The organism is Pseudomonas sp. SG-MS2 (genome assembly GCF_009933855.1).
Lineage (GTDB): Bacteria > Pseudomonadota > Gammaproteobacteria > Pseudomonadales > Pseudomonadaceae > Aquipseudomonas > Aquipseudomonas putida_E.
The window spans coordinates 1-42826 of the sequence record NZ_MOMO01000155.1; the positions used below are offsets into that span (position 1 = coordinate 1).

Below are 42826 nucleotides of genomic sequence, written 5' to 3' on the forward strand. Positions count from 1 at the left end.
GGTTAGAGCACCACCTTGACATGGTGGGGGTCGTTGGTTCGAGTCCAATTGTGCCTACCAAACATCAGAGAGGGCGATCCGAAAGGGTCGCCCTTTTTGCATTGTGCGCGTCCGGTGGGTGGCCGGTATGTAGCAAGGTGTAACGTATGGTCGCGGTCCGGGCCATGGGCCGCCATGCTAGAATCCGCCGCTTCGAAACGGGAGGTACACGCGTGCGCAAACTGGCAGTGGTAATGGCAGTGCTGGCCCTGGTGGGCTGTGAGAACGAGGTCGAAGGTGTGCACAAGCAGGTGGCCGAGCACCTGCACAACCCCAAGACCGCCAAGTTCGGCAACGTGCGGATCGACACCAAAGGCACCATTTGCGGTCAGGTGCGTGGCAAGGACGATGCCGGGCAGTACGAAGCCTACCGCAGCTACGTCGCCGTCAAGGGTGAGGGTGGCCAGTACGACATTATTGTCGACGACAATGGCAACAACCTGCGCATCCGCGAAATCTGCGGGGGCGCCGAGTTGCAGCGCCGCGCCGAGGCCTTGGCCGATCAGCCTGCCCCCCAAGGCTGGGATGTCGAGGTGATCCAGGGCGCCAACATGGGTGCATTGAGCGACATGACCGCCCGCCTGATCGAGAAGGGCATCCCGTCCTCGGTCGAATACCGCAATGGCAAGCCGGTGGTGCTGCTGGGGCCTTTCCCCACCAAGGAAGAGGCCGAAGCGCGCAAGGCAGAGGTCATGGCCAAGCTGGGTACGGATTCGGTTGTCATTCAGCACGGTGCGCAGCGCTGACTTTGTAGTATGGCCTCTAGTGTGGGAGTCGGCTTGCCGGCGATCACCGGCGCAGCCGATGCCATGCACTCAGGTGCCTGCATAGAGGCGAGCCGCCTTTTCCCGTTGGCTGTGAAAGCGCCGGAACAGACGCCTGTCATCTGTAACCCGACCCGTCTATGCTTGCTCTGTGAGACGGCTGAAACGGGGAGGGCCTCATGTCTACACTGGAGCGGGCCATCGTGGTAGCCACCAGAGCGCATGAAGGGCAATACGACAAAGGCGGTGCGGCGTATATCCTGCACCCCCTGCGGGTGATGATGCAGGTGTCCACGCCCGAACAGCGCATCGTCGCCGTGCTTCACGACGTGATCGAAGACACGCCGCTGACACTTTCCGACCTTGCCCGCGAGGGCTTCACGCTAAAGATCCTGGCCGCCTTGCTGGCCTTGAGCCGGCGTGATGGCGAAAGCTACGAGGATTTCGTCGTGCGCCTTGGCTGCGACCCGCTGGCGCGTACCGTCAAAATGGCCGACCTGGCCGACAATAGCGACCTTTCACGCATCGCCTGCCCAGGCCCGGCCGACCTGGCACGGCTGGCCCGTTATCGGCAGGCCAGCGCCTACCTGCAGGCACTGGCCTAGGCCCCTTGCGCGGTCAATCGTCCTTCGGCACCGTCCAGAAAATCTGCACACCGCCATCGTCGCGGTGGGCGAGGGTGACGTTGTCGTTCTCGGCGATCTCCTCGAGCAGGGTTTCCCAGTCGTCGGGCGACTCCTGTTCCAGGCGGAAGATCAGGGCGGCGCGGCTACGTTGAGCGATGGGGCTGTTGATGATTTTCTGGATACGCGTACCCAGTTGTTCATAACTGCTCGGCGTTGCAGGGGCGGTACTGGCCACGGGGCTTTTCCTTGTTTTGCTGTATGCGCGTACAGTATTTCACTGTAAGGTATTTCGCAACTGCGTGTAAGGTAAAAAAGCGGAGGGCTGTGGGTGGCCGATCCGTGGCGAGTTAAACCGCGAAAAAGGGCCGGTGTAGCCACCACACCAGCCCCTTGTCATGCAGCAATCAGTATTCCCAGAAAATCCGCTGCAGCTCTTTGCTGTCCTGGGTCTTGGTCATTGCCACCATGGCCAGGATCCGCGCCTTCTGTGGGTTCAGGTCGTGCGCCACAACCCAATCGTTCTTGTCATCCGGCTGCTCGGCGTTGCGCAGCACGAAACCGCCCTGGTTGACGTGCGACGAGCGGATGATCTGCACGCCATCCTTGCGCAGCTCCTGCAGTGCCGGCACCACGCGCGACGACACCGAACCGTTGCCGGTACCGGCATGAATCAGCGCTTTCGCGCCGTTCTGTGCCAGTGCCTTGTAGGCCGTGTCGGTCACGTTGCCATAGCCGTAGGCGATGTCGACCTGCGGCAGGCTGCTGATCTGCTTGATGTCGAATTCCGAGTTGACGGTGTGACGCTTGGCCGGCAGGCGGAACCAGTACGATTTGCCTTCCACCACCATGCCCATCGGGCCCCAGGCGCTCTTGAACGCTTCGGTCTTGATGTTGACCGCCTTGCTCACGTCGCGGCCTGACTGGATCTCGTCGTTCATGGTCACCAGTACGCCCTTGCCGCGGGACTGCTTGTCGCTGGCCACGGCCACGGCGTTGTACAGGTTGAGCATGCCATCGGCCGACATGGCGGTGCCCGGGCGCATGGAACCCACCACCACGATCGGCTTGTCGGTCTTCTCTACCAGGTTGAGGAAGTAGGCGGTTTCTTCCAGGGTGTCGGTGCCGTGGGTGATGACGATGCCGTCGACGTCCTTGCTTTCGGCAAGTTCGGCGACGCGCTTGCCCAGCTTGAGCAGGTCGTCATTGCTGATGCTTTCGGAGGCGATCTGCATCACTTGCTCGCCGCGCACGTTGGCAATGCCGGCAAGCTCCGGCACGCCGGCGATCAACTTGTCGATGCCCAGCTTGGCCGCTTGGTACGTGGCACTGTTGGCAGCACTTGCACCGGCGCCGGCAATGGTGCCGCCGGTTGCGAGGATGACCACGTTGGCCAGCTTCTGTTGGGTTTGGGCTTCTTTCGCCGAAGCAGCGGTTGGCAGGATAAGCAGCAACGCCAGGGCGCTGGGTGCGAAGGTCTTCAGTGCAGCATTCATATTATTGTTCTCTCTTCCTAAAGGAGATTTTGCTGTGTCGCACAGGGTGCAAGGCAGTTTTCGTACCATCCTTGGTAGGGCGCTGTAATTTCCTGTATGCCGCTGTGGCTGTGGGCCGGGCTTGACCTGAAGAGCGCGCAGGCGGCCCCTCGAATTCGGCAATCCGAACAAACATTGGAAAACCTGTTCGGTTTTTCGGAAGAATCCAAGATAATCTGCGCCAGAAGCAACGCAGCCCCCGGCAGCGAAACGGATTTGACAAAACCTCATCCTGTTTCCATAGTTAGCCAACGCAAACGTTTGCGATCCGATAAAAACCACAAGATTCGGAGTCATCTCCCATGAAACTGCCGTTCCCCGGTCGTCTGCTGGCGCTCGCCGTCATTTCATCGCTGTCGCTTGCCCTGCCTCTGTCCGCTGCCCATGCCGAAGACAAACCCAAGGTCGCCCTGGTGATGAAGTCGCTGGCCAACGAATTCTTCCGCACCATGGAAGACGGCGCCAAGGCCTACCAGAAAGACCACGCCAACGAATTCGACCTGGTGGCCAATGGCATCAAGGACGAGACCGACACCGGCAACCAGATCCGCATCGTCGAGCAGATGATCGCCACCGGTGCCAAGGCGCTGGTCATCGCACCGGCCGACTCCAAAGCCCTGGTGCCAGTGATCAAGAAGGCCATGGACGCCGGCATCACGGTGGTCAACATCGACAACCGTCTGGACCCCGACGTACTCAAGAGCAAGAACCTCAGCGTCCCCTTTGTCGGCCCCGACAACCGCAAGGGCGCCCGTCTGGTGGGTGACTACCTGGCCAAGGAAAAGCTCAAGGCCGGTGACCAGGTCGGCATCATCGAAGGCGTGCCGACCACCACCAATGCCCAGCAGCGCACCGCCGGCTTCAAGGACGCCATGGAGGCGGCGCAGATGAAGATCGTCTCGGTGCAATCGGGCAACTGGGAAATCGACAAAGGCAACGCCGTCGCCGCCGCCATGCTCAACGAGTACCCCGACCTCAAGGCGCTGCTGGCCGGTAACGACAGCATGGCCCTGGGCGCTGTCTCGGCCGTGCGCGCCGCCGGCAAGACCGGCCAGGTGCAAGTGGTGGGCTACGACAACATCAACGCCATCAAGCCCATGCTCAAGGATGGCCGCGTGCTTGCCACCCTCGACCAGGCGGCCAGCCAGCAGGCGGTGTACGGCATTCAGGCGGCATTGCAGATGCTCCAGGGCCAGAAGCCGAACGTGGACGCCGACAACGTCATCCAGACCCCGGTCGAACTCATCACCAAGCCTTGACGGCCAGGAGACATGGCCATGCCTGTAACGGCCAATGAAGTGCTGCTCGCTGCCAGCGGCTTGGGCAAGAGCTACGCGCAACCGGTGCTGGGCGACGTCAGCCTGGCCCTGCGCGCCGGCGAAGTGCTGGCCCTGACCGGCGAGAACGGCGCTGGCAAGAGCACCCTGTCCAAGCTCATCAGCGGCCTGGAAACGCCCACCACCGGGCACATGACTTTCCGCGGCCAGGCCTATGCGCCTGGCAGCCGTAGCGCCGCCGAGCGCCTTGGCGTGCGCATGGTCATGCAGGAACTCAACCTGCTGCCGACCCTGACCGTGGCCGAAAACCTGTTCCTCGACAACCTGCCCAGCCGCTTCGGCTGGATCAGCCAGAAGCGCCTGCGCCAACTGGCCACGGCCGCCATGGCACAGGTTGGCCTGGACGCCATCGACCCGGACACCCCGGTGGGCGAACTGGGCATCGGCCACCAGCAGATGGTGGAGATCGCCCGCAACCTGATCGGCGACTGCCATGTGCTGATCTTCGACGAACCCACCGCCATGCTCACCGCCCGCGAGGTGGAGCTGCTGTTCACCCAGATCGAGCGCCTGCGCCAGCGCGGCGTGGCCATCGTCTACATCTCCCACCGCCTTGAAGAACTCCAGCGTGTGGCGCAGCGCATCGTGGTGCTGCGCGACGGCAAGCTGGTGTGCGACGAGCCGATCCAGCGCTACAGCAGCGCCGAACTGGTCAACCTGATGGTCGGCCGCGAGCTGGGCGAACACATCGACCTGTGTCGCCGGCAGATCGGCGCGCCGTTGCTCAAGGTCGACCGGCTGTGCCGCGGTGACAAGGTGCGTAACGTGTCGCTGCAGGTCAGGGCAGGGGAGATCTTCGGTATCTCCGGGCTGATTGGTGCCGGGCGCACCGAGCTGCTGCGCCTGATCTTCGGCGCCGACCGCGCCGACAGCGGCAGCATCGAAATCGGCCAGCCACTCAAGGCGGTGACCATCGACTCGCCCAAGGCGGCGGTCAAGGCCGGCATTGCCCTGATCACCGAAGACCGCAAGGGCGAAGGCCTGCTGCTGACGCAATCGATCAGCGCCAACATTGCCTTGGGCAACCTCGCCGCGCTGTCCCGCGCCGGGGTGGTCGACGGCGACGCCGAAAAGGCCCTGGCCGAACGCCAGATCAATGCCATGCGCATTCGCAGCGCCAATGCCGCCCAGGCGGTCGGCGAGCTGTCCGGTGGCAACCAGCAAAAGGTGGTGATCGGCCGCTGGCTGGAACGTGACTGCCAGGTGCTGCTGTTCGACGAACCCACCCGCGGCATCGACGTGGGCGCCAAGTTCGACATCTATGGCCTGCTGGCCGAGCTGGCACGCCAGGGCAAGGCCCTGGTGGTGGTGTCCAGCGACCTGCGCGAGCTGATGCTGATCTGCGACCGCATTGCCGTGCTGTCGGCCGGCCGCCTGATCGACACCTTCGAGCGCGACCACTGGAGCCAGGACCAGCTCCTTGCCGCCGCTTTCGCCGGCTACCAGAAACGTGACGCCCTGCTGCACGACGCAGCGCCCAGGATGGATGCATGAAAACCACACCTCTCGACACACAGGCCGGCGCCCCCGCGCGCCGCAGCGGCACCTATTTCGGCCTCGGCACCTACCTGGGCCTGGCGGGCGCCTTGCTGGCCATGATCGTGCTGTTCTCGTTGCTCAGCAGCCACTTCTGGTCGTACGCCACCTTCAGCACCCTGGCCAACCAGATCCCCGACCTGATGGTGCTGGCCGTGGGTATGACCTTCGTGCTGATCATCGGCGGCATCGACCTGTCTGTGGGTTCGGTGCTGGCGCTGGCGGCATCGGCAGTCAGCGTGGCCATCCTCGGCTGGGGTTGGAGCGTGCTGCCGGCCGCCTTGCTCGGCATGGCTGTCGCCGCACTTGCCGGCAGCATCACCGGTGCAGTCACGGTGGCCTGGCGCATCCCGTCGTTCATCGTCTCGCTGGGCGTGCTGGAAATGGCCCGCGGCTTGGCCTACCAGTTCACCGACTCGCGCACCGCCTACATCGGCGATGCCTACGCCTGGTTCTCCAACCCGATCGCCTACGGTATCTCGCCGGCCTTCATCATTGCCTTGCTGGTGATCATCCTCGCCCAGCTGGTGCTGACCCGCACCGTGTTCGGCCGCCACCTGATCGGCATCGGCACCAACGAAGAGGCCGTGCGCCTGGCCGGCATCGACCCGCGCCCCTACAAGGTGCTGGTGTTTGCCCTGATGGGCCTGCTGGCAGGCTTGGCCGCGCTGTTCCAGATTTCCCGCCTGGAAGCCGCCGACCCCAATGCCGGCGCCGGCCTGGAGCTGCAGGTGATCGCCGCTGTAGTGATCGGCGGCACCAGCCTGATGGGTGGGCGCGGCTCGGTCATCAGTACTTTCTTCGGTGTGTTGATCATCTCGGTGCTGGCCGCAGGCCTTGCACAGATCGGCGCCTCAGAACCCACCAAACGCATCATCACCGGGGCGGTCATCGTCATCGCCGTGGTGCTCGACACCTACCGTAGCCGGCGAGCAGGCCGGCGGAACTGAAAACATGGCAACCATCAAAGACGTCGCGGCACTCGCGGGCATTTCCTACACCACAGTGTCCCATGTACTGAACAAGACCCGCCCGGTCAGCGAACAGGTGCGGCTGAAGGTCGAAGCGGCCATCGTCGAGCTCGACTACGTGCCCAGCGCCGTGGCGCGTTCGCTCAAGGCGCGCACGACGGCTACCATCGGGTTGCTGGTGCCCAACAGCGTCAACCCCTACTTTGCCGAGCTGGCGCGCGGCATTGAAGATGCCTGCGAGCGCAACGGCTATTGCGTGATCCTGTGCAACTCCGATGACAACCCGCAGAAGCAACGCAGTTACCTGCGCGTGCTGCTGGAAAAACGCATCGACGGCCTGGTGGTGGCGTCGGTGGGCGAGGACAGCGACCTGCTGCAGAGCCTGGCCTGCGTGCGTACCCCGATGGTCATCGTCGACCGCGCGCTGGAAGGCGTTGACGCCGACCTGGTGCGCATCGACCACGAGCAGGGCGCGTACCTGGCCACCCAGCACCTGCTGGAGCTTGGCCATCGCGACATCGCCTATATCGGCGGCCCGGCTGCGACCGGGGTCAGCCAGCTGCGCCTGGCCGGCTTCCACCGCGCCATGGCCGAGGCGCAGGTAGCCGTGCAGGGGGCGCACATCCTGCAATGCGACTTCACCAGCCCAGGCGGCCATGCGGCGGCCGGGCAGCTGCTCGACGGCCAGCGGCCCACGGCGATTTTCGCCGGCAACGACATGATCGGCTTCGGCGTGCTGCGTGCGGCTGCCGAACGCAACATCAACGTGCCGGGCGAGCTGTCGGTGATCGGCTTCGACGACATCGAGCTGAGCCGCTACGTGTACCCACCGCTGACCACCGTCGGCCAGTCGATCCGCGAGCTCGGCGAAAGTGCAGCGGCGCTGTTGCTGTCACGTATCGCTACGCCCCGCCGCGATGGCGCAGAGCAACGCATCGTCGCCCCGCGCATCGTGCTGCGCGAGTCCACCGGGCCGCGCCCGGACCTGTTCAATGATTACCGCTAAGGAATGCCCATGAGTGCCAAGGTAGTGGTGGTCGGTAGCCTCAACATGGACCTGGTGGCCCGCGCCGAGCGGCTGCCACGTGCTGGCGAAACATTGGCCGGCGAAAGCTTTTTCACCGTGCCGGGGGGCAAGGGCGCCAACCAGGCGGTGGCTGCGGCGCGCCTGGGCGCGAGCGTGGCCATGGTCGGCAACGTCGGCGCTGACGCCTACGGCCAGCAGCTGCGCCAGGCCCTGGAAGTGGAGGGTATCGATTGCCAGGCGGTAAGCGAGTGCCCGGGCGTCTCCAGTGGCGTGGCGCTGATTACCGTGGATGCCGCCAGCCAGAACTGCATCGTCATCATCCCCGGCGGCAACGGCCAGCTTACCCCGGCAAGCGTGCAGCGTTTCGACGCGCTGCTGCAGGCTGCCGAGGTGATCATCTGCCAGCTCGAAGTGCCTGCCGACACCGTGGCCTGGGCTCTGGCCAGGGGTCGTGAGCTGGGCAAGACGGTGATCCTCAACCCGGCCCCGGCCACCGGCCCGCTGCCCGCGCAGTGGTTCGCCCATATCGATTACCTCATCCCCAACGAAAGCGAGGCCGAGGCGCTGGCCGGTGAGCCGGTCAACGACCTGGCCAGCGCCCGCCGTGCCGGCGAGCGCCTGCTGCAACTGGGCGCCGGCAAGGTCATCGTCACCCTTGGTGCGCAGGGCGTGCTGTTCGTCAGTCGTGATGGCAGCCGGCACTTCCCTGCGCCGCAGGTCAAAGCGCTGGACACCACGGCAGCGGGCGACACCTTTGTCGGCGGTTTTGCAGCCGCGCTGGTGCGCGGCCTGGAGGAGGGTGAAGCGATCACCTTCGGTCAACGCGCTGCGGCGCTGTCCGTCACTCGCGCCGGTGCGCAGCCTTCGATCCCGACCTTGGCGGAGCTGGCCCCATGAAAAAGACCGCGCTGCTCAATATTGCCCTGTCGCGCACCATTGCCGGGCTGGGCCACGGCGATATCCTGGTGATCGGCGATGCCGGGTTGCCCGTGCCGCCGGGGGTCGAACTGATCGACCTGGCCTTGACGCCGGGCATTCCCGACTTCGCCAGCGTGCTGCGCGCTGTGCTCAGCGAGATGCAGGTGGAGCGCCATGTGCTGGCCGAAGAGATGCAGAAGGTCGTGCCGCCCGGCCTGGTCGAGATCGAGCGTCTGCGCGGCAAGCTCGGCAAGCGTGAATGGCTGAGCCATGAGCAATTCAAGGTGTTGTCGCGCAGTGCGCGCGCCGTGGTGCGTACCGGCGAGTGCCAGCCCTACAGCAACATCGCCCTCATAGCTGGCGTAACCTTCTAGTTCCCAGCCTAGTCTGTGGGGGGGCGGCTTGCCGGCGATGGGCCGCCAAGCGGCCCCGACCGCTTCACCACCAAGGCAACAGGAGTGCCCCATGCTCAAACCTCTGCTACAAGGACTCGCCCTCATGGCCGCAGCCGCCACCACCACGCTCCAGGCCGCACCCCGCGACCTGATCATCGACACCGACCCCGGCGCCGACGATGTGGTCGCACTGTTCCTGGCCATGGCCTCGCCGGACGAACTCAACATCCGCGCCATCACCACCGTCGCCGGCAACGTGCGCCTCGACAAAACCTCGCGCAACGCCCGCCTGGCCCGCGAGTGGGCCGGCCGCGAAGACATCCCGGTGTACGCCGGGGCAGGGCGCCCGCTGGTGCGCACGCCGATCTACGCTGCCGACGTGCATGGCGAAGAAGGCCTGACCGGTGTCCCGGTGCATGAACCGAAAAAGCCCCTGGCCCCGGGCAATGCCGTGCAGTATCTGGTCGATACGCTCAGTGCTGCCGAACCCCGCAGCATTACCGTGGCCATGCTCGGCCCACAGACCAACCTGGCCCTGGCACTGATCCAGCGCCCGGACATCGCCAAAGGCATCAAAGAGGTGGTGGTGATGGGCGGCGCCCACTTCAACGGCGGCAACATCACCCCGGCGGCAGAATTCAACCTCTACGCCGACCCGCACGCTGCCGAGGTGGTGCTGGCCAGTGGCGTGCCACTGACCTACCTGCCACTGGACGTCACCCACAAACTGCTCACCAGTGACGCCCGCCTCAAGCAGCTGGCAGCCGTGAACAACCAGGCCAGCAAGCGCGTGGTGGACATCCTCAATGCGTACATCAAGCACGACATGGACTTGTACGGCATGCCCGGCGGCCCGGTGCATGACGCCAGCGTCATTGCTTATCTGCTCAAGCCCGAGCTGTTCAGCGGGCGGCGCATCCACATGAGCGTCGACAGCCGCGAGGGCCCGACCTTCGGCCAGACCGTCGCGGACTGGTACGGCGTGCTCAAGCAGCCGGCCAACGTGATGTGGGTGGGCGAGGGCGATGCCCAGGGCTTTTTCGACCTGCTCAGCGCGCGCCTGGCTCGATTGCAATAGCGGCGTGCGGTGCGTAGCGCTCGAACACCTGGTCGATGAAGTTGCGCGCCGCCTCGCTGCCCAGGTCGCGCACCAGCAGGTCCAGGGCGATCAATACCAGCTCTTCTGGCGTGCTGGGGCTATAGGCGCTCTGGCCTTCCGCCCATTTGACCTTGATGTCGGCATCGATGCTGTGGTGGCTCATGAAAGGCTCTCGTTTGGGCCTGTGGCGGAGGGGCGAACACCTGACCCTGGTGTTCGCAGCAGGCACTGTGCCTGCACTTCTTAAAGTAAATCATCACTTTGCGTCAATGGCTCTTCGACTTAAGAATAAAAAGCCTGCCCAAGCAAACCAACTGCGTGGTGCAAAATCCGGTCACGATTGCCTTTCGCCATGCGCGGTGAGTTCGGGCAGACTTGTGCGGTTTTGCAACGAATTCAGGGTGGAACTGTCGGAACAGGCAGTTCCCAGATCTATTTAGGAGGATTCATGTTCCGTACCCGTGCTTCCCTGGCAACCTTGCTGGTCGCTGCTGTGCTGGCTGGTTGCAGCACTGGTGGCAACTCTGACGGCGGCAGCGCCCCTGCTGCAGTTGCAGGTAACGACGGCCGCTGCGAGGCCAGCGGTGCCGATTTCGCCATTGGCAAGCAAGGCAGTGCCGACCTGCTCGAGCAGGCGCGCAAGGCCAGTGGCTCACAGATTGCCCGTATTCTCAAGCCACATGACATGGTGACCTTGGAGTACCGCTCCGAGCGCCTCAACCTGAATGTGGACGAGCAGGGCAAGGTGACCCGCGTCAACTGCGGTTGATGCAGCCCCTACGAAGGGCAGGCGTATGCTGCCCTGGCAAACGCCCATAAAAAAACCCGCCACAAGGGCGGGTTTTTTTACAGCTATCCGAATTACTCCGGACGAACCTGCGCAGCCTGCATACCCTTCTGGCCTTTTTCGGCAACGAAGGAAACAGTCTGGCCTTCTTTCAGGCTCTTGAAGCCGTCGGATTCGATGGCTTTGAAGTGAACGAACAGGTCGTCGCCGCCGCCTGCTGGGGTGATGAAGCCGTAGCCTTTCTCATCATTGAACCATTTGACGGTGCCTTGTTGGCGATTGGACATGGGTGAATCTCCAGAACATTTAATTTTCAGTGGTGCAATGTGGCCGAGGCTACGGAGCACGGACACCATAATAGTCTAATTCTGCGCCTGTAGCGTCTTTTACCTTCGCAGGATGCTGATCCAGGGCAAATAAAGCCCGGAAAGCCCTCTGCGCATGGCTCATTTCGGCTTGCAGGCCGCTTGCACGACGGTCTGTGCCTTCTGCATCAGCTTGGCGTCAACGCCGTCATTGCTGTCCAGGTCTTCGATCTCCTTATCAGTGAAATTATCTTTGATGGCTTGCGCGCCGCACGAACAATGCTTGTCTGCAGTTGCAGCGTCGACACCTTGACCTTGCGCCACCTGTTTGCATTGCGTCATGTAGGCACCCTCCTTGCCGGCAGGGAAGTTGCCAGCGGTGGCTGCCATGGGCAGCAGCAGGGCGCCAGCGGCCGCCAGGGCCAGAAGAGACGGAACTCGCATAACCAGACACTCCTTGGGTTAAGGTCTCATCAAGAGTAGGTTGCTTCCCAAAGTCTGATAGGAAATTTTCCGTGTAAGTTCACCGCTACCGCGTAATTTCCAAATATTTCTGCGCTGCCATGCAACCCCCGTGCTAGCATGCCCGGCTTGCACCTGCACACGTGCAGCGTGCAACTATCTTTTTACTTTCCAGTCACTCAGGTCCCCCTGGCAAGCCGAAAGGCTCCTGCCACTGTGAGGCAGGCTTCCTTCAAGGAAGGCAGGTCGGATCTTGTACTGGCTCATCCCAACCCATGTGACCTTTGGTAGGGGTCACCACTAGGAGAGGAGGCGCCATGCCCACTATTACTCTTCCCGATGGCAGTCAACGCGCGTTCGATCACGCGGTATCCGTAGCCGATGTCGCCGCTTCGATCGGTGCCGGCCTGGCCAAGGCCACCGTTGCCGGCAAAGTCGACGGCAAGCTGGTCGACGCCTGCGAGCTGATCACCCACGACGCCACCCTGCAGATCATCACCCCTAAAGATGAAGAGGGACTGGAGATCATCCGTCACTCGTGCGCCCACCTGGTAGGCCACGCAGTGAAACAGCTGTACCCGACCGCCAAGATGGTCATCGGCCCGGTCATCGACGAAGGCTTCTATTACGACATCGCCTACGAGCGCCCCTTCACCCCTGAAGACTTGGTCGCCATCGAAAAGCGCATGCAGCAGCTGATCGAAAAAGACTACGACGTCATCAAGAAGATGACCCCGCGCGCCGAAGTCATCGACGTGTTCAAGGCCCGTGGCGAAGACTACAAGCTGCGCCTGGTCGAGGACATGCCCGACGAGCAGGCCATGGGCCTGTACTACCACGAAGAATACGTCGACATGTGCCGTGGCCCGCACGTGCCGAACACCCGTTTCCTCAAGGCATTCAAGCTGACCAAGCTGTCCGGCGCCTACTGGCGTGGCGATGCCAAGAACGAGCAGCTGCAGCGCGTGTACGGTACCGCCTGGGCTGACAAGAAGCAGCTGGCTGCCTACATCCAGCGCATCGAAGAAGCCGAAAAACGCGACCACCGCAAGATCGGCAAGCAGCTCGACCTGTTCCACCTGCAGGAAGAAGCGCCGGGCATGGTGTTCTGGCACGCCAACGGCTGGACCGTCTACCAGGTGCTCGAGCAGTACATGCGCCAGGTCCAGCGCGAAAACGGCTACTCGGAAATCAAGACCCCGCAAGTCGTCGACCGCATCCTCTGGGAGCGTTCCGGCCACTGGTCCAACTACGCCGAAAACATGTTCACCACTTCGTCGGAAAGCCGTGATTACGCGGTCAAGCCGATGAACTGCCCGTGCCACGTGCAGGTGTTCAACCAGGGCCTGAAGTCGTACCGCGACCTGCCGCTACGCCTGGCCGAATTCGGTGCCTGCCACCGTAACGAGCCGTCCGGCGCCCTGCACGGCATCATGCGCGTACGTGGCTTCGTGCAGGACGACGCGCACATCTTCTGCACCGAAGACCAGGTGAAGAAAGAAGCCGCCGACTTCATCAAGCTGACCCTGGACGTGTACAAGGACTTCGGTTTCACCGACGTCGCCATGAAGCTCTCCACCCGCCCCGCCAAGCGCGTGGGTTCCGAAGAGCTGTGGGACCGCGCCGAAGGTGCACTGGCCGACGCCCTGAACGAATCCGGCCTGGAATGGGAATACCAGCCAGGTGAAGGTGCCTTCTACGGCCCTAAAATCGAATTCACCCTGCGCGACTGCCTGGGCCGTAACTGGCAGTGTGGTACCCTGCAGTACGATCCGAACCTGCCAGAGCGCCTGGACGCCAGCTACATCGCCGAAGACAACGCGCGCAAGCGCCCGGTGATGCTGCACCGCGCCATCCTCGGCTCGTTCGAGCGCTTCATCGGCATGCTCATCGAGCACTATGCCGGCGTGTTCCCGGCGTGGCTGGCACCGACCCAGGCCGTGATCATGAACATCACCGACAAACAGGCCGATTTCGCCCTTCAGGTTGAGAAATCTCTGAACGGTAGCGGTTTCCGTGCCAAGTCGGACTTGAGAAATGAGAAGATCGGCTTTAAAATCCGCGAGCATACTTTGCTCAAGGTCCCGTACCTTTTGGTTATAGGGGACCGCGAAGTCGAAACGCAAACCGTCGCTGTGCGTACTCGCGAAGGTACAGACCTGGGCTCCATGCCCGTCGCCCAGTTCGTTGAGCTTCTGACACATGCGGTTTCCCGGCGTGGTCGCCAAGAATCGGAGTAATGACTATTAAGCGTGAAATGAGAAACGATAAACGTGCTGCACCGAAGGCCCCGATCAACGAGAATATCTCGGCCCGCGAGGTTCGGTTAATTGGCGCAGACGGCGAGCAGGTTGGCATCGTCTCGATTGATGAAGCGCTGCGTATCGCTGATGAAGCGAAGCTGGACCTGGTTGAAATCTCTGCAGACGCGTTACCGCCTGTCTGCAAGGTCATGGACTACGGCAAGCACCTCTTCGAAAAGAAGAAGCAGGCTAACGAAGCCAAGAAAAACCAGAAGCAGATCCAGATCAAAGAAATCAAGTTTCGTCCAGGGACGGAGGATGGGGATTACCAGGTAAAACTACGCAACCTGGTACGTTTCCTTACCGATGGGGACAAGGCCAAGATCTCTCTGAGATTCCGTGGTCGTGAGATGGCCCACCAGGAGCTGGGCATGGAGCTGTTGAAGCGGGTTGAAGCTGACCTCGCCGAATACGGCACCGTTGAGCAGCATCCGAAGATGGAAGGACGCCAGCTTATGATGGTCATCGCCCCCAAGAAAAAGAAGTAATCTCCCGGGCACGGCAGGCCTGATGATTATGTGTAATTTTATCGAATGCGGAGTTCCAACATGCCAAAAATGAAAACCAAGAGCGGTGCTGCAAAGCGCTTCCTGAAGACCGCTACCGGCTTCAAGCACAAGCACGCTTTCAAGAGCCACATCCTGACCAAAATGTCGACCAAGCGTAAGCGTCAACTGCGTGGTAGCAGCTTGCTGCACCCGTCTGACGTCGCGAAAGTCGCGCGCATGCTGCGCGTTCGTTAATTCTGGTCAAAGATAGAGGAAGTTACTCATGGCTCGTGTAAAGCGCGGCGTTATCGCTCGTAAGCGTCACAAAAAAATTCTGAAACTGGCTAAAGGTTACTACGGTGCACGCTCGCGCGTATTCCGCGTAGCCAAGCAGGCAGTCATCAAGGCAGGCCAATACGCCTACCGCGACCGTCGCCAGAAGAAGCGTCAGTTCCGCGCACTGTGGATCGCTCGTATCAACGCCGGTGCCCGCACCAACGGTCTGTCTTACAGCCGTCTGATTGCTGGCCTGAAAAAGGCGTCGATCGAAATCGACCGTAAGGTTCTGGCTGACCTGGCAGTGAACGAAAAAGCGGCGTTTGCTGCAATTGTCGAGAAAGCTAAAGCCGTTCTGGCTTAAGTACCCACGACAATCATCCGGCAGCGTTCTGCGCTGTCGGGTGTAAAACGTCATCGATAGGGGAAGAGCCTTCAAAGCTCTTCCCCTATTTTCGTATCTGGAGTCTGTACATGGAAAACCTGGACGCGCTGGTCTCCCAAGCCCTTGAGGCCGTGGAGCGCGCTGAAGACATCAATGCCCTGGAACAGATCCGGGTTCAGTATCTTGGCAAAAAAGGCGAACTGACCCAGGTGATGAAGACCCTGGGCAACCTGCCAGCCGAAGAGCGCCCGAAAGTCGGCGCGCTGATCAATGACGCCAAAGAGCGCGTCACCGAAGTGCTCAACGCACGCAAGGCAGCCTTTGAAGAGGCCGAGCTCAGCGCTCGCCTGGCCGCCGAATGCATTGATGTGACCCTGCCAGGCCGTGGCCAGGCCACCGGTGGCCTGCACCCGATCACCCGTACCCTCGAACGCATCGAGCAGTTCTTCACCCATATCGGCTACGGCATCGCCGAAGGCCCCGAGGTCGAAGACGACTACCACAACTTCGAAGCGCTCAACATCCCCGGCCACCACCCGGCCCGGGCGATGCACGACACCTTCTACTTCAATGCCAACATGCTGCTGCGCACCCACACCTCGCCGGTGCAGGTGCGGACCATGGAGTCCACCCAGCCGCCAATCCGCATTGTGTGCCCGGGCCGCGTTTACCGCTGCGACTCGGATATCACCCACTCGCCGATGTTCCACCAGGTCGAAGGCCTGCTGATCGATCGCGACATCAACTTTGCCGACCTCAAGGGCACCATCGAAGAGTTCCTGCGCGTGTTCTTCGAAAAAGAACTGGCCGTGCGCTTCCGCCCGTCGTTCTTCCCCTTCACCGAGCCGTCCGCCGAAGTCGATATCCAGTGCGTGATGTGTTCCGGCCAAGGCTGCCGCGTGTGCAAGCAAACCGGCTGGCTGGAAGTGCTGGGCTGCGGCATGGTGCACCCGGACGTGCTGCGCATGTCCGGCATCGACCCTGAAGAATTCCAGGGCTTCGCCTTCGGCATGGGCGCCGAGCGCCTGGCCATGCTGCGCTACGGCGTCAACGATTTGCGTCTGTTCTTCGACAACGACCTGCGGTTCTTAGCCCAATTCCGCTAGGCCCAATCGACGCAACTTTCAGGAGAACAGCATGAAATTCAGTGAACAGTGGCTGCGCGGTTGGGTAAACCCGCAAGTCTCCCGTGACGAACTGGTCGCCCGCCTTTCCATGGCCGGCCTTGAAGTCGACAGCGTAACCCCCGCTGCCGGCCAGTTCAGCGGCATCGTCGTGGGCGAAATCCTCGCCACCGAACAACACCCTGACGCCGACAAACTGCGCGTCTGCCAGGTCAGCAACGGCCAGGAAACCTTCCAGGTCGTCTGCGGCGCCCCCAATGCGCGCCAGGGCATCAAAATCCCGTTCGCCATGATCGGCGCCGAACTGCCGGGCGACTTCAAGATCAAGAAGGCCAAGCTGCGCGGCGTCGAGTCGTTCGGCATGCTGTGCTCGGCAGCAGAGCTGCAGATCAGCGAAGAAAACGACGGCCTGCTCGAACTGGCTGCCGACGCCCCGGTAGGCGAAGACATTCGCCAGTACCTGAACCTGGACGACGCCAGCATCGAAATCGGCCTGACCCCCAACCGCGGTGACTGCCTGTCGCTGGCGGGCCTGGCCCGCGATGTCAGCGCCCTGTACAACGTCCCGGTCACCCGCCCGGTGGTGCCGGCCGTACCGGCTGCCCACGACGAAGTGCGCCCGGTCGAAGTCAGCGCCCCGGCCGTGTGCCCACGCTACCTGGGTCGCGTCATCCGCAACGTCGACCTCAGCAAGCCCACCCCGCTGTGGATGGTTGAACGCCTTCGCCGCAGCGACGTGCGCAGCATCGACGCCGCCGTCGACATCACCAACTACGTGATGCTCGAACTCGGCCAGCCGATGCACGCCTTCGACCTCGCCGAAATCAACGGCGGCATCCGCGTACGCATGGCCGAAGAGGGCGAGAAGCTGGTGCTGCTCGACGGCCAGGAAGTCGCCCTGCGCGCCGACACCCTGGTCATCGCCGACCACACCCGCGCCCTGGCCATTGCCGGCGTGATGGGTGGCGAGCACAGCGGCGTCAACACCGAAAAAACCCGCGACCTGTTCCTTGAAAGCGCCTTCTTCGAGCCGATCGCCGTTGCCGGCAAGGCCCGTTCCTACGGCCTGCACACCGACGCCTCGCACCGCTACGAGCGCGGCGTCGACTCGCAAATGGCCCGCGAAGCCATGGAGCGCGCTACCGCACTGGTGCTGGAGATTGTCGGCGGCGAAGCCGGCCCAATCATCGAAGCCGTCAGCGAACAGCACCTGCCGCAAGTCGCCCCGGTGACCCTGCGCGCCGAACGCATCACCCAGATGCTCGGCATGGAGCTGCAGGCCGCTCAGGTCGAGCAGATGCTCAACGCCCTGGAGCTGACCACCACGGCCAACGGGGCAGGGGAGTGGACCGTCAAGGTGCCAAGCCACCGCTTCGACATCAGCCTGGAAGTCGACCTGATCGAAGAGCTGGCCCGCCTGTACGGCTACAACAGCCTGCCTGTGCGTTACCCGCAAGCGCGCCTGGCGCCCAAGGCCAACCCGGAAACCCGCGGTGAGCTGCCCAACCTGCGCCGCCTGCTGGTCGCCCGCGGCTACCAGGAAGCCATCACCTACAGCTTCATCGACCCGAAGCTGTTCGAGCTGTTCACCCCAGGCGTAGAGCCGCTGCTGCTGGCCAACCCCATCTCCAGCGACATGGCCGCCATGCGCGCCTCGCTGTGGCCGGGCTTGGTCAAAGCCATGCAGCACAACCTCAACCGCCAGCAAGACCGCGTGCGCCTGTTCGAAAGCGGCCTGCGCTTCGTCGGCCAGCTGGGTGACCTGGAGCAGCAGCCCATGATCGCCGGCGTTGTCACCGGCAGCCGCCTGCCAGAAGGCTGGGCCAACGGCCGTGACAGCATCGACTTCTTCGATGTAAAAGCAGACGTCGAAGCCCTGCTGGGCTACTCGGGCGCCCTGAGCGACTTCACCTTCGCCGCCGGCAAACACCCCGCCCTGCACCCAGGCCAGACCGCTGTCATCCAGCGCGACGGCAAGGAAGTCGGCTACCTCGGCGCCCTGCACCCGGAAGTTGCCAAGGCCCTGGGCCTGGACCGCCCGGTGTACGTCTTCGAGCTGGTGTTGGGTGATGTGGTCGAAGGCCGCCTGCCGAAATTCAGCGAACTCTCCAAGTTCCCGGAAACCCGTCGTGACCTGGCCCTGATCGCCGGCCGTGACGTGGCCGCCAGCGCCGTGCTTGAAGTAATTCGTGACAATGCAGGCGAATGGCTCACAGACCTCAGGCTGTTTGACGTCTACCAGGGTAAAGGTATTGATCCTGATAGAAAAAGCCTGGCCGTCGGCTTGACCTGGCAGCATCCATCGCGCACTCTTAACGACGATGAGGTGAACACTACCCTGCAAAACATCCTCACCTCGCTTGAACAAAGGTTGAACACCACGTTAAGGAAATAACGGCATGGGTGCTCTGACGAAAGCTGAGATGGCCGAAAGGCTGTACGAGGAGCTGGGGCTTAACAAGCGTGAGGCCAAGGAGTTGGTCGAGCTGTTTTTTGAAGAAATTCGGCACGCACTTGAAGAGAACGAGCAGGTCAAGTTGTCCGGTTTCGGCAACTTCGACCTTCGCGACAAACGCCAGCGGCCGGGCCGCAACCCCAAAACAGGGGAAGAGATCCCGATCACTGCACGGCGCGTCGTCACCTTTCGTCCAGGGCAGAAGTTGAAGGCCCGGGTTGAGGCCTATGCTGGAACCAAGCCATAACGACGAACTGCCCCCCATACCGGGCAAACGCTACTTCACCATTGGTGAAGTCAGCGAGTTGTGTGCCGTAAAGCCACACGTGCTGCGGTATTGGGAGCAGGAGTTCCCTCAGCTCAACCCCGTGAAGCGGCGGGGCAATCGGCGGTATTACCAGCGCCAAGACGTGCTGATGATCCGCCAGATTCGCGCGCTGCTTTATGACCAGGGGTTCACCATTGGCGGGGCGCGGTTGCGGCTCTCCAGTGATGAGGTGAAGGATGAGTCAAGCCAGTACAAGCAGCTGATTCGGCAGATGATTGTTGAGTTGGAGGATGTGCTGGTGGTGTTGAAGAAGTGAGCTTGAGCTGGTGAATGGATTTTTTTGAAAAAAAGCTTCCATTTATCAAAAGGTTAGGGTAAATTCTTCAACGTTCTCGGCAAGATTGAGAACATGCTTCAAAGCCCAGTCGGGGCGTAGCGCAGCCCGGTAGCGCACTTGCATGGGGTGCAAGGGGTCGAGTGTTCGAATCACTCCGTCCCGACCAAATAACTCCAGAAAATCCAGTCACTTAGCGGTGACTGGATTTTTTATGTTTGTCTGCTTTTTCCTGGTGAGCAATTTTGCCCCACTTTTTGCCTCACCGAATTTCAGCTGCCCGCTACGTAAGGATTCTGAGTCGAAGAATCTCGGGCGCCGCACTCACTATGTCGAATGGCGAGCAGCCGGTAGGGAGGGGCGATTTCTTGCTTCGAATCCCTACGCTTCCGCCACTAATTCTCATTAAAGCCCTGATTTTTCGGGCTTTTGTGTGCCTAGGCGTTTTTGGTCCCCTATCTGGCCCCCCATTATTAGTGTGGCTTTTACTGGTTTACTGCGGATTGTGATGGGCGTGCTGTTTTCAACGGTCATCTGGAGCCCGGCAGTAAGCTGGTCATCGATGCGCTGGCCGGGCGCTACGCCACCAGCGCCACGCCCCTGCGCGAAGCGTTGAACCGATTGATTGCCGATGGCCTGGGCTGGTCGAGAAGCGGGAGTTGCGCGGATTCATCGTTGCGCAGATCAGCGAACAGGATTTGGTCGAAATCACCAAGTCACGCTGCTGGCTCGAAGAGATCGCCCTGCGCGAATCGATCTTGCGCAGGGACCGTAAATGGGAAGAAGAGCTGGTGATCGCTCAGCATCGCCTGGCGCGCACCCCACGCTCCCTGTCCCAGGAGCATTTTTTGCGCCACAGACTTTCAATGCCCGGCGAGATCTGAAGTCTGAGCATCAGCAAATCATGGAAGCGGCCATCGAGGGTCGAGCAGATGAGGCTGTCGGTTTGTTGCGCGGCCATATCGAGCCCACGGCAGCATTGTGCGGGCCGATTCTGCACTGTTCCCCACGCCGCGCGATAACGGCTAAGCAGGCCGTCCCACGGCCGCTCCAGATGATGCAAAAAAGGTATCGAGTTTAACTATAAAGTGATTTGAAGCGCATTGATCGATCGCCGTACAGTCGGGAATGCCAATAACAAAAACCGGATCTATTCCATGAGCACCACCTGCCTGTACGACGGGCCGATCATCGACAGCCATATACATCTCTATAATGCTGACCGCGCCGGCGGCATTCCCTGGCCTGAGGCCGGTAATCCCTTGCACGGCACCTACCTCCCCGACCGATACTGGGACCTCGTCTCTGCTCAAGTGGTTGGTGCTGTGGTGATCGAGGCGAGCCCATGGCGCAGCGACAATGCCTGGATCCTCGACACGGTACGTAACGACCCAAGGATACTTGGCGTTATCGGTAATCTCTCTCCGCTGGACGACCACTTCTCCCAGGACTTCGACGTTCTGGTTCGCGACCCTCTGTTTCTGGGCCTGCGTTATGGAAACCTCTGGGGGCGTGATTTTTCAAATGATTTGACCCGCCCGGGGTTTGTTGCGGGCTTGCAGGGCCTGGTTGAGCATGACCTGACGTTCGAGAGCGCCAACCCTGACCTCGCGTTGGTCACCGACCTGCTGCGCCTGAGTGACAGGCTTCCTGATCTGCGGATTGTCATTGACCACCTGCCAAATGCCCAGGTGCCTGCCCACCTGGCCGGGCAATGGCAGCGCACGCTTCTCGAGTTGGCCGCACGCCCCACGGTGTTCAGCAAATGGTCCGAAGTGCCCCAGCACGGTCCGGATGGCCTGATACGTGATCCGGCCCACTACGCCGACTGGCTGGGCTTTTTAAGGGAGGCGTTTGGCGACCACCGCTGCTTCTTTGGCAGTGACTGGCCCAACAGTGAATCGGTCGCCAACTTTGAGGACACCCTGCAACTGACAATGGCGTGTATCAACGGCCTGTCAAAAGACGCACAGACGCAGTTCTTCGCGGGCAACTTCGCGCGCGCCTATCAGCGACTCAAGTACGAGGCTGTCAGGTAAACGCTGACTGACGTTCGTATTTGTGGACTCTTAAAATATAACAACAAGGATTGACGCTGTGGAAATCATACTTCTCGGTGTGCTGCTGCATTTCATCGGGGGTGCAGCCTCCGGCAGTTTTTACATCCCTTACAAGAAGGTCAATGGCTGGGCGTGGGAAAGTTACTGGGTCACCGGTGGCCTGGTCTCATGGCTGATCGTTCCCTTGATCGCAGCAATGCTGACCGTCCCTGGCTATTGGCAGATTATCCGCGAGGCATCGCCGGTGACGCTCTTCTGGACGTACCTGTTTGGCGTGTTGTGGGGCGTGGGAGGCCTGACCTTCGGCTTGACGATGCGCTACCTGGGGTTGTCCCTGGGCATGTCGATCGTGCTTGGCCTGACCTCTGCCTTGGGTGCGTTGATGCCGGCCCTGTATCGCGATCTGTTCACGAATGCGACTGCCGGCACGCTGACTGAAATGGCGAGCAGCGTCTCTGGCAACTGGGTGCTGTGGGGGGTTGGGATTTCGCTGGTAGGGATTGCGCTGTGCGGCTTTGCCGGGATGATCAAAGAGCGTGAAGTCTCTGACGAAACCAAGTTTGCCAGCATCAGCGAATTCTCCCTGAGCAAGGGCGCCCTGGTGGCGGTGATCTCCGGTGTCCTGAGTGCCTGCTTCAGCTATGGCATCAGTGCCGGTCGCCCTTTGGCCGAAGCCGCAGTAGCCCACGGTGCCAATAGCCTGTTTCAAAACAACGTGACGTTCATGGTGATCATGTGGGGCGGCCTGACCACCAATGGCCTGTGGTGCCTGTGGCTGAACCGGCGCAATCGCACGTTCGGCAACTATGTCGATCGCGGACTCCCGCTACTGCGTAACTACCTGCTGGTGGCCTGTGCCGGGACATTATGGTTCTTGCAGTTTTTCTTCTACGGCATGGGCGAAAGCCGTCTGCAGAGTGACGCAAGTTCGTGGGTGCTGCACATGTCGTTCATCATCGTCATCTCCAACGCCTGGGGTTTGTACTTCAGGGAGTGGCACGGCACAAGTTCCGCAAACAAAGCCGTTTTGCTCATGGGACTCGGCGTAACGCTGGGGTCGATAGGCATGGTCGGTTATGGCAACTATCTGGGCTGATCGAGCCCTCGGTACATCTAAGGAGTCAGCAATGTTGCTAGCAGATAAAACGGTAATTGTGACCGGTGCTTCGCGGGGTATCGGCCGGGCAGCGGCGTTGGAATGCGCGCGCCAAGGTGCAAAAGTGGTTATCGGACATAGCGGCAGCGCCCAGGGGCTGGCTGCCGCCAAGCGTCTGATCGAGGAGATTGCCTTTGGGGCAGGGCAAGCGATCGAGGTCGGTGCAGATGCCGCCGACCCAGACACCGGTGAGCGCCTGGTTGCGGCGGCGGTCGAAGCATTTGGCGGGGTCGACGTATTCGTTAACAACGCGGGGATTTGCCCCTTCCACTCGTTTTTGGACATGCCCCGCGAGACTTACCTTCGAACGGTGGATACCAACCTCAACGGGGCCTATTTTGCCGTCCAGGCTGCCGCGAATCAGATGAAACGTCAGGGCCGGGGCGGGGCGATCATCGCGGTGAGCTCCATCAGCGCGTTGGTCGGTGGGGGCATGCAGACCCACTACACGCCCACTAAGGCTGGCTTGCATTCGCTGATGCAGTCCTGTGCTATCGCCCTGGGGCCGTATGGGATTCGCTGTAACTCAGTACTGCCGGGCACTATTGCTACCGACATCAACAAAGAAGATCTGGCGGACGAGGCCAAGTTGAACTACATGGCGTCCCGCTCTCCGCTTGGGCGCCTGGGGAGGGCCGAGGATGTCGCGGGGCCTATCGTGTTCCTTGCTTCGGACATGGCGCGCTATGTGACAGGGGCTTCGCTGCTGGTGGACGGTGGGATGTTCGTCAACCTGCAGTAGTCAACCTGGGGCACGTGCCCCAGGTCGTTATGAAAAAGCACAGCGACCGTGGGGTCGCTGTGCTTTTTTATGCGGCGGGCGGCGGTAACGGCATTGGCCTTTACGTCATCGGATCTTCAAGCAATCGTCGGAACGGTCGGCAATTCGCAGCGCAATGACGTCGTGGGGGGCGAAGTCTACGGTGAGCGTTAGTTGCTTCGCGTCATCGATCACTTTCGCGAGCGGTTTCGAGGCGCCGGTATGAAGATCGATTTGTCTGGCGCACGCACCGTTCACCTTGAGCGTCTGATGTTGATTTTTGTCCGTGGGGTTTCTCAACCACAGGTAACGGGAGTCAGTGCCACTGCGCATCACGGATTGAAGCGGGTTAGGCGTGGTCGATGTGACGGTGGGGGCGATCCCGGCCTTGGCTAATGCATCTGGGACGGAGGCCAGGTCCTTGGCTCGATATACCTTCGGTGAGTTGACCAAGGTTTTATAGAGGCCGTTGTTCTCGTTGGCAGGCGCCGACGCAGATGCGCTGTCGTCTACCAGAACGATGGCCAGGCCAGCCGCGCCGGCCGAGACAAGCTGTTCGAGTGTGGGTGTCGTCAACGGTGTTCCCGGCATTACGACGAGGGCACGGTAAGCGCTTGTCGCGGGCGCCAGACGACCAGCTGCCACGCCTGCCTCTGGCCAGCTCAACACGTTGGGCGACAGGTATTCGTAGCGGTATCCGGCTAAGCCGAGTTGTGGGTCCTTCCAGTAATCATCAGCAGGCGAGGCCTGCGCGTGGCCGGTGTCCCAATAGCTATGGCGCAGAATAGCCACGTCCATCGCAGGTTTACCCCAGCGCAGAAGTGACTGTTGTCGAGCAACATACTGGGTGAAGGCTGCCGCTTGATCCCACGTCGGCAGTTGGCCGTAGTCTTCCGAAAAAATGCCCCCAAACGGCATCCAGCGAGGCTTGTCACCGTCTTGCCGGGTGGTTTGCGAATAGCCATGTAGGACGATCTGATTGACGCCGCCCGCAAACAGCCCACCGATGTGCCTCAAGGCATCGTTCCAGGTGGTTTTCAGTGCCACACCCGGGGTGGCGCAGCATTCTGCTGAATAGACGCTGCGGTTCAATACATGTGCAGCGCCGGCCTGGGTGCGATAGCCATCGACATCGTCATTCAATTGGAAGCTTTCGGTCTCAGGGACGTCCACATACTTGAGCGGGGAGGCCGCTTCGATGGATTGCCCATAGGCTGCTTGGACGCGGTAGCGCCAGCCGATGGAATTGAAATAGCCCTTGAGCGGCGCCAGGTGGTACTCGCTGTAGAGCTCGGTCAAGGTCTGGTAGTAATCCGCGCGAATGGCCGCGCCGCTGCCGTCGGCGAACTCGAAGTCTGCCCGGGTGTCGGGGGTAACCGTTGTTTTCGTAAAGATGGTGTGGAAGAAGTCGTTGAGGTGACCTATGCCAATGACCGGGAGGTAGGGGCGCACATCATACCCACGCCGTTTCTCGAATTCTTCAAGCAGGTTTGGCGTCCAGACGATGTAGCCTTTCAAGTGCAGTGAGTCTTCGAAAACATCCCCACCGTCAGCGCCAGCCAGCACGGGTTGAATCGCGCTTTTCCAATGTGCGATCAAGGCGTCGGTGCCTGCCGTGCTAAAGTGATCGATCGCCTGGTAGGGTTCAGGCGCCGCACCGGGGATCGTATGCTCTGTCACCCGCGTCCAACTGATAATGATTTGCCAGCGACCCTCAGAAGGAGGCGTCCACTTCATTTTGCCGTCAACGATCGTCTCGGTAATATCGACCAGTGTGCGTTTGTCTAGAACAGTCGGGTCGGAAGAGGCCAGTTTCGCCGCGCTCGCGCCGATTACGCGGAGCTTGTTCGCGCCCCCTTTGGGGTGTGCCAGCTGGGTGTCTACCGGGCCCGAAGACTCTAGCGAGGTGTACACCATCTCCTGGCTCGATCCTTCGCCGATCAGGTTGGCAGGCACCGCGGCGGGATAAGACGGGCTGATTGCAAGGTCTACGGTTATTCCATTCTGCTTGGCCTGTTCGAGGGCAGCCTTGATGGCATTGGCCCACTGGCTACTGGCATAAGCATTGTCGGCGGGAAGACTCCCGTCAGCAGCGACACTGTTGATTTCGATACCGCCGAAACCCGCCTGCGCGATGCGCGTGATGTCGTGTTTTATCGCAGAGGCGTCCACGGCCCCGAGTGGCACCCAGTAACGCATTTTAGGGCGTACGCACGAGGGCAAGGTGTTCGCCTCTGGATCATACTGGCATGCACCGGTCGGCCCAGTAAGCGAGCCGGGACCCGATGCTGAAAGCGCCCAAGGTGAAACCGTCGAGAGGGCAAGTCCTACACCGAGTGCAACTACGTTAATTACAGTGCTTAGCATTCTAGAATTTCCTGGGCAAAGTCTGAGCGGCGCGCAGTCACCAAGGGTCGAGGGTGTCGTCGATGATGTACGGCGCGGCGTCAATGGCTCTCATTATTGTTGATGTGGAAGGCTTAGCGCTTCAGGCCCGCATCGAGCCCCAGCAATGTTTCGAGCTGAATGTGGAAAAGAAACCCTGCGGCAATGCCGTCATGTCCTTGCTTTCCCGAGTAGGGGGCATTCAGACTGCTTGGATTCCAGACGTACTTGATGTACGGGCTCACTACGACGCCGTTGGTCAGCACTATATTGGCGTCGAGGTCCAAAGAGTGTTCGGTCCGCGGTGCCTTGTATGTGCTGCCGACCGAGGCATAGGCGCCCCTGAGGAAGGACTGCTCGTGAGCGGTTTGGCGCACCCAGTGGGCAGAGACGGACCAGGTGTCAAAGGGGCGGCTGCGAAACGGGGCTTCGAGGATTATGCCGGTACTCAGCTGGGCTTGCTGCCCGTTCGCAACTTCCTCATCGAGCATGCCGTAACCGGCCATGTACCCGACCAGTGCCGTTGGGTTTGGCTCGTTTTTCACTACACCGCCGTCCGCCCGCCAGAACGTTTTCTTACCATTGAGATGAAACCCGTTCATGCCTTTTTTGGTTTTCAGAGGTAGATCAGGATCGTCGAATCTGGATGTTCCAGCGACCGTGTAATAAGGGTCTTTGGAAGTGAGGGTGTTGTGAAAACCAACTGCTTCTAATGAAAGCGGGTACGTGTCTTTCTGGTAATTGGTGCGGTAGGCCACGTTGGCAAAGATGGCATTACTCACTTGTCCCCCACTGTCACCAGGCCCGATTTCCCAACCATTGGTGAACGGATAGGCATCGTTTGTTCGCCAAATACCCGCCTGGGTGCTCAGTGCATCGGTGAAACGGTAATGCACGCGTAGGCCCCATGTAGAGTTGTGGCCAGAGGCATCTGGAACGCGAGCACAGCCTAATGCAATGTTACAAACGGGCAAGGCAAAATAGTAACTTGCGGCACTATTTCCCGCCTCCAGGGTTAACCGTCCATCCAGCAATTTTTGTTCGACGGTCAGTAGCGTGAGGTGGTTGACGCGCGGGATGTAGGGGCTGTTTCGGGCGGCCAGTACGTCACCGGCCTCGGTACTGTATTCCAGGTGATTTCGATACGGAACATACGCTTGCTGGAAGTGAAAGCTGGTGCCTTGCAATCCTGCAATTTTCTCCAGATCAAAATCTGCACCCACCGTTATCAGGGTTAAAGATTCATGGCGGCCTCTGACCAGTCCCGCTGTCGGGTTGGCGAGATACATCTGAGTTATACCAAGGTGTGGCGCAATGCCATGCTCATCGAACCACAGACCCTTGCTGTACAGGGGCGTATCAGTGTTGCCGGTATAACTGTCGGCATTATATATACTTGGACCAATCGGCTCATTGGGGTAATTTAGGCTCGCGAGTGCTTCGGGGTCCATGGCATTCGCAAGGCTAGGCATAACCGTTGACGTCAAGGCCAACGTTAATACTGTCCGATACATAGATCTGCCTTTATTGTTTTTGTGGCGACTGTCGCCCGTAAACAGAGCGTACTAAGGCAGATGGTACGTTAGGCATCAGGTACCGGACTAATAGGTATTAGGTCCACATCGATAGCGTAAACGCATCACTTCCAATGCGCATCGACACGGTTTTCGGTGCGTCGGTAAATTTCCTCAAGAAATTCTTCAAGCTCGGCTGTGAGCGTCTCATTGCGCCGGAGCAGAATGCCGAATGGTGCCATGCGTGCTTCCAGGGGCAAGTCCAACTTGACGATCAGGCCCATGCTCAGGTGATCACTCAAGAGGTTTTCTGAAATCACCAGGATGCCATCGGTAATTCGCATCAACTGCAACATGGTGAACACCGAGCTGCACTCGATGATATCCGTGGGTGCGGCGAGGCCTTGGCGAGCAAAGGCCTCATCCAGGGCAATGCGCGCGGGTGCGCTGTCGGGCTGGAGGATCCAGGGCCAGCGCTCGATCAAGTCTTCGAGGGGGAGGTCGCGGCTCTTGGCCGCCGGATGGCCGGCGCGCACTACGGCTATCAAACGCTCATTTCCAATGGCCTGAAACTCAAAGCGCTTATGGTTGAGTGCACTGCCGAGCCGGGCCACGGCCACGTCAACGCGCCGCTGCTCGAGGAGTTCAATCAGCTGGTCACTCGTGTCCCCCAATACTTTAAGGCGCAGCAAGGGGTGGCGCTGTTTGATAACGCCAATGGCGTCGATCACCAAATCGGGGAGGGCACTCAGAATTGCGCCGATCGCGAGAAAACCGTAACCCCCCGCTTGGCGTTCCGCCAGTTCCGCGGCGCACCTGTCCAGGCCGTTGAGTGCCGCACGTGCGTAACGCAGCAACTCTTTGCCGAGTGCGGTTGGCTGCATGCCCCGAGCCTTGCGCTCGAAAAGGGCGCAACCGAACGCTTCTTCGATTTCCTGAAGCATTCGTGTCGTCGCAGGTTGGGACATGCTGAGCGCTTCGGCGGCGCGGTGTAAGTTTTGACTGTTGCCCAGTGTGACCAACATCAACAGGTGCTTGTAGCGCAGGCGATTGACAAGGCCTCGGGAGGAGAGCGCAGGCAACATTGGCCATTCCTTATTGTAGTACTGACCGTCAGTGGCCAACGGCTGCCAATGTAGCGTAGGCAGGGGTATAAGCCAACGTGTCCACGCCGGGTGTGGGCGGTGAACAGCACGACTGTGAGGCTGGTTAATAACGGGCTGTTGTCATGGGCAATAAAAACCGCTCTGGCGAGAGCGGTCTGTCATTTTCGACTACGCCTCGGTCAGGCTTGTAAATAGACCACGTGTGTATGGGTATATTCGTAAAGCCCGTGTTTGCCGTCCGCACCGCCGATACCGGATTTGCGCACGCCCGCGTGAAAACCTTGCATGGCCTCGAAGTTTTCGCGGTTGATGTAGGTCTCGCCGAAGTCGACCTCGCGCACCGCCTGCATGGCTTTACCCAAGTCGCGGGTAAACAGTGAGGAGGTCAGGCCGTATTCGCAGTCATTGGCCAGCGCGATGGCTTCGTCCAGGCTGTCGACGATCTGGATCGGCAGCACCGGGCCGAAGATTTCCTTGCGCATGATCTCCATGTCGGCGCGGCAATGGGTCAGCACAGTGGGCTGGTAATGGAAGCCTGCCGAGCGGTCGGCCACCGCGCCGCCCGTGATCAGCTCGGCGCCGTCGGCGAGCGCGCGGCGGACCTTGGCGCTTACGCTGTCCAGCCCTTGGCGGTTGGTCAGCGGGCCCATCTCCACGGTGCTGTCGGCCAATGGGTCGCCGTAGCGGGTAGCGGCCATGGCTGCGCCGATTCGCTCGATGAACTGATCGGCTACCTTGCGCTCCACGTAGACCCGCTCAGTGCAGTTGCACACCTGGCCGGTGTTGATGATGCGCGAATCCCGGATAGCCTTCACGGCCAAGTCCAGGTCGGCGTCCGCGAGCACGATCGCTGGCGCTTTACCGCCGAGCTCCAGGTTCAGCTTGGTCAGGTTGGGTGCCGCTGCCGCCATGATCCGCGCACCGGTGTCGACGCTGCCGGTAAAGCTGATCATGTCGACCTTGGTGTGGGCGCTCAGGGCGGCCCCCACACGACCGTCGCCGCAGACCACGTTGAACACCCCGGCGGGCAGATCGGTCTGCGCCACCAGGCGGGTAAATTCGAAACAGTTGTTCGGGGTTTCTTCGCTGGGTTTAATCACGATGGTGTTGCCGGTAATCAACGCCGGCGCCAGCTTGCGAGCGATCAGGAAGAAGGGGAAGTTCCAGGGCAGGATGCCCGCTACGACGCCCAAGGGTTTGCGGAACAGGAAGATGTTCTCACCTGGACGATCGCTGGTGATGATTTCGCCTTCGATGCGTCGCGCCCACTCGGCCATGTAGTCGAGGTAGTCGGCGGTAAAATTGACTTCTACCTCAGCCAAGGCAGTGATCTTGCCTTGTTCCAAGGTGATGGTGCGCGCCAGGTCAACAGCGTTTTCACGCAGCTTGGCTGCGATCCGGCGCAGATAGCCGGCGCGCTCGATCGCCGGCTTGCGCGCCCACTCCGTCTGAGCGGTGCGGGCCGCCGCCAGGGCACGGTCGACTTCGTCCGGGCTGGCGGCGGGCACCCTGGATAGCAGAGCGCCGGTGGCCGGGTTGAACACCTCCAGGTGCTCGGCGCTGGCGGTGAACTGACCATCGATGTAGTTCTGGTAAACCGGTACGGATGACATCGCAAACTCCGTGGGATCAGTAGGTGCGCGACGCTGCGGTCGCGGTTGAGGTCTTGCGGTAGCGGGCCAGGTTGCTCAGGGCGGCCTGGCGCAGCAAACTGATGTCGATACCCACGGCGACAAACTGGCACCCCCAGCTCATGTAACGTCGAGCGTCTTCCTCATTGGGCGCAAGGATGCCGCAGACCTTGCCGGCAGCCAGCGTGGCGTCGACGGCACGGCGGATCTTTGCTTGTACTTCAGGGTGCGACGGGTTGCCGGCATGGCCGAGCCCGGTAGACAAGTCCGCCGGGCCGATGAAGACCGCGTCGACACCCTCTACTGCAGCGATGGCTTCGACATTTTCCACTCCCAGCCTCGACTCTACCTGCACGATCAGGCACAGCTGTTCATGAGCCGTCTGCAGGTAGTCAGGCACGCCATCCCAGCGCGTGGCGCGGGTCAGCCCACCGCCGACGCCACGGATACCCTGTGGCGGGTAGCGCATGGCTCGCACCAGTTCGCGGGCCTGCTCCGCGGTGTCGACCATCGGCACCATCAACGTCTGGGCGCCGATGTCTAGCAATTGCTTGATCAGGTTGGCGTCACCAGTCACCGGGCGCACCACTGGCGCGCATCCGTAGGGCGCCACGGCTTGCAGCTGAGCCTGGATGCTCGGCACGGTATTGGGGGCGTGTTCGCCGTCGATCAACATCCAGTCGTAGCCAAAGGTGGCGACCAGTTCTGCAGCGTTGCCAGTGGCAAAGCCGGCCCAGATGCCGAACTGCGCTTCACCCTTGTCGAGTTGCGCCTTGAACAGGTTCACGGGCATTTTCATACGCGACCCCCTGCACGGTTATAGGGGCGGTGCAGCTGGCACTCAGGGTTCAGGGTGACGCCAAACCCAGGCTGATCAAGGCGCGAGAGGCGCATGCGGCCGTTCTCTGGCACGGGTTCTCCGAGCAACTGCGGATGGAACATAGGCACCACTTTGTCCGCTTCGGGCGCCATCATCAGGAACTCGGCGAAGGGGCTGTTATGGCGTGTGGCGACGAAGTGGTAGCTGTACACCGACGACCCGTGAGGCACCACCATGGCGTTGTGGGCATCTGCCAGGGCCGAGATTTTTACCAGTTCGGTCATGCCACCGCACCAGCCCACGTCCGGCTGGATAATGTCGCAGCAGCCCATCTCCAGCAGCATGCGGAAACCCCAGCGGGTGGCCTCGTGCTCACCAGTGGTGACCAGCATGCCACTGGGTACGGCTTTACGCAGGGCAGCGTAGCCCCAGTAATCGTCTGGCGACAGGGCCTCTTCGATCCACTTCAGGCCGAACTCCTGGGCGCCCTTGGCCAGGCGGGTGGCGTAGTTCAGGTCCAGGCTCATCCAGCAATCGAGCATCAGCCAGAAATCCTTGCCCACGCGTTCGCGCATGCTGGCCAGTTCTTCCAGGTTCTTGCGCAGGCCTTCTTCGCCCTCGGCCGGGCCGTGATGCAGGGGCATCTTGCCGCCAATGAAGCCCATCTTCTGGGCCAGATCCGGGCGCGCGCCGGTGGCGTAGAATTGCAGTTCGTCGCGCACCGCACCGCCCAGTAGTTGGTGCACCGGCTCCTGGCGGATTTTCCCAAGCAAGTCCCACAAGGCCAGGTCGACGCCGGAGATCGTGTTGATCACCAGGCCCTTGCGGCCGTAGTACAGGGTGGATTGGTACATCTGGTCCCACATCAGCTCGATGTCGGTGACCTTGGCGCCTTCCAGGAAGCGCGCCAAATGATTTTCCACGATGTAGGCCGCAGGCTCTCCGCCAGTGGTCACGGCAAAACCGACAGCGCCATCGCTCGCCTCGATTTCCACGACCAACGTGCCCAGCACATTGATGCCGAAGCTGCGACGGCTCTGGCGGTATTGCGGGTATTTGCTCATCGGGGTGGCAATGTGGTCATCGATCCAGTGGCCGTCGCTCTGGTCGTGATAGTCGGCGCCGCCGCCACGCAACGTGAATGCGCGGACGTGTTTGATCGTTGGAATGCTCATGAACAATTCCTTGCAGGTAAAGGATTTAAGTTGTTAGCGAGTGCAGCTTTACGGCGCTATGCAGGCGAAAATTCGATATCTCACTGCAGCGCTGCAGCAGTTTTGGAGCGTGAGCCGAAGAAAGCAGGAGGGAAGACTCCGCATCGTCTTAGATTACGGCCAAGGTGTCCGTGCTTTAGCGATAGGAAGCCTGGCAAGTGCCAGCTCTTCCCCGAAAGGTAGGCGAGTAAAGTTTTCACGGCAGTATCCTTTTGGAGTTATTTAACTGCGTGGTAAGTGGCGGAACTATACGGTTGCTTCGATATGCGCTACCAATCGGTTTTTTCTCACAACCGATACTTTTAAGGTATTAGTGAGCTGGTTGCATCCCTTTCCTGGCCAATCTGCCGCGTGGTAGTCGGCCCCTAGCCGTTTTTCACGAAGGTTTTTTCGAAGCGGCATGGGTCTGCAAGAGCATCAGGCCAGTGCTGGCGGTGGCCCAGCTGCTAGCCTGGCACAGCCTGAGCATTGGGAGTTTCGACTTGTGGTCACTGAACGAAGCCTTAGCTAGGTGCTGTATTGTCAGCGCCGGTTAGGGGTTTCGCTACAGCGCCTGAACGTCAGTGGAGATGCCACCGTTTTAGTATCCGCAAGGCATGTCAGGCGCGTGCATGGCGGATGGGCTGCGGATTCAACGTGCACTTGGACAGTGATTTCTCACTGACCAGCCCCAAGCTCAGGCAGGCAGCGACGCAGGATTATTCACTACCATCGACCTCTTTTCTCGAAGCGAAGAGGTCGTCGTGGAGCGTATATCCATGCGTAAAATTCGAGAGGTACTACGCCTAAAGTTCGACACCGGCCTGTCCGTGCGCAAGATTGCCGTCAGCCTGCGCATCAGCGGCGGCAGCGCCGGTAATTACCTGCATCGGTTCAACGCCTGCGGTCTGACCTGGCCTACGTCATTGTCCGACGCCGAGTTGGAGCGGCTTTTGTTCCCGCCAGCCCCGGCTGTGCCAAGCAATCAAAGACCGATGCCCGATTGGGCTTGGGCGCATGCCGAGTTACGTCGTCCCGGCGTTACCCTGGCCTTGCTTTGGCAGGAATATCGGCTCGCCCATCCGCAGGGCTTCCAGTACAGCTGGTTCTGCGAGCACTACCGTCTCTGGGCCGCAAAGGTCGACGTGGTCATGCGCCAGGAACACCGTGCCGGCGAAAAACTCTTCGTCGATTACGCTGGGCAGACCGCGCCCGTCATTGACCAGCGGACCGGAGAAATCCGTCAGGCGCAGATCTTCGTCGCCGTCCTCGGCGCGTCCAGCTATACCTTTGCCGAGGCCACCTGGTCGCAGAAACTGCCCGACTGGTTGGGCTCGCATGTACGCTGTTTTGCTTTTTTCGGCGGCACCGCACAGATCCTGGTGCCCGATAATCTGCGCAGTGGCGTGACCAAGGCGCACCGTTACGAGCCCGATATCAACCTGGGAGTTCCTTGCCTGCAACTGACTCCACCGCCCCTTGTGCTGGGTAACCAGCGCCAGCAATCAGCAGCTTTGCTTCAGCTAGTCGGGTCTTGCCCCAACACCTTGCTCAACGCCACACGCGCATCTTCAAGCTGCACCAGCGAAGCATGCCGTGCACCCAGCGCGTCGCCGTTCTGGATAGCAGTGAGAATCGCCTTGTGCCGGGGCAGGGCGAGTTGGTTGAAGTTCGGCCGCTGGTTGGAATAGCGCACCGATTCGCGCAGGGCCATCGAGAGCATGTTGCACAGGTAGGCCAACAGGTCGTTGTGGGTGGCGTCGGCGATGCGGGCGTGGAAGTCCAGGTCGGGTTGCAGGCGCTCTTCATGGGTGCGCGCGGCTTCCATGCGCTGGTAGGCCTCGGCGATCGACTCGACATCCTCGGGGGTGGCGTTGGTGGCGGCCAGCGCGGCGGCGGCGGGTTCGATAACCCAGCGCACGCTGGACAGGGTGTTGAAGAAGTCTTTTTGCGGGGTGGCCTGCATCAGCCAGTGCAGCACGTCGGGGTCGAGCATGTGCCAGTCATGGCGCGGCCTCACCAGCGTGCCGACCCGTGGGCGGGCTTCGACTAGGCCCTTGGCGGTCAGGGCGCGCATCGCTTCGCGGAACACCGGCCGGCTGATCGCGTAGCTTTCGCACAGGCTGGCCTCGGAGGGCAGCTTTTGCCCGGGTGCGAGTTGGCCGGATACGATTTGCAGGCCGAGGTCCTGGACCAGGGTGGCGTGCATGCTTTTGCGCGTGGTGGGCTGGCGGTAGTTCATGGGGGGCGCGGGAGGTCCTTCGAGCGAGGTGGGCATCATAGCATTAGTGGGTGGCGGAGGGCCTGTGGGGCAGGTGTCATGCAGGCAGTTGCAGCCATCGGTTTGCACTGCCTCAAGGTATGCGTGGGATGTGTAGGAGCGGCCTTGTGTCGCGAAAGGGGTGCGCAGCGCCCCCGGCAATATCAGCCTGATGCATGAATTGTGGGGGCGCTGCGCACCCCTTTCGCGACACAAGGCCGCTCCTACCGGGGGCGGTGTTGAGGGTTGGTTAGTGCGAATGCTTGGGCACCGCCGCGCCACGGCAGCCAACCAGGAAGTCGAAATCGCAACCTTCGTCAGCCTGCATCACATGGTCCAGATACAGCTTCGCATAACCGCCACTGATCAACTGTGGCGGGGCTTGCAGGTCGGCCAGGCGGCCAGCCAGTTCCTCGGCAGAAATGTCCAGGTGCAGCCGGCCTTCCTTGCAGTCCAGCTCGATCCAGTCACCTTCGCGCACGGCTGCCAATGGGCCGCCCGCAGCAGCCTCGGGTGCCACGTGCAGCACTACGGTGCCGTAGGCAGTACCGCTCATGCGGGCGTCGGAGATGCGCACCATGTCGGTCACGCCCTGGGCCAGCAGCTTGGCGGGCAGGCCCATGTTGCCGACCTCGGCCATGCCCGGGTAGCCCTTGGGCCCGCAGTATTTCATCACCAGCACCGAATTGGCGTCCACGTCCAGCTCAGGGTCGTTGATGCGCGCTTTGTAGTCCTCGAAGTTTTCGAACACTACGGCGCGGCCGCGGTGCTGCATCAGCGCTGGGGTAGCCGCCGACGGCTTGAGCACCGCGCCTTTGGGTGCCAGGTTGCCGCGCAGGATGCAGATGCCGCCATCGGCCACCAGCGGTTTGTCGAGCGGGCGGATGACTTCTTCGTCATACAGCGGCGCGGCCTGGCAGTTGTCCCACAGGCTCTTGCCGTTGGCGGTCAGTGCGGTGGGGTTGGGCAGCAGGCCATGCTCGCCCAGGCGGCGGATGACTGCGGGCAGGCCGCCGGCGTAGTAGAACTCTTCCATCAGGAAGCGGCCCGATGGCTGCAAGTCGACCAAGGTCGGTGTGCCGCGGCCGACGCGGGTCCAGTCTTCCAGTTGCAGGTCTACGCCAATGCGCCCGGCAATGGCCTTGAGGTGGATCACGGCGTTGGTCGAACCACCGATGGCGGCGTTGACGCGGATGGCGTTCTCGAAGGCTTCGCGGGTAAGGATCTTCGACAGGCGCAGGTCTTCGCGCACCATGTCGACAATGCGCATGCCTGACAGATGGGCGAGTACGTAGCGGCGGGCATCCACCGCCGGGATGGCGGCGTTGTGCGGCAGCGAGGTACCCAGCGCTTCGGCCATGCAGGCCATGGTCGACGCGGTGCCCATGGTGTTGCAGGTACCCGCCGAGCGCGACATGCCGGCCTCGGCCGAGAGGAATTCGTTGAGGTCGATCTGGCCGGCCTTATAGGCCTCGTGCATCTGCCAGACGATGGTGCCGGCGCCAATGTCCTTGCCTTTGTGCTTGCCGTTGAGCATCGGCCCACCAGTGACCACGATCGCCGGCACGTCGCAGCTGGCGGCACCCATCAGCAGCGCCGGGGTGGTCTTGTCGCAGCCGGTCAGCAGCACCACGGCGTCCACCGGGTTGCCACGGATCGCTTCTTCCACATCCATGCTCGCCAGGTTGCGGGTGAGCATGGCGGTAGGGCGCAGGTTGGACTCGCCGCTGGAAAACACCGGGAACTCCACCGGGAAGCCACCGGCCTCCAGCACGCCTTTTTTGACGTGCTCGGCAATCTTGCGGAAGTGGGCGTTGCACGGGGTCAGCTCCGACCAGGTGTTGCAGATGCCGATGATCGGCTTGCCCTGGAATTCGTGGTCGGGGATGCCTTGGTTCTTCATCCAGCTGCGGTACATGAAGCCGTTCTTGTCGGCGGTACCAAACCATTGGGCGGAGCGCAGAGGGCGTTTGTTATCAGACATAAGCAGGACACCTAATTAGTATTACTATTTGTCGTTTTTAGGCTGACTCTAGCGGCTAAAAAGGCATCTGTGAAGGGTTGTTGTTTTAAATAGTAATACTATATGATCGATTCGCCAGGTTAGCGGTCTGCCAAAAAGCCCCGGCCAGGTGCTGTGCCCATTACAAGAACAATTGGAGACATCGCCATGATTCAGGAGCAGCGGCTCGTCCGCCTGATCACACTGAAACTCATCCCTTTTCTGGTTCTGCTTTACCTGGTGGCCTATGTCGATCGTTCGGCGGTGGGCTTTGCCAAGCTGCACATGGGCGCCGACATAGGCCTGGGTGACGCGGCATATGGCCTTGGCGCCGGGCTGTTCTTCATCGGTTATTTTCTTTTCGAAGTGCCGAGCAACCTGTTGCTCGACCGCTTCGGTGCACGTCGCTGGTTCGCCCGCATTTTGCTGACCTGGGGCGCGATCACTGTCGGCATGGCGTTTGTCACCGGGCCCAACGGCTTCTATGTGATGCGCTTCTTGCTGGGGGCCGCCGAGGCGGGCTTCTTCCCGGGGGTGCTGTACTACATCACCCAGTGGTACCCGGTGCGCCATCGCGGCAAAATTCTAGGCTTCTTCATTCTCTCGCAGCCGCTGGCCATGCTGATCACCGGGCCACTTTCGGGTGCGCTGCTGGGGCTTGAGGGCATCTACGGCCTGCATGGCTGGCAGTGGTTGTTCATCTGTATCGGTACCCCGGCAGTGCTGTTGGCCTGGCCCACCTTGCGCCTGCTGCCGGACGGCCCTGCCAAGGTGCGCTGGCTCAGTGACGAGCAACGCAACTGGCTGCAGGAGCAGTTGGCCAACGACCTGCGCGAGTTCGGCCAGACCCGCCATGGCAACCCGCTGCATGCCCTTAAAGATGGCCGGGTGCTGTTGCTGGCGCTGTTCTACTTGCCGATGACCCTGAGCATCTATGGCTTGGGCCTGTGGCTGCCAACGCTGATCCACCAGTTTGGCGGCAGTGACCTGGTCACCGGTTTTGTCTCGGCGGTGCCCTACCTGTTCGGCATCATCGGCCTGCTGATCGTGCCGCGAAGCTCCGACCGCCTGAACGACCGCTATGGCCATCTGGGCCTGCTGTACGCCCTGGGTGCCGTCGGCCTGTTCTTCAGCGCCTGGCTGACGGTACCGGTGCTGCAGTTGGCCGCGCTGTGCCTGGTGGCGTTCGCGCTGTTCTCCTGCACGGCCATCTTCTGGACGCTGCCGGGGAGGTTCTTCTCCGGTGCCAGCGCTGCTGCGGGCATCGCCTTGATCAACTCGATCGGCAACCTCGGCGGTTACCTGGGCCCGTTCGGCATCGGCGCGCTGAAGGAGTACACCGGGCAGCTGTCGTCGGGCCTGTATTTCCTGGCGCTGGTGATGCTGTGCGGGGTGCTGCTCACGGGCGTGGTCTACAACCGCCTGGAGCGCCGCCAGCGCCTGGCTTCCACGCGGGCGGCCGAAGCCTCCCGCTAACCTTTGCAACCGACAAGCGAGCACAAGCATGCGACTGATCCAATTCGAAACCGCCGCCGGCGCGCGCCGCGTGGGCGTGGTGGAAGGCGAGTACGCCCTTGAAGTACTGGGCGCCGCCAGCACCCGTGAGCTGGCCCTGCAGGCCATAGCCGCTGGCCGTGACCTGGCCTGCGAAGTGCAGGCCGCCGGGCTGGGCGAGCGCCATGACTACCTGGCCCTGCTGGCCGAAGGCCGCGTACTGCCACCGCTGGACCACCCGGACCCGGCCCACTGCCTGGTGACCGGTACCGGCCTGACCCACCTGGGCAGCGCCGCCACCCGCGACAAGATGCACCAGCAGCAAGCCGAAGGCGCCGTCACTGACAGCATGCGCATGTTCCAGTGGGGCCTGGAGGGCGGTCGGCCGCCAGCGGGCGAGGAGGGCGCGCAGCCGGAGTGGTTCTACAAGGGCGACGGCGGCATCGTCGTGCGCCCCGGCGCCGACCTGCCGCTGCCGGCCTTTGCCGAAGATGCCGGCGAAGAGCCGGAGCTGGTCGGGCTGTACCTGATCGGTACCGACGGCACGCCATACCGCCTCGGCTACGCCTTGGGCAACGAGTTTTCCGACCATGTGATGGAACGGCGCAACTACCTGTACCTGGCGCATTCCAAGCTGCGTGCCTGCAGCTTCGGCCCGGAGCTGCGCCTTGGGGCATTGCCGGCTCACCTGGAAGGTACCAGCCGCATCCTGCGCGATGGCCAGGTGCTGTGGAGCAAGCCGTTCCTGTCGGGTGAGCAGAACATGTGCCACAGCTTCGAGAACCTCGAGTTCCACCACTTCAAGTACGACCAGTTCCTGCGTGCTGGCGATATCCATGTGCACTATTTCGGCACCGCCACGCTGTCGTTTGCCGACGGCGTTCAGGCGCGCCCGGGCGATACCTTCGAGGTCAGCCTCGATGCCTTTGGCCAGCCGCTGCGCAATGGTATTGGCGCAGCGTCCGGGCAGCGTCGCCCAGGTGTAGTGAAAAGCCTTTGAGCGTGTTGCCGGTCAGTCGATGAAGTCGGGACGGCTGTGCGGTCCATCGCCGGCAAGCCAGCTCCCACAGGTACCGCGCAAACCTCAAGAATTTGCGCGGCCCCCTCTGCCCTGACTGACCGCTAGGCGCCACTGAGCCCTCATTCTTTGTTACAGGAGTCAACCATGTCTGGAAGCAACTTCATTGGCGGCCAGCGCAGCGCTGCCGGCAGCGTACGCCTGCAAAGCCTCGATGCACGCACCGGCGAAGCATTGCCGGTGGTCTTCACCCAGGCCACCCCTGAAGAGGTGGCCGCCGCCGCCCAGGCCGCCGAAGCAGCATTTGCCGAATACAACGCCCTGGCGCCAGAGCGCCGCGCGCAGTTTCTGGAGGCCATTGCCGACCAGCTGGACGCGCTGGACGATAGCTTCGTCGCCACGGTGTGCCGCGAAACTGCGCTGCCGGCTGCGCGCATCCAGGGCGAGCGTGGCCGTACCAGCAACCAGATGCGCCTGTTCGCCAAGGTACTGCGCCGTGGCGACTACCTGGGGGCGCGTATCGACCGCGCGCAGCCTCAGCGCCAGCCACTGCCACGCCCTGACCTGCGCCAGTACCGCACCGGCCTTGGTCCGGTGGCCGTGTTCGGCGCCAGCAACTTCCCGTTGGCGTTCTCCACGGCCGGCGGCGACACCGCCGCAGCACTGGCTGCCGGCTGCCCGGTAGTGGTCAAGGCCCACAGCGGCCATATGGCCACTGCCGAGCTGGTGGCTGAAGCCATCGAGCGTGCGGCGGTGGCGACCGGCATGCCCGCTGGCGTGTTCAACATGATCTATGGCGCCGGTGTCGGTGAAGCGCTGGTGCGCCACCCGGCGATCCAGGCGGTCGGTTTCACCGGTTCGCTCAAGGGCGGCCGTGCCCTGTGCGACCTGGCCGCAGCGCGCCCGCAGCCGATCCCGGTGTTCGCCGAAATGAGCAGCATCAATCCGGTGCTGGTGTTGCCTGCGGCGCTGCAGGCCCGCGGCGAGCAGGTGGCCAAGGAACTCGCCGCATCGGTGGTACTGGGTTGCGGGCAATTCTGCACCAACCCTGGGTTGGTCATCGGCATTGCCGGTGAAGCGTTCGGCACCTTCGTCGCGGCACTGGCTGCGCATATGGCCGACCAGCCCGCGCAGACCATGCTCAATGCCGGTACCTTGCGCAGCTATGCCAGCGGCGTACAACGCCTGCAGCAACACCCGGGCGTGCGCCATCTGGCCGGTGCCGAGCAGGTCGGCGACCAGGCCCGGGCACAGCTGTTCCAGGCCGATGTGAGCTTGCTGCTCAACGGCGACGAGCTGCTGCAGGAGGAGGTTTTCGGGCCTGCCACGGTGGTGGTCGAAGTGGCCGACGAAGCCGAACTGCGCCGCGCCCTGCAAGCCCTGCATGGGCAACTGACCGCCACCCTGATCGCCGAACCGGAGGACTTCCAGCGCTTTGCCGCGCTGGTGCCGCTGCTGCAGCGCAGGGCCGGCCGCCTGCTGGTCAACGGCTACCCGACTGGCGTCGAGGTGTGCGATGCAATGGTGCATGGCGGGCCTTACCCGGCCACCTCCGATGCCCGTGGTACCTCGGTCGGCACCCTGGCCATCGACCGCTTCCTGCGCCCTGTGTGCTACCAGGACTACCCGGATGCGCTGCTGCCCGACGCCCTGAAAAACGCCAATCCACTGGGCCTGCAACGCCTGGTCGATGGCCAGCACAGCCGTGATGCGCTGAGCTGAGGCAGGGTGCTAGCGCTGGCTCAAGGGCAGGGCTCCCAGGCATCCATTGCGATAGGGCCCGCGTAGGAGCGGCCAGCTCGCGGGCGCTTTGGCAGGAGATGCCGGGCTCGATGCGGAAGAGGGGGCCGGTTTTCACCTTGGTAGAAGGTAGTTTTGCCGACGGTGAATGCGGTTTCTTCGGTAGCCATCGTTTGATCTCCCTGAAGGTGAAGCTGCCTGGGCTGGCCCTATCGCCGGCAAGCCGGACTCCCACAGGTTTCACCAGGCGTCTGAGGGTCGTCTACAACCTCAGGGGCGGTGTTGTGCGAGAGAGCTAGCCCCTGAAAGAGCCGGGCCAGGCAGAGCATGATGAGGATTAATGCAGCGTCTGCGGGTCGGCTGGCTTTTGTATTTGGGCCAGTGCTGACTCAAGCAATTTGCGCAGGGCATCAAGCTCGTGCATCGAGGTCATGATCATCAAGGACACGGGTGCTTTGGGCTGCATCAACATCGCCTGTTGGGCAACTACCTCGGCGCAGAGCGCGTAGTCGGCAGCCATCATCAGCGTGTCTTCGAGGGAGTGGAGAACGTGGGGTGGATCGGGAACGATCTTCAACATGGTGTGGCTCCTGTCGTAGTGGAGCAACCACCAACCGCGGCTAAACGAATGGGTGGCAGCTGTACGCGGGTTAGCCGACCGGGACGTCAGGCACCCGGCGCACCCGAAGGTGCCCCACGCACAGCCGCCATAACGGCGCTAATGCCGATTGCTCGGTATTGCACGGCTGTAGTGTCCGACGATTTTTGGGCGGCTAACCCAGTCGTTGAGTGACAACGACGTGCCGAGACTAAAGTCCACTTTTTGCGTGCGCAACGGAAAACAGGCGGCGGCAGTATCTTTGGGAAATGCCCTACAAGAAAGCGGTCAAATCTGATTTTTCAGCTGCTCGATGTAACTGCTTGTAACCTGTTGGCAGTCAAAATTTAGCTCGCAGAAACTGAGCGTTGCCCAACGGCTCGAGCAAACCGTGACGCGTAACCCTGCATACAGCACTGACCACGGCCCGCAACGAGGCTTGGAGAGAGTCAGGCGAGCTTTCTCGAACCGATTACCGCTCAACACGGCCACGGCGAAGGGGATTGCTCGTCCTCGAGCTGATTCAGCAGCACCCGCACCATCATATTGAGGTGGTAGGACGCTACGACCATTCGGTGATCACCCAGCATGACGCCCGTATGGTTGAGATAACGGGCGCACTCCATCAGTTTCGACGCTTGTTCCTTGGCTTGCTGGGTAGGTATGTCAGGGGCGGCAGTGAACAGGGGGTTGGGGGCGATTGGGTCTTTTGGCATTGAACTGTTCTCCTGGCGGTCAGCGGAGGGCTGAGGTTGCTGGGGCCGCTAGGCGGCCCTTTCGCGACACAAGGCCGCTCCTGCGGCGGGGCGGCGTGGGCCTGCAGGTAGGGGTGTGTTTACGGGGTTTTCATCATGCCCAGCTCGGCATCGTCGAGCAGGGCCTTGGCCAGGGCGCAGAGGTAGTGCGAGGCCCACAGCAGCTGGGGCTTGTCTTCCATCAGGCCGTCGATGGTCAGGTCGCGGGCATAGCCCATCAGTTCCGAGGCCTGTTCGCGGGCGCTTTGGCAAGGGATGCCGGGTTCGATGCGGAACAGAGGGTGGGTCTGGTTTTCACCTTGGTAGAAGGTGGTTTTGCCAACGGTGAATGCGGTTTCTTCGGTAGCCATCGTTTGATCTCCCTGAAGGTGTAGCTGCCTGGGCTGGCCCTATCGCCGGCAAGCCGGACTCCCACAGGTTTCACCGGGCGCCTGAGGGTCGTCTACAACCTCAGGGGCGGTGCTGTGCGAGAGAGCTAGCCCGTGAAAGAGCCAGGCCAGGCAGATCATGATGAGGATTAATGCAGCGTCTGCGGGTCGGCCGGTTTCTGTATTTGGGCCAGTGCTGACTCGAGCAATTTGCGCAGGGCATCGAGCTCGTGCATCGAGGTCATGATCATCAAGGACACGGGTGATTTCGGCTGCATCAACATCGCCTGTTGGGCAACGACTTCGGCGCAAAGCGCGTAGTCGGCAGCCATCATCAGCGTGTCTTCGAGGGAGTGGGGATTGTGAGGCGGATCGGGAACGATCTTGAGCATGATGAAACTCCAACGTCGAACGGTGGAGCTACCACGGCCTTGCTGTCAAACAATGAGGTGGCAGCTGTACGCGGGTTGACAGACCGAGACGTTGGCACTCGGCGCACCAGAGGGTGCCCGCACGTACAGCCACCATAACAGTG

Annotated in this window: 42 protein-coding genes, 1 tRNA gene and 2 pseudogenes; 28 read left to right on the forward strand and 17 right to left on the reverse strand. The window is 61.5% G+C overall.

The window, feature by feature from the left end:
* The first annotated feature begins 212 nt into the window (after positions 1-212).
* Positions 213-785 carry an SPOR domain-containing protein gene (locus tag BLX42_RS12695; protein ID WP_046787184.1) on the forward strand — a complete coding sequence of 191 codons (573 nt, stop codon included), beginning with the start codon at positions 213-215 and terminating at the stop codon, positions 783-785.
* Between the two features lie 197 nt (positions 786-982).
* On the forward strand, positions 983-1408 hold the full coding sequence (locus BLX42_RS12700) for a bifunctional (p)ppGpp synthetase/guanosine-3',5'-bis(diphosphate) 3'-pyrophosphohydrolase (RefSeq protein ID WP_046787183.1): 426 nt from the start codon (positions 983-985) through the stop codon (positions 1406-1408).
* 13 nt (positions 1409-1421) lie between these two features.
* On the opposite strand, the gene BLX42_RS12705 is transcribed toward BLX42_RS12700, so the two are convergent.
* Together BLX42_RS12705 and BLX42_RS12710 are read right to left on the reverse strand one after the other, a co-directional pair.
* Positions 1422-1664, reverse strand: a complete 243-nt coding sequence (locus BLX42_RS12705; RefSeq protein WP_039602925.1) for a DUF1654 domain-containing protein — start codon at positions 1662-1664, stop codon at positions 1422-1424.
* A gap of 169 nt (positions 1665-1833) precedes the next feature.
* Positions 1834-2922 (reverse strand): asparaginase, encoded by a 1089-nt coding sequence (locus BLX42_RS12710; protein ID WP_046787182.1) that lies wholly within the window; start codon positions 2920-2922, stop codon positions 1834-1836.
* A gap of 341 nt (positions 2923-3263) precedes the next feature.
* On the opposite strand from BLX42_RS12710, the gene BLX42_RS12715 reads away from it, so the two are divergent.
* The 7 genes from BLX42_RS12715 (at position 3264) to BLX42_RS12745 (ending at position 10223) form a co-directional block, all read left to right on the forward strand.
* The gene (locus BLX42_RS12715) at positions 3264-4220 is read left to right on the forward strand and encodes a sugar ABC transporter substrate-binding protein (RefSeq protein WP_046787181.1); all 957 of its coding nucleotides are present in this window, start codon (positions 3264-3266) and stop codon (positions 4218-4220) included.
* Positions 4221-4238: 18 nt separating this feature from the next.
* Complete coding sequence (locus BLX42_RS12720) at positions 4239-5792, forward strand: sugar ABC transporter ATP-binding protein (RefSeq protein WP_161871906.1); 1554 nt, start codon at positions 4239-4241, stop codon at positions 5790-5792.
* The gene (locus BLX42_RS12725; protein WP_125923343.1) at positions 5789-6784 is read left to right on the forward strand and encodes an ABC transporter permease; all 996 of its coding nucleotides are present in this window, start codon (positions 5789-5791) and stop codon (positions 6782-6784) included. Before BLX42_RS12720 ends, BLX42_RS12725 begins: the two co-directional genes overlap by 4 nt.
* A 4-nt stretch (positions 6785-6788) precedes the next feature.
* Positions 6789-7811: a LacI family DNA-binding transcriptional regulator gene (locus tag BLX42_RS12730; RefSeq protein WP_115275255.1), complete on the forward strand. Its 1023-nt coding sequence runs from the start codon at positions 6789-6791 to the stop codon at positions 7809-7811.
* 9 nt (positions 7812-7820) lie between these two features.
* Positions 7821-8729, forward strand: coding sequence for a ribokinase (rbsK, locus tag BLX42_RS12735; RefSeq protein WP_161871907.1), 909 nt, complete (start codon positions 7821-7823; stop codon positions 8727-8729).
* Positions 8726-9124: a D-ribose pyranase gene (rbsD, locus tag BLX42_RS12740; protein ID WP_012313857.1), complete on the forward strand. Its 399-nt coding sequence runs from the start codon at positions 8726-8728 to the stop codon at positions 9122-9124. The genes rbsK and rbsD overlap by 4 nt, the downstream gene beginning before the upstream one ends.
* Positions 9125-9215: 91 nt before the next feature.
* A complete protein-coding gene (locus BLX42_RS12745) occupies positions 9216-10223 on the forward strand; it encodes a nucleoside hydrolase (protein ID WP_161871908.1) in 1008 nt (335 codons plus the stop codon).
* On the opposite strand, the gene BLX42_RS12750 is transcribed toward BLX42_RS12745, so the two are convergent.
* Positions 10195-10407, reverse strand: a complete 213-nt coding sequence (locus tag BLX42_RS12750) for a hypothetical protein (protein ID WP_012313859.1) — start codon at positions 10405-10407, stop codon at positions 10195-10197. The genes BLX42_RS12745 and BLX42_RS12750 overlap by 29 nt on opposite strands.
* A gap of 285 nt (positions 10408-10692) precedes the next feature.
* Between BLX42_RS12750 and BLX42_RS12755 the strand changes: the two genes are divergently transcribed.
* Positions 10693-11013 carry an I78 family peptidase inhibitor gene (locus BLX42_RS12755; protein ID WP_115275251.1) on the forward strand — a complete coding sequence of 107 codons (321 nt, stop codon included), beginning with the start codon at positions 10693-10695 and terminating at the stop codon, positions 11011-11013.
* Positions 11014-11105: 92 nt separating this feature from the next.
* On the opposite strand, the gene BLX42_RS12760 is transcribed toward BLX42_RS12755, so the two are convergent.
* Positions 11106-11318 (reverse strand): cold-shock protein, encoded by a 213-nt coding sequence (locus tag BLX42_RS12760; RefSeq protein ID WP_012313861.1) that lies wholly within the window; start codon positions 11316-11318, stop codon positions 11106-11108.
* A 159-nt stretch (positions 11319-11477) separates the two neighbouring features.
* Positions 11478-11780 (reverse strand): hypothetical protein, encoded by a 303-nt coding sequence (locus BLX42_RS12765; RefSeq protein ID WP_115275249.1) that lies wholly within the window; start codon positions 11778-11780, stop codon positions 11478-11480.
* Between the two features lie 335 nt (positions 11781-12115).
* Here BLX42_RS12765 and thrS point away from each other — a divergent pair, with 335 nt between their 5' ends.
* The 14 genes and pseudogenes from thrS (at position 12116) to BLX42_RS12830 (ending at position 23389) form a co-directional block, all read left to right on the forward strand.
* Positions 12116-14038 (forward strand): threonine--tRNA ligase, encoded by a 1923-nt coding sequence (gene thrS / locus BLX42_RS12770; RefSeq protein WP_161871909.1) that lies wholly within the window; start codon positions 12116-12118, stop codon positions 14036-14038.
* Positions 14038-14589: a translation initiation factor IF-3 gene (infC, locus tag BLX42_RS12775; RefSeq protein ID WP_174141673.1), complete on the forward strand. Its 552-nt coding sequence runs from the start codon at positions 14038-14040 to the stop codon at positions 14587-14589. The genes thrS and infC overlap by 1 nt, the downstream gene beginning before the upstream one ends.
* Positions 14590-14649: 60 nt before the next feature.
* Entirely contained in the window at positions 14650-14844 is a 195-nt protein-coding gene (gene rpmI, locus BLX42_RS12780) for a 50S ribosomal protein L35 (protein ID WP_012313865.1), read from the forward strand.
* Positions 14845-14872: 28 nt separating this feature from the next.
* Positions 14873-15229 carry a 50S ribosomal protein L20 gene (rplT, locus tag BLX42_RS12785; protein WP_003250671.1) on the forward strand — a complete coding sequence of 119 codons (357 nt, stop codon included), beginning with the start codon at positions 14873-14875 and terminating at the stop codon, positions 15227-15229.
* Between the two features lie 110 nt (positions 15230-15339).
* Positions 15340-16356, forward strand: a complete 1017-nt coding sequence (pheS, locus tag BLX42_RS12790) for a phenylalanine--tRNA ligase subunit alpha (RefSeq protein WP_046787172.1) — start codon at positions 15340-15342, stop codon at positions 16354-16356.
* Positions 16357-16387: 31 nt separating this feature from the next.
* A complete protein-coding gene (pheT, locus tag BLX42_RS12795) occupies positions 16388-18769 on the forward strand; it encodes a phenylalanine--tRNA ligase subunit beta (protein WP_161871910.1) in 2382 nt (793 codons plus the stop codon).
* A 4-nt stretch (positions 18770-18773) separates the two neighbouring features.
* A complete protein-coding gene (ihfA, locus tag BLX42_RS12800; protein WP_003250679.1) occupies positions 18774-19076 on the forward strand; it encodes an integration host factor subunit alpha in 303 nt (100 codons plus the stop codon).
* On the forward strand, positions 19057-19413 hold the full coding sequence (locus BLX42_RS12805) for a MerR family transcriptional regulator (RefSeq protein WP_008100384.1): 357 nt from the start codon (positions 19057-19059) through the stop codon (positions 19411-19413). The genes ihfA and BLX42_RS12805 overlap by 20 nt, the downstream gene beginning before the upstream one ends.
* Before the next feature lie 110 nt (positions 19414-19523).
* Positions 19524-19600, forward strand: a tRNA-Pro gene (locus BLX42_RS12810).
* Positions 19601-19965: 365 nt separating this feature from the next.
* A pseudogene (locus BLX42_RS27205) lies at positions 19966-20064 on the forward strand (GntR family transcriptional regulator); the annotation flags it as partial.
* A 26-nt stretch (positions 20065-20090) separates the two neighbouring features.
* Positions 20091-20315 carry a hypothetical protein gene (locus tag BLX42_RS26900; RefSeq protein WP_256345801.1) on the forward strand — a complete coding sequence of 75 codons (225 nt, stop codon included), beginning with the start codon at positions 20091-20093 and terminating at the stop codon, positions 20313-20315.
* 273 nt (positions 20316-20588) lie between these two features.
* The gene (locus BLX42_RS12820; protein WP_161871911.1) at positions 20589-21470 is read left to right on the forward strand and encodes an amidohydrolase; all 882 of its coding nucleotides are present in this window, start codon (positions 20589-20591) and stop codon (positions 21468-21470) included.
* Between the two features lie 58 nt (positions 21471-21528).
* Complete coding sequence (rhaT, locus tag BLX42_RS12825; protein WP_177010663.1) at positions 21529-22587, forward strand: L-rhamnose/proton symporter RhaT; 1059 nt, start codon at positions 21529-21531, stop codon at positions 22585-22587.
* A 31-nt stretch (positions 22588-22618) separates the two neighbouring features.
* Positions 22619-23389, forward strand: a complete 771-nt coding sequence (locus BLX42_RS12830) for an SDR family NAD(P)-dependent oxidoreductase (protein ID WP_161871912.1) — start codon at positions 22619-22621, stop codon at positions 23387-23389.
* Positions 23390-23494: 105 nt separating this feature from the next.
* Here BLX42_RS12830 and BLX42_RS12835 read toward each other — a convergent pair whose 3' ends face one another.
* From BLX42_RS12835 to rhmD, 6 genes are all read right to left on the reverse strand, one after another.
* Positions 23495-25606, reverse strand: coding sequence for a glycosyl hydrolase (locus BLX42_RS12835; protein WP_161871913.1), 2112 nt, complete (start codon positions 25604-25606; stop codon positions 23495-23497).
* A gap of 281 nt (positions 25607-25887) precedes the next feature.
* The gene (locus tag BLX42_RS12840) at positions 25888-27243 is read right to left on the reverse strand and encodes a carbohydrate porin (protein ID WP_161871914.1); all 1356 of its coding nucleotides are present in this window, start codon (positions 27241-27243) and stop codon (positions 25888-25890) included.
* 188 nt (positions 27244-27431) lie between these two features.
* A complete protein-coding gene (locus BLX42_RS12845; protein WP_161871915.1) occupies positions 27432-28391 on the reverse strand; it encodes a LysR family transcriptional regulator in 960 nt (319 codons plus the stop codon).
* Between the two features lie 200 nt (positions 28392-28591).
* Complete coding sequence (aldA, locus tag BLX42_RS12850; protein ID WP_161871916.1) at positions 28592-30025, reverse strand: aldehyde dehydrogenase; 1434 nt, start codon at positions 30023-30025, stop codon at positions 28592-28594.
* Positions 30026-30041: 16 nt separating this feature from the next.
* On the reverse strand, positions 30042-30842 hold the full coding sequence (locus BLX42_RS12855; RefSeq protein WP_161871917.1) for an HpcH/HpaI aldolase/citrate lyase family protein: 801 nt from the start codon (positions 30840-30842) through the stop codon (positions 30042-30044).
* Entirely contained in the window at positions 30839-32038 is a 1200-nt protein-coding gene (rhmD, locus tag BLX42_RS12860) for an L-rhamnonate dehydratase (protein ID WP_161871918.1), read from the reverse strand. The genes BLX42_RS12855 and rhmD overlap by 4 nt, the downstream gene beginning before the upstream one ends.
* Before the next feature lie 797 nt (positions 32039-32835).
* Between rhmD and istA the strand changes: the two are divergent.
* Positions 32836-33498, forward strand: a pseudogene (istA, locus tag BLX42_RS12865) (IS21 family transposase); the annotation flags it as partial.
* A gap of 77 nt (positions 33499-33575) precedes the next feature.
* On the opposite strand, the gene BLX42_RS12870 reads toward istA, so the two are convergent.
* Together BLX42_RS12870 and BLX42_RS12875 are read right to left on the reverse strand one after the other, a co-directional pair.
* Positions 33576-34298, reverse strand: a complete 723-nt coding sequence (locus BLX42_RS12870; protein ID WP_046787111.1) for a FadR/GntR family transcriptional regulator — start codon at positions 34296-34298, stop codon at positions 33576-33578.
* A 268-nt stretch (positions 34299-34566) separates the two neighbouring features.
* Positions 34567-36300, reverse strand: coding sequence for an IlvD/Edd family dehydratase (locus tag BLX42_RS12875; RefSeq protein ID WP_012313885.1), 1734 nt, complete (start codon positions 36298-36300; stop codon positions 34567-34569).
* 186 nt (positions 36301-36486) lie between these two features.
* On the opposite strand from BLX42_RS12875, the gene BLX42_RS12880 reads away from it, so the two are divergent.
* The 3 genes from BLX42_RS12880 to BLX42_RS12890 all read left to right on the forward strand — a co-directional run bounded on the left by BLX42_RS12880 (position 36487) and on the right by BLX42_RS12890 (position 40552).
* A complete protein-coding gene (locus tag BLX42_RS12880; RefSeq protein ID WP_115275242.1) occupies positions 36487-37794 on the forward strand; it encodes an MFS transporter in 1308 nt (435 codons plus the stop codon).
* Positions 37795-37822: 28 nt separating this feature from the next.
* Positions 37823-38812, forward strand: coding sequence for an AraD1 family protein (araD1, locus tag BLX42_RS12885; RefSeq protein ID WP_012313887.1), 990 nt, complete (start codon positions 37823-37825; stop codon positions 38810-38812).
* Between the two features lie 165 nt (positions 38813-38977).
* Positions 38978-40552 (forward strand): aldehyde dehydrogenase (NADP(+)), encoded by a 1575-nt coding sequence (locus BLX42_RS12890; RefSeq protein ID WP_161871919.1) that lies wholly within the window; start codon positions 38978-38980, stop codon positions 40550-40552.
* Positions 40553-40907: 355 nt separating this feature from the next.
* Here BLX42_RS12890 and BLX42_RS12895 read toward each other — a convergent pair whose 3' ends face one another.
* The 4 genes from BLX42_RS12895 to BLX42_RS12910 all read right to left on the reverse strand — a co-directional run bounded on the left by BLX42_RS12895 (position 40908) and on the right by BLX42_RS12910 (position 42683).
* Positions 40908-41150 carry a hypothetical protein gene (locus BLX42_RS12895; protein WP_161871920.1) on the reverse strand — a complete coding sequence of 81 codons (243 nt, stop codon included), beginning with the start codon at positions 41148-41150 and terminating at the stop codon, positions 40908-40910.
* Between the two features lie 497 nt (positions 41151-41647).
* On the reverse strand, positions 41648-41884 hold the full coding sequence (locus BLX42_RS12900) for a DUF3077 domain-containing protein (RefSeq protein ID WP_161871921.1): 237 nt from the start codon (positions 41882-41884) through the stop codon (positions 41648-41650).
* A 119-nt stretch (positions 41885-42003) separates the two neighbouring features.
* Positions 42004-42273, reverse strand: a complete 270-nt coding sequence (locus BLX42_RS12905) for a DUF3077 domain-containing protein (protein ID WP_012313892.1) — start codon at positions 42271-42273, stop codon at positions 42004-42006.
* Between the two features lie 167 nt (positions 42274-42440).
* A complete protein-coding gene (locus BLX42_RS12910; protein WP_115275234.1) occupies positions 42441-42683 on the reverse strand; it encodes a hypothetical protein in 243 nt (80 codons plus the stop codon).
* Positions 42684-42826: the final 143 nt, after the last annotated feature.

Excerpts from the sequence above, each read along its gene's own strand:
- BLX42_RS12730 (WP_115275255.1), top strand. The coding sequence starts at position 6,789 with ATGGCAACCATCAAAGACGTCGCGGCACTCGCGGGCATTTCCTACACC.
- BLX42_RS12755 (WP_115275251.1), top strand. The coding sequence starts at position 10,693 with ATGTTCCGTACCCGTGCTTCCCTGGCAACCTTGCTGGTCGCTGCTGTG.
- BLX42_RS12875 (WP_012313885.1), bottom strand. The coding sequence starts at position 36,300 with ATGTCTGATAACAAACGCCCTCTGCGCTCCGCCCAATGGTTTGGTACC.
- rpmI (WP_012313865.1), top strand. The coding sequence starts at position 14,650 with ATGCCAAAAATGAAAACCAAGAGCGGTGCTGCAAAGCGCTTCCTGAAG.
- BLX42_RS12890 (WP_161871919.1), top strand. The coding sequence starts at position 38,978 with ATGTCTGGAAGCAACTTCATTGGCGGCCAGCGCAGCGCTGCCGGCAGC.
- rplT (WP_003250671.1), top strand. The coding sequence starts at position 14,873 with ATGGCTCGTGTAAAGCGCGGCGTTATCGCTCGTAAGCGTCACAAAAAA.
- BLX42_RS12870 (WP_046787111.1), bottom strand. The coding sequence starts at position 34,298 with ATGAACTACCGCCAGCCCACCACGCGCAAAAGCATGCACGCCACCCTG.
- BLX42_RS12760 (WP_012313861.1), bottom strand. The coding sequence starts at position 11,318 with ATGTCCAATCGCCAACAAGGCACCGTCAAATGGTTCAATGATGAGAAA.
- BLX42_RS12820 (WP_161871911.1), top strand. The coding sequence starts at position 20,589 with ATGAGCACCACCTGCCTGTACGACGGGCCGATCATCGACAGCCATATA.
- BLX42_RS12895 (WP_161871920.1), bottom strand. The coding sequence starts at position 41,150 with ATGTTGAAGATCGTTCCCGATCCACCCCACGTTCTCCACTCCCTCGAA.
- BLX42_RS12905 (WP_012313892.1), bottom strand. The coding sequence starts at position 42,273 with ATGGCTACCGAAGAAACCGCATTCACCGTTGGCAAAACCACCTTCTAC.
- BLX42_RS12725 (WP_125923343.1), top strand. The coding sequence starts at position 5,789 with ATGAAAACCACACCTCTCGACACACAGGCCGGCGCCCCCGCGCGCCGC.
- pheS (WP_046787172.1), top strand. The coding sequence starts at position 15,340 with ATGGAAAACCTGGACGCGCTGGTCTCCCAAGCCCTTGAGGCCGTGGAG.
- BLX42_RS12880 (WP_115275242.1), top strand. The coding sequence starts at position 36,487 with ATGATTCAGGAGCAGCGGCTCGTCCGCCTGATCACACTGAAACTCATC.
- thrS (WP_161871909.1), top strand. The coding sequence starts at position 12,116 with ATGCCCACTATTACTCTTCCCGATGGCAGTCAACGCGCGTTCGATCAC.
- aldA (WP_161871916.1), bottom strand. The coding sequence starts at position 30,025 with ATGTCATCCGTACCGGTTTACCAGAACTACATCGATGGTCAGTTCACC.
- BLX42_RS12765 (WP_115275249.1), bottom strand. The coding sequence starts at position 11,780 with ATGCGAGTTCCGTCTCTTCTGGCCCTGGCGGCCGCTGGCGCCCTGCTG.
- pheT (WP_161871910.1), top strand. The coding sequence starts at position 16,388 with ATGAAATTCAGTGAACAGTGGCTGCGCGGTTGGGTAAACCCGCAAGTC.
- BLX42_RS12845 (WP_161871915.1), bottom strand. The coding sequence starts at position 28,391 with ATGTTGCCTGCGCTCTCCTCCCGAGGCCTTGTCAATCGCCTGCGCTAC.
- rbsD (WP_012313857.1), top strand. The coding sequence starts at position 8,726 with ATGAAAAAGACCGCGCTGCTCAATATTGCCCTGTCGCGCACCATTGCC.
- BLX42_RS12750 (WP_012313859.1), bottom strand. The coding sequence starts at position 10,407 with ATGAGCCACCACAGCATCGATGCCGACATCAAGGTCAAATGGGCGGAA.
- rbsK (WP_161871907.1), top strand. The coding sequence starts at position 7,821 with ATGAGTGCCAAGGTAGTGGTGGTCGGTAGCCTCAACATGGACCTGGTG.
- BLX42_RS12715 (WP_046787181.1), top strand. The coding sequence starts at position 3,264 with ATGAAACTGCCGTTCCCCGGTCGTCTGCTGGCGCTCGCCGTCATTTCA.
- BLX42_RS12835 (WP_161871913.1), bottom strand. The coding sequence starts at position 25,606 with ATGCGTTACTGGGTGCCACTCGGGGCCGTGGACGCCTCTGCGATAAAA.
- BLX42_RS12830 (WP_161871912.1), top strand. The coding sequence starts at position 22,619 with ATGTTGCTAGCAGATAAAACGGTAATTGTGACCGGTGCTTCGCGGGGT.
- rhmD (WP_161871918.1), bottom strand. The coding sequence starts at position 32,038 with ATGAGCATTCCAACGATCAAACACGTCCGCGCATTCACGTTGCGTGGC.
- infC (WP_174141673.1), top strand. The coding sequence starts at position 14,038 with ATGACTATTAAGCGTGAAATGAGAAACGATAAACGTGCTGCACCGAAG.
- BLX42_RS12910 (WP_115275234.1), bottom strand. The coding sequence starts at position 42,683 with ATGCTCAAGATCGTTCCCGATCCGCCTCACAATCCCCACTCCCTCGAA.
- BLX42_RS12710 (WP_046787182.1), bottom strand. The coding sequence starts at position 2,922 with ATGAATGCTGCACTGAAGACCTTCGCACCCAGCGCCCTGGCGTTGCTG.
- BLX42_RS12700 (WP_046787183.1), top strand. The coding sequence starts at position 983 with ATGTCTACACTGGAGCGGGCCATCGTGGTAGCCACCAGAGCGCATGAA.
- BLX42_RS12720 (WP_161871906.1), top strand. The coding sequence starts at position 4,239 with ATGCCTGTAACGGCCAATGAAGTGCTGCTCGCTGCCAGCGGCTTGGGC.
- ihfA (WP_003250679.1), top strand. The coding sequence starts at position 18,774 with ATGGGTGCTCTGACGAAAGCTGAGATGGCCGAAAGGCTGTACGAGGAG.
- BLX42_RS12745 (WP_161871908.1), top strand. The coding sequence starts at position 9,216 with ATGCTCAAACCTCTGCTACAAGGACTCGCCCTCATGGCCGCAGCCGCC.
- araD1 (WP_012313887.1), top strand. The coding sequence starts at position 37,823 with ATGCGACTGATCCAATTCGAAACCGCCGCCGGCGCGCGCCGCGTGGGC.
- BLX42_RS12805 (WP_008100384.1), top strand. The coding sequence starts at position 19,057 with ATGCTGGAACCAAGCCATAACGACGAACTGCCCCCCATACCGGGCAAA.
- BLX42_RS12855 (WP_161871917.1), bottom strand. The coding sequence starts at position 30,842 with ATGAAAATGCCCGTGAACCTGTTCAAGGCGCAACTCGACAAGGGTGAA.
- BLX42_RS12900 (WP_161871921.1), bottom strand. The coding sequence starts at position 41,884 with ATGCCAAAAGACCCAATCGCCCCCAACCCCCTGTTCACTGCCGCCCCT.
- BLX42_RS12840 (WP_161871914.1), bottom strand. The coding sequence starts at position 27,243 with ATGGACCCCGAAGCACTCGCGAGCCTAAATTACCCCAATGAGCCGATT.